General features: G+C 68.6%; 41 protein-coding genes. 14 read left to right on the forward strand and 27 right to left on the reverse strand.

Annotated features, from left to right (window positions below; genetic code table 11):
- Window positions 1–4384: FHA domain-containing protein (locus AC5Y5V_RS26135; protein ID WP_499940903.1), on the reverse strand; the 4384-nt coding region annotated here is incomplete at its 3' end.
- Window positions 4385–5148: 764 nt separating this feature from the next.
- Between AC5Y5V_RS26135 and AC5Y5V_RS26140 the strand changes: the two genes are divergently transcribed.
- A complete protein-coding gene (locus AC5Y5V_RS26140; protein WP_499940906.1) occupies window positions 5149–12729 on the forward strand; it encodes a SpvB/TcaC N-terminal domain-containing protein in 7581 nt (2526 codons plus the stop codon).
- A gap of 241 nt (window positions 12730–12970) precedes the next feature.
- Here the strand turns inward: AC5Y5V_RS26140 and AC5Y5V_RS26145 are convergent, their stop codons facing one another.
- The 22 genes from AC5Y5V_RS26145 to nicT all read right to left on the reverse strand — a co-directional run bounded on the left by AC5Y5V_RS26145 (window position 12971) and on the right by nicT (window position 33161).
- A complete protein-coding gene (locus AC5Y5V_RS26145) occupies window positions 12971–14179 on the reverse strand; it encodes a PPE family protein (protein ID WP_499940909.1) in 1209 nt (402 codons plus the stop codon).
- Between the two features lie 15 nt (window positions 14180–14194).
- Window positions 14195–14494 (reverse strand): PE family protein, encoded by a 300-nt coding sequence (locus tag AC5Y5V_RS26150; RefSeq protein ID WP_499940913.1) that lies wholly within the window; start codon window positions 14492–14494, stop codon window positions 14195–14197.
- Between the two features lie 402 nt (window positions 14495–14896).
- A complete protein-coding gene (locus tag AC5Y5V_RS26155) occupies window positions 14897–15799 on the reverse strand; it encodes a PPE family protein (protein ID WP_499940917.1) in 903 nt (300 codons plus the stop codon).
- A gap of 89 nt (window positions 15800–15888) precedes the next feature.
- A complete protein-coding gene (locus AC5Y5V_RS26160) occupies window positions 15889–17013 on the reverse strand; it encodes an alkaline phosphatase family protein (protein WP_499940919.1) in 1125 nt (374 codons plus the stop codon).
- A gap of 4 nt (window positions 17014–17017) precedes the next feature.
- Entirely contained in the window at window positions 17018–17758 is a 741-nt protein-coding gene (locus tag AC5Y5V_RS26165) for a DUF6390 family protein (protein WP_499940921.1), read from the reverse strand.
- Entirely contained in the window at window positions 17755–18882 is a 1128-nt protein-coding gene (hypD, locus tag AC5Y5V_RS26170) for a hydrogenase formation protein HypD (protein ID WP_499940923.1), read from the reverse strand. The genes AC5Y5V_RS26165 and hypD overlap by 4 nt, the downstream gene beginning before the upstream one ends.
- A gap of 9 nt (window positions 18883–18891) precedes the next feature.
- Window positions 18892–19164, reverse strand: coding sequence for a HypC/HybG/HupF family hydrogenase formation chaperone (locus AC5Y5V_RS26175; protein WP_499940925.1), 273 nt, complete (start codon window positions 19162–19164; stop codon window positions 18892–18894).
- A gap of 14 nt (window positions 19165–19178) precedes the next feature.
- Window positions 19179–20288, reverse strand: a complete 1110-nt coding sequence (gene hypE, locus AC5Y5V_RS26180; RefSeq protein WP_499940929.1) for a hydrogenase expression/formation protein HypE — start codon at window positions 20286–20288, stop codon at window positions 19179–19181.
- Window positions 20285–20923 carry a D-sedoheptulose-7-phosphate isomerase gene (locus AC5Y5V_RS26185; RefSeq protein ID WP_499940932.1) on the reverse strand — a complete coding sequence of 213 codons (639 nt, stop codon included), beginning with the start codon at window positions 20921–20923 and terminating at the stop codon, window positions 20285–20287. Before AC5Y5V_RS26185 ends, hypE begins: the two co-directional genes overlap by 4 nt.
- On the reverse strand, window positions 20920–21642 hold the full coding sequence (locus AC5Y5V_RS26190) for a HypC/HybG/HupF family hydrogenase formation chaperone (protein WP_499940934.1): 723 nt from the start codon (window positions 21640–21642) through the stop codon (window positions 20920–20922). Before AC5Y5V_RS26190 ends, AC5Y5V_RS26185 begins: the two co-directional genes overlap by 4 nt.
- Window positions 21639–23960 (reverse strand): carbamoyltransferase HypF, encoded by a 2322-nt coding sequence (gene hypF, locus AC5Y5V_RS26195; RefSeq protein WP_499940936.1) that lies wholly within the window; start codon window positions 23958–23960, stop codon window positions 21639–21641. The genes AC5Y5V_RS26190 and hypF overlap by 4 nt, the downstream gene beginning before the upstream one ends.
- 1 nt (window position 23961) lies before the next feature.
- Complete coding sequence (locus AC5Y5V_RS26200) at window positions 23962–24228, reverse strand: HypC/HybG/HupF family hydrogenase formation chaperone (RefSeq protein WP_499940938.1); 267 nt, start codon at window positions 24226–24228, stop codon at window positions 23962–23964.
- A 3-nt stretch (window positions 24229–24231) separates the two neighbouring features.
- Window positions 24232–24732, reverse strand: a complete 501-nt coding sequence (locus AC5Y5V_RS26205) for a hydrogenase maturation protease (RefSeq protein WP_499940940.1) — start codon at window positions 24730–24732, stop codon at window positions 24232–24234.
- A gap of 16 nt (window positions 24733–24748) precedes the next feature.
- The gene (locus AC5Y5V_RS26210; protein ID WP_499940942.1) at window positions 24749–24868 is read right to left on the reverse strand and encodes a DUF6893 family small protein; all 120 of its coding nucleotides are present in this window, start codon (window positions 24866–24868) and stop codon (window positions 24749–24751) included.
- Window positions 24856–26226, reverse strand: coding sequence for a hypothetical protein (locus AC5Y5V_RS26215; RefSeq protein ID WP_499940944.1), 1371 nt, complete (start codon window positions 26224–26226; stop codon window positions 24856–24858). Before AC5Y5V_RS26215 ends, AC5Y5V_RS26210 begins: the two co-directional genes overlap by 13 nt.
- Window positions 26223–26879 carry a DUF6084 family protein gene (locus AC5Y5V_RS26220; protein WP_499940946.1) on the reverse strand — a complete coding sequence of 219 codons (657 nt, stop codon included), beginning with the start codon at window positions 26877–26879 and terminating at the stop codon, window positions 26223–26225. The genes AC5Y5V_RS26215 and AC5Y5V_RS26220 overlap by 4 nt, the downstream gene beginning before the upstream one ends.
- Entirely contained in the window at window positions 26876–27526 is a 651-nt protein-coding gene (locus AC5Y5V_RS26225) for a DUF5947 family protein (protein WP_499940948.1), read from the reverse strand. Before AC5Y5V_RS26225 ends, AC5Y5V_RS26220 begins: the two co-directional genes overlap by 4 nt.
- Entirely contained in the window at window positions 27523–28422 is a 900-nt protein-coding gene (locus tag AC5Y5V_RS26230; protein WP_499940951.1) for a NifU family protein, read from the reverse strand. Before AC5Y5V_RS26230 ends, AC5Y5V_RS26225 begins: the two co-directional genes overlap by 4 nt.
- 5 nt (window positions 28423–28427) lie before the next feature.
- Window positions 28428–30227 (reverse strand): nickel-dependent hydrogenase large subunit, encoded by a 1800-nt coding sequence (locus AC5Y5V_RS26235; protein ID WP_499940953.1) that lies wholly within the window; start codon window positions 30225–30227, stop codon window positions 28428–28430.
- A 75-nt stretch (window positions 30228–30302) separates the two neighbouring features.
- Complete coding sequence (locus AC5Y5V_RS26240; RefSeq protein ID WP_499940956.1) at window positions 30303–31358, reverse strand: NADH-quinone oxidoreductase subunit B family protein; 1056 nt, start codon at window positions 31356–31358, stop codon at window positions 30303–30305.
- A 321-nt stretch (window positions 31359–31679) separates the two neighbouring features.
- Window positions 31680–32015 carry a hydrogenase maturation nickel metallochaperone HypA gene (locus tag AC5Y5V_RS26245; protein ID WP_499940958.1) on the reverse strand — a complete coding sequence of 112 codons (336 nt, stop codon included), beginning with the start codon at window positions 32013–32015 and terminating at the stop codon, window positions 31680–31682.
- Window positions 32016–32042: 27 nt separating this feature from the next.
- Window positions 32043–33161 carry a Nickel transporter NicT gene (gene nicT, locus AC5Y5V_RS26250; protein ID WP_499940960.1) on the reverse strand — a complete coding sequence of 373 codons (1119 nt, stop codon included), beginning with the start codon at window positions 33159–33161 and terminating at the stop codon, window positions 32043–32045.
- A 101-nt stretch (window positions 33162–33262) separates the two neighbouring features.
- On the opposite strand from nicT, the gene AC5Y5V_RS26255 reads away from it, so the two are divergent.
- Together AC5Y5V_RS26255 and AC5Y5V_RS26260 are read left to right on the forward strand one after the other, a co-directional pair.
- The gene (locus tag AC5Y5V_RS26255; RefSeq protein ID WP_499940962.1) at window positions 33263–33727 is read left to right on the forward strand and encodes a Fur family transcriptional regulator; all 465 of its coding nucleotides are present in this window, start codon (window positions 33263–33265) and stop codon (window positions 33725–33727) included.
- 64 nt (window positions 33728–33791) lie between these two features.
- The gene (locus tag AC5Y5V_RS26260) at window positions 33792–35357 is read left to right on the forward strand and encodes a PE family protein (protein WP_499940964.1); all 1566 of its coding nucleotides are present in this window, start codon (window positions 33792–33794) and stop codon (window positions 35355–35357) included.
- Here AC5Y5V_RS26260 and mtr read toward each other — a convergent pair whose 3' ends face one another.
- Together mtr and AC5Y5V_RS26270 are read right to left on the reverse strand one after the other, a co-directional pair.
- Window positions 35358–36737, reverse strand: coding sequence for a mycothione reductase (mtr, locus tag AC5Y5V_RS26265; RefSeq protein ID WP_499940966.1), 1380 nt, complete (start codon window positions 36735–36737; stop codon window positions 35358–35360).
- Window positions 36724–37722: an alpha/beta hydrolase gene (locus tag AC5Y5V_RS26270; RefSeq protein ID WP_499940997.1), complete on the reverse strand. Its 999-nt coding sequence runs from the start codon at window positions 37720–37722 to the stop codon at window positions 36724–36726. Before AC5Y5V_RS26270 ends, mtr begins: the two co-directional genes overlap by 14 nt.
- 61 nt (window positions 37723–37783) lie before the next feature.
- Between AC5Y5V_RS26270 and mqo the strand changes: the two genes are divergently transcribed.
- The 9 genes from mqo (at window position 37784) to AC5Y5V_RS26315 (ending at window position 50595) form a co-directional block, all read left to right on the forward strand.
- A complete protein-coding gene (mqo, locus tag AC5Y5V_RS26275; protein ID WP_499940968.1) occupies window positions 37784–39262 on the forward strand; it encodes a malate dehydrogenase (quinone) in 1479 nt (492 codons plus the stop codon).
- Window positions 39259–39723, forward strand: a complete 465-nt coding sequence (locus AC5Y5V_RS26280) for a GNAT family N-acetyltransferase (protein WP_499940970.1) — start codon at window positions 39259–39261, stop codon at window positions 39721–39723. Before mqo ends, AC5Y5V_RS26280 begins: the two co-directional genes overlap by 4 nt.
- A complete protein-coding gene (locus AC5Y5V_RS26285; RefSeq protein ID WP_499940973.1) occupies window positions 39720–41516 on the forward strand; it encodes a magnesium chelatase subunit D family protein in 1797 nt (598 codons plus the stop codon). The genes AC5Y5V_RS26280 and AC5Y5V_RS26285 overlap by 4 nt, the downstream gene beginning before the upstream one ends.
- A gap of 3 nt (window positions 41517–41519) precedes the next feature.
- Window positions 41520–42134: a cob(I)yrinic acid a,c-diamide adenosyltransferase gene (gene cobO / locus AC5Y5V_RS26290; RefSeq protein WP_499940975.1), complete on the forward strand. Its 615-nt coding sequence runs from the start codon at window positions 41520–41522 to the stop codon at window positions 42132–42134.
- Complete coding sequence (locus AC5Y5V_RS26295; RefSeq protein ID WP_499940977.1) at window positions 42131–43540, forward strand: cobyrinic acid a,c-diamide synthase CobB; 1410 nt, start codon at window positions 42131–42133, stop codon at window positions 43538–43540. The genes cobO and AC5Y5V_RS26295 overlap by 4 nt, the downstream gene beginning before the upstream one ends.
- Before the next feature lie 183 nt (window positions 43541–43723).
- Window positions 43724–44938, forward strand: a complete 1215-nt coding sequence (cobA, locus tag AC5Y5V_RS26300) for a uroporphyrinogen-III C-methyltransferase (protein WP_499940979.1) — start codon at window positions 43724–43726, stop codon at window positions 44936–44938.
- A gap of 33 nt (window positions 44939–44971) precedes the next feature.
- Window positions 44972–46564: an MFS transporter gene (locus AC5Y5V_RS26305; RefSeq protein ID WP_499940981.1), complete on the forward strand. Its 1593-nt coding sequence runs from the start codon at window positions 44972–44974 to the stop codon at window positions 46562–46564.
- A 118-nt stretch (window positions 46565–46682) separates the two neighbouring features.
- Complete coding sequence (locus AC5Y5V_RS26310; protein WP_499940983.1) at window positions 46683–48818, forward strand: PE family protein; 2136 nt, start codon at window positions 46683–46685, stop codon at window positions 48816–48818.
- Between the two features lie 31 nt (window positions 48819–48849).
- Complete coding sequence (locus AC5Y5V_RS26315) at window positions 48850–50595, forward strand: proline--tRNA ligase (RefSeq protein WP_499940985.1); 1746 nt, start codon at window positions 48850–48852, stop codon at window positions 50593–50595.
- On the opposite strand, the gene AC5Y5V_RS26320 is transcribed toward AC5Y5V_RS26315, so the two are convergent.
- Window positions 50596–51084, reverse strand: a complete 489-nt coding sequence (locus AC5Y5V_RS26320; protein ID WP_499940987.1) for a ferritin-like domain-containing protein — start codon at window positions 51082–51084, stop codon at window positions 50596–50598.
- Window positions 51081–51626, reverse strand: coding sequence for a hypothetical protein (locus AC5Y5V_RS26325; RefSeq protein ID WP_499940990.1), 546 nt, complete (start codon window positions 51624–51626; stop codon window positions 51081–51083). The genes AC5Y5V_RS26320 and AC5Y5V_RS26325 overlap by 4 nt, the downstream gene beginning before the upstream one ends.
- A 149-nt stretch (window positions 51627–51775) precedes the next feature.
- Here AC5Y5V_RS26325 and rimP point away from each other — a divergent pair, with 149 nt between their 5' ends.
- A complete protein-coding gene (rimP, locus tag AC5Y5V_RS26330) occupies window positions 51776–52300 on the forward strand; it encodes a ribosome maturation factor RimP (RefSeq protein ID WP_499940992.1) in 525 nt (174 codons plus the stop codon).
- Window positions 52297–53337 (forward strand): transcription termination factor NusA, encoded by a 1041-nt coding sequence (gene nusA / locus AC5Y5V_RS26335; protein WP_499940995.1) that lies wholly within the window; start codon window positions 52297–52299, stop codon window positions 53335–53337. The genes rimP and nusA overlap by 4 nt, the downstream gene beginning before the upstream one ends.
- Window positions 53338–53490: the final 153 nt, after the last annotated feature.

Below are 53490 nucleotides of genomic sequence, written 5' to 3' on the forward strand. Positions count from 1 at the left end.
TGTTGGCGTCGTTGCTTGCGGTCAGCAGGGCGCTGGGCACGCTCCCCGTCGGGGAGGAGTACGTCACCGAGGTGGTGACTGTGGCGCTGAGCAGTCCGAAGTAGAAGTCGCTGGCGGATGCCCCCAACACCTGGGTCATCAGTGCCTTGGCGGCGGTGACGCTTGGTGTCGCGGTGACGGCGAATTGGGCGTCGATGGCGGCGAAGGCGGCACGCAATGCGACGGCGAGGGCCAGAACGGTTTGCGACGAGGGAGCCGAGATGCCGCTGAGATCGTCGTTCCACAGCAGATACAACGCCTGCACCGGGGCCAGCCCGGCCGCGGTGAGGTTTTGGGTGAGCGTGATGAAGTCCAGCAGCGGCACCGAAAGCATCGTCGGCGGGTCGACGACGGGTAGGGGGTTGACGAAGGGGTCGATGCCGGTGTTGTCGCGCAGGGCCAGCAGTTCGCGCACGCTGAGGTCCAGGGTCCGCGGCAGCCAGGCATGCCGGTATAGGGCGCCGATGACACTCAGCGACAGCGTCGTTGACGTGGAGACGACTTTCGCCGCGTCGCTGGGGTCGTATTGCACGCCACCGGCGGTCAACAGGTCCAGTTCGTCACTGGTCACGTTAAGCGCCGCGCACAACGAGTCTTTCGCGCTTTGGACGGTGGTTGCCGGGTTGGCGAGGTCGATCACGCCGCTGTTCGTGCTGCCGAGCCGGAAGATGTTCGCCTGGGCGGTGGGTGCGGTCGGATTGAGGAACAGTCGTGCATACAGCGAGGCGGGACCATTGATGCCGATCGGCCCCCAGCAGGTCAGCAGGCTGTCTAGGTCGTTGTCGATGTCGAGGCCCGCCAGGTCGAGCGCTTCGAGCAGCAGACCGGCTCGGTGCAGGGTTCGCGCCATGGCATCGTCGAGCCGAGCCAGCGGTGAGGTGATAGCCGAATTCTCTTCGTACAGCGCGGTGATCAGGTCATCCGTGGTCGGGATGGATAGCCCCAGCTTCGACCACAGCCGAATGAACCTGCCCAGCCTGCAGGCGTCGATGTCCTGCAGGGGAGTGCCGTCGAAATGCTGCAGCACCATCCGGGTGGTGTCAGTGACATCTGCCGGGGCTACTGCGATCACCAGCAGGCTCAGCAGTGTGTCGTAATTGCTGTTGGCCCAACTGGCGATCGCCCCGTAGTCGCCCGCGGTGTTGCCGCCGTACGTGGTGGCATCGACGTTGGGGTTGGCCGTCTGCACGGCGTGAGTGAAGGTGGCTATTACGCTGGCGTCGTTAGGGTTTGCGTGCAGTTGCTGCAGGCTCGTGAGGGTGACGCCGAGTGCCTGAAACGGTGCGATCAACCGGTAGGCGGGGTTGATGAACGAGGTCGACAGGATGGCGACGATGTCGTCGTAGCCCACGCCGGTGTGGCGGGAGAAATCCTGCAGATCGGCGATCTGGCTTAGTTGGTTGCTCGGGTAGCCGAGCAATGTCTCGGGGGTGACCAGGTTGGAGTTGGTCAGCAGCGGCCATTCGTATTCCGTCACGCCGAGGCGTTCGATCAGGATCTCATGCCAGCCGTAGGAGCTGACTCCGACACCCACCGTGGCGGGCGCGTTCAACGTGTCGGCAGGCCGCAGCACCCGCATCACCGTGTGCTGGTCGGTGTTGAGCGCGCCAAGGTACGCGCGGCTCAGCGAGAGCTGACGGGACCATGGCAACGGCGGCGGGTAAAGGAGATTGGTCAGATCTTGCCACGCTTTGTCTGCGGCGGTGTTGTCGTCGTTCTGCGGGCTGGCGATCAACTGTTCGGAAGTGATCGTGCCGTCGTTGTTGTAGCCGGTATAGCCGTCGAGACCTCCTGGCAGCTGGTTGTTTTGCACGTAGTAGGCAAGTGTCTCGTTGACCAGGTCGAGGTAGGGCAGTGCGGTGTCGGTGTTCTCGCAAGTCAGTTGGAGCGCGAAGATGTCGGGCCGGCGCTGCCGCAACACGTTGAGGGGGTTGGTCAGGTCCCTATTGCCGTTGTCCAGGAAGTCCAGCAAGCTCACCAGATACGCTGCCGGACTGGTCACCGACAGGCAGTCCTCGCAGGTCGCGTAATCCAGGCTGCCGAACAGATCGGCCAGCGTGGCCTGCGCGGCCGCCGAAGGTTGGGTGCCGGTGTCGGGCCTTGAGCCGTTGTTGAGACCGAAGGTGGGATCGAACAGTGCGTGCTGTGCGTCTGGCAGCAATGGCGCTTTGCGGGCCTGCAAGTAGTCCAGTGTGACCTGCAGGGTGGTGCCGTGCACGGTGGCGGCGCGGGCGTAAATGGCTTCGGCCACATCGCCACCCAGGGCATCGCTGAAGCGCCCGGTGAATTGTGCGCGGCCCATCCGCAGCACGGCCAGCGCGGAGTCGATGCCGGCGGCGGCGAGTGTGCTCAACGCGGCATGGCTGGGCGTGATTTGGTAAATGCGTTGGATGCGCTGGATGTGGCTGGTGGCGGTGGGGGCCAGCGTGGCGTTGGTCCGGGACAGGAACTGATCGACGGGTTCCACGCCGAGGTCGAAGGCTGCCTGGTTGGTCGTGAGGAATTGGGCGACGGTGCGTTGCTGCGCGCTGTCGGTGATGCCCAGCCCGTCGACGGTGACCAGTTGGGCGACGGTGGCCGTCGGGTAAGTTAGCCGGACTTGTGCCGCCATCAGCGCGGCATAGTTCGACCGCTGTTCCGCCGGCGTCGAGCCGGCGATGCCCGGCGGCGCAGGCACATTGGCGTTGGTGAGCAGCCTCTCCCAGGCCGCGGCCTGGGAGTAGCCCCGGGCGACGAGGTCCAGCGTCGAGGTCAGCGGATTGGCCGAGTCGGCTTGGTGCAACGCGGTGATCAGCGGGGCGTTGTTGAGGGTGAGATAGGCCAGCTTGCCGGTGAGTTGCAGCTCGGCGGTTTTCTGCGGACCGAGCCCGGCCGTGTCGGTGGTTTGCTGCCACAGCGTGGTGGGGTCGTCGCTGTGCGCTGTCAACAGCGTAGCGAATTGCTGTTGTTGCTCGGAGTTACCGGCAAGCGTGGTGGTCTGCAGCAGTTCGCCCAGGGTCGAGCCGCCGGAAGCCGGGACGGTCGTTGGTGCCCGCGAGGCGGCGATGGCCGTGAAACTCGCGACGGCGTCGTTGAGACTGGCCGACATCGCCTGCGCGATGATGCCTTGGCTGATGGCCTGTCCCCAAATGTATTGGACCGTCGCGATTTGCATGCCGAATAACGCGTCGGCCTGGGCGCTCACCCCGGCACGCAGCAGCGCGTACAGGAAGGGCGCGGGCACCGACGCCGCGCGTGGCCCGGTTGCGGCAGCGCGCGGGCCGCCCGGTGGCGACGAAAAGACATCGCCGTTGGTGGTGGGCGTGATCGCGGCGAGTTGGGCGGCTTGGGCAGCCATCGCCACCGCGCGAGCGTCCCAACCGATCCTGTTTGCCAGGTACGTGATGTCGTGGCGGGTTTCGGTTTCCTCCAACGCGGCCAGATCGCCGGAATAGACGGCCGCGATGTTGGCGGTCATCAGATCGTATTCGCTGGGCAGGCCTTGGGCTTCGGCCGGCAGCGTGATGTCGAGCGTCGCGGTAGTCGAAGACTGGTAGCTGACAGCGGACGAGGCCAGAATCGGCCCGCCGTCTGCCCCCGTGACCTCCACCTGCAGATCCGGCGCGTTTTTGGCACGCTCGCGCAGATACTCGGTCGGTATCAGGTGGTAGAAGGTGTAGCGGCCGTCACTGTCGGTCCGCGTGCTCGCCAGGGTCGTCGGTTCAGAGCCGACGTTGTTGTCCATCAACAAGACTCGCAAACCCGCGACCGGCGGCAGAACCGGGCTGGACACCGTCCCGGTCACCGTGTACCGATCACCGTCGGTGATGCGCGCCCCATCGGCCCCGACGCCGCTGTCTGAGCCCGCGGCTTCGTTCAGGTTCTCGCCGATGACGGTGATGACGGTGACCGGCGCCTCGGGCTCCGGCGCCTCCGGTTCCGGCGCCTCGGGGTGCGGCGTCGGCTCAGCGACTGGCGCGGGCAGTGGTGCGCCGGGCTGTTCTGGCTCGCTGATCGTCTCGGTACTACGCGCGTCCCAATTTGCCAGTGCAGCCGAGTATTCGAACCGCGCCACGACGTCGGCGATCCGCACGATATCGCCGTCGCGCAGCAGTCTTGGCCCGGTTACGGGTTCGTCGTTGACGAAGGTGCCTGCCGTTGAGCCGAGGTCGGCGATCGTCACAACACCGAAGGAATCGGTTGTCACGCGGGCGTGTCGACGACTTACATAACTGTCCGGGAAGACGAAGTCAGTCTCCCCGTCGCGCCCGATCACCATGTCAGGCCGTGATAAGACCAAGGCCCGGCCGGCATATCGCGCCGGCTCGGTGACCATGAAACGCGCAGCCGCAATCGGTTCGGTCATTATTCGTTACACCCCGACCCATTCCACGAATGAATTTCAGTTGTTAAGCGTGCGTGCAATAACTAAATCGGCGCACAGAAAGGCGCGAAAACTGCGCATGACGACGTAGTGAGGCGGCTCCCGTCTCCGGGTTTGAGATCCGGAAAAACTTTCGACTGCGCAGCATTATTGTCCTCGGAACCGCAGGCGCAAAGAAATCAGACAAAATTTACGCATTCTTAGCGGCCGCTTGGCTTCCAACGCGCCAGGTCCAGAACCGTTGATCTACCGGCATGTTCGGCGACCCGAGCGCGACGCCACTGGCCGATTGGAGGAATTATTCGGTAAACTCGCTGCACTATCGGCGGGTTGGGCGGATACTTTCCGAAGAAGCTGAGGAGCAGTGCTATGAAACCAGCAAACGACAATAAAACCTACGGACGTTAATTGACTTTCACGCGACCGAAGGCTCCCCGGATATGGCCACCAGACGGTGTCGCAAAGACGGCAACAACAGATTTTCGTTGCTGCACGGAAATGCAATTCTCCACTTGGCAATGACTCCGAGACGGTGTCGTCGGCCGCTGCGTTCTGGGGTGTTGCGCGGGTGTTCACGAAATCAATTGCCTGTCAAAGATTGTCGGTATTGGCCTGGCCAACCTCGGATGGCGTCAGGGGCGACGGGCATCGGGGCCCGCTACCACCGGGTTGCCTCGGTGGCTGTTCGCGGATGTCCGCGGCCAGCACAGCCACCGGCGAGCTGAGCCGCAGGGGCGGAGGTAGGCGTGGTCGATTCACAGTCCCCCAACCGGTGGTACAGCCCGGCAACGCCCGCGGCTGGGGCGCAACCGGATTCGCACCAGCGGCCCAGCCGTGACGCCGCGTCGGCGTCGGCGGCAGGATCGGGCGATACGGACGGGCGATTGCCGTCGATCCAGCTGCCCAAGGGGGGCGGTGCGATCCGCGGTATCGATGAAAAGCTTTCGGTGAACCAATCGTCGGGCACCGCGTCGATGACCGTCGCGGTGTTCACCTCGCCAGCGCGGCAGGGCTTCGGGCCCAGCCTGGCGCTCAGCTACGACTCCGGTGCCGGTAGCTCAGCCTTCGGGCTGGGCTGGGGCATCGCCGTGCCGGCCATTACCCGCAAGACCTCCAAGGGATTACCGCGCTACGAGGACGCGATCGACAGCGATGTATTCATGCTCTCGGGTGCCGAGGATCTGGTGCCGCTGCTCGACCCGGTCGACGACGCGTCGGGCACTAGGAGCTGGACGCCGCGTATCAGCACGCCCCAAATAGGTGGCTTCGCTTTCGAGGTCAGGGCGTACCGGCCGCGGGTGGAGGCCGGGTTCGCGCGGATCGAACGCTGGATGGACAGCGCCTCAGGCGAAGCGCATTGGCGCACCATCTCCCACGACAACGTGACCAGTCTGTACGGGCTGCACGGCCAGGCGGCGGCGAGCATCTACGGGCTCGGCGAAAGCGACGCGAACAGTCGTGTCGCCGACCCTGCCGATTCGTCGCGGGTGTTTGCCTGGCTGCTCGATCTGAGTTTTGACAGTCGCGGCAACGCCATTCGCTATCTGTACACAGCGGAGAACACGGACAACGTGTCCACCGCGGCCAGCGAGGCGCACCGCGTCGTGACCGCCAACCGGTACCTCAAGCACGTCCTGTACGGCAACGACACCCCGTACTTGCCCAGGGTGGACGGATATGCGACGTTGCCCACGGACTGGTGTTTTCAGCTGGTGCTCGACTACGGCGAACACGACCTGCGGGCGCCGACCCCGACCGAGGACACGACGTGGCCGTGCCGGCCGGATCCGTTCTCCACCTACCGGTCCGGGTTCGAGATCCGCACCTACCGGCTGTGCCGGCGTCTGCTGATGTTCCACCACCTGGCGGAGCTCAGACCTGAGCCGGTGCTGGTGCGCTCCACCGACCTCGCCTACCAGCCCGCCCCGGCCGACCCGGCGCTGCCGGTGATCAGCCAGCTCGCCACGATCACCCAGACCGGGTGGATCGCCGGAGCCGACGGCAGCTACGCCACCGCGGGGATGCCGCCGCTGACCCTGGGTTACGCGCCGCTGGCGATCGACGACACCCTGCACACCGTGGCCGGGCCGGACGCGGCCAACATCAGCGGCGACTTCGGCGGCAGCAGAACCCGGTGGATCGATCTCGACGGGGAGGGCCTGCAGGGCATCCTCACGACAGACGACCGGGCTTGGTACTACCAACACAACGTCAGCGCCTGGAACCCGGGCGACGGCGGCGCGGCGACGGCCCGGTTCGAACCGATCGCAGTGGTCGCCACCACCCCCAGCGCCGGAGCGACCCTGGCCGACCTCAACGGGACCGGGCACCTGTGCGCGGTCGACTACGCGCTGCCCGCGCCGGGCTGGTTCGAATACGACGCCGATACCGGATGGTCGTCGTTGCAACTGCTTTCGAGCACGGCCAGCATCGATTTCGCCGACCCCAATCTGCGGTTCGTCGACCTCGACGGCGACGGACTGTCCGACGTGCTGATCACCGAGGACAACGTCATCACCTGGTATCAGTGGCAAGTCGAGCAGGGCTTCGCCGCCGCGGAGCGCGTGCCCAAACCGTTCGACGAAGAGCAGGGCCCCGCGGTGGTGTTGGCCGACGGCTCGCAATCCATCCACCTGGCCGACATGACCGGCGACGGCCTGACCGATCTAGTGCGGGTGCGCAACGGCGAAATCTGCTACTGGCCCAACCTCGGCTATGGTCGATTCGGTGCCAAGGTCTGCATGGACAGCCCACCGCTGTTCGACACCCCCGACCTGTTCAACCAGCGCTACGTCTGCTTTGCCGACATCGACGGCTCCGGCACCGCCGACATCGCCTACCTGGGGCGCCGGCCCACCATCTGGTTCAACCAGTCCGGCAATTCCTGGACCGTCGGGCACCAGCTGAGCGCGTTCCCGATCTGCACCAACGCCGCCCAGGGCAGCATGTTCGATCTGCTCGGCACCGGGACCGCCTGCGCCGTCCTGACCTCCCCACTCCCCGAGGACGCGCCGCTGCGCTACGTCGACCTCACCGGCGGCGTCAAGCCGTACCTGCTGACCACCACTGCCAATAACCTTGGCGCCCAACGCACCCTGACCTACGCCCCGTCGACGAAGTTCTATCTGCAGGACCGTGCTGCCGGCCACCCATGGGTCACGCGGCTCCCGTTCCCGGTCCACGTCGTCGAACAGAAACGGACCGACGACGCGATCAGCCGCACCAGCTACACCTGCTGCTACAGCTACCACCACGGCTACTACGACGGTGTGGAACGCGAGTTCCGCGGGTTTGCCCGCGTCGAAACCTACGACACCGACGCACTGCCCGCGGCGGCGGGCGCCGGCACCTTTACCGAGCCTCCGCAATCCGACCCCGGCACAGGCCAATTCGACCTGCCCACAGTGCAGACCAAGACCTGGTTTCACACCGGCGCCTACTTCGACTGGGCCGACATCGCCGCCCATCTGCACGACGAATACTGGCACGGCGACCCGCAGGCCCCCGAGCTGGCGGGCACGCAACTGCCCATGGTGGCCACGCCCGAGGAACTTCGCGAAGCCTGCCGTGCCCTGCGCGGGCACCCGCTGCGCCAAGAGGTCTATGCCATCGACGGTGACCTCGAGGACAACCCCTACAGCACAACCGAATACCGCTACCGCGTCGATCAACTACAGCCCCCGACCGGTACCGCGTACGGCTCCTACCACCCGTGGCAGCGCGAAACGCTGGGCTGCCACTACGAACGCGTCGCGGACGACCCTCGCATCAGCCACGAGCTCACTCTCTCGATCGACAATTACGGCAACACCACCGCCGCGGCCAATGTCGGCTATCCGCGGCGCGAGGTGGGGACGCAGGATGGTCCGGTCCTCGACGAGCAGAAAGCCACTTGGATCAGTTATCGACAGTGCGACTACACCAATGTCGATTACCCAACCGACTGGTATCGCATCGGCGTGCCGGTTGAAACCCGCAACTACCAACTCAGCCTGCCCACGCTGCCGAGCGGCCTGTTCGACCCTGACGTCCTCGCTGACGCCGCCGCCGGCGCCGCCGACATCGACTTGGAAGCGACCCCCGACGGCACCGTCGCGCAGAGGCGCCTGCTCACCGCCCATCGCATCCTCTATCAGGCTGACGACCTGACCGCGGGCCCGCTTCCCCGCGGCCAGGTGCAATCCCTGGCCCTGGGTTATGCCGGCTACACGCTGCGCTATACCCCGGGGTTGCTCGCCAACGTGTTCGGCGCGAAACTCGCTGCCGCGCAGGGGTCTCTGACTGCCCAAGGCCAGGGCGGCCTGGTTGACCTCGACGGAGATCAGAAGCTCTGGGTCCCCTCAGGTGGTCTGTTGTCCGCGCCGCTCCCCGTTCCGCAGCTGTTCTACTCACCGAACGCCGAAGTTCCCGACCCGGACTATGCCCGAGCCCACTTCTACCAGCCCTGCGGTGCGATCGACCCGTTCGGTAACAAAACGACCCTCGCCTACGACGTCCACAACCTGCTGCTAGTCCAGACCCAAGACGCGGTGCTCAACACCGTCACGGCAAACATCAACTACCGTGTCCTCCGTCCGTGGCTGATCACCGACCCGAACGACAACCGCTCCGGAGTACGCTACGACGCCCTGGGGCAGGTCACCGCCACCGCCGTCATGGGAAAGCTGAAGAACGGCGCCGACGAGGGGGACCACCTCGACACCAGCACCACCGAGGCATCATCGAGCGACGACCCCACCACGAAACTCGAGTACAACCTGTTCGCGTACCAGGACTGGGCCGAGGGTCAGAACCCCGATCCCGCTCACCCCGCGCCGGTGTGGGTGCACACGCTCGCGCGGGTCGCCCACCACGATCCCGACACCGAGTGGATCGAAACCTACACCTATACAGACGGATTGGGCCGCGTCGCGCTGAGCAAGGCCCAAGCGGAACTCGGCCCGCAGAGCAACGGCCAACGGTGGGTCGGCACCGGCAAGGTCGTCTACGACAATAAAGGCAATCCCGTCAAAGCCTACGAACCCTTCTTCGACACCACCTCCGCCTACACCGACGAAGCCGACCTCGTCGAAACCGGCGTCACCGCCATCACCCGCTATGATCCGCTGGGTCGCGTCGTCCGCGTCGACAACCCGAACGGCACCTATCGCAGCATCGAATTCAGCCCGTGGCAGACGATCACGTCCGACGAGAACGACAACGCCGTGCCCAGTTGTGTCTGGATCGCGGCCCGCATCGACAACCAACTCGGACCTGTCGAATTCGACGCCGCCACCAAGGCCGCCCGGCACGCCGGAACCCCGACCGTCACCAACGCCGACAGCCTGGGCCGGGTCTTCCAAACCATCGTCGACAACGGCCACGACGCCAACGGCGTTGCGTTGAAGTACGCTACGACACTGACGCTCGACATCCAGGGGCGCACCCTGAGCACCCAAGATGCGCTGTCGCGCAACATCCTCACCTGCGACTACGACCTGACTGGCGCCGAAATCCACCACCACAGCGTCGACGCCGGCGACCGCTGGCTGCTCACCGACGCGAGCGGACAACTGCTGTACGCTGTGGACAGCCGCGGCCATACCGTCACCGCCAGCTACGATCCCCTGCGTCGGCCCGCCGCTTTCGTCGTCGACGACGGCACCACCACGCGCACCTTCGAACGGCTGGTCTACGGCGAAACGCTGGATGCCGCATCGGGATCCACCGCCGCCGCTGACGCCAACCTACGCGGCGCGCTCTACCAGCATTACGACGACGCCGGACTGGCCACTACCGTGCTGCGCGACTTCAAGAACAACGTCCTCACCGCCAGCCGCCAGCTACTGACGGACTATAGCGGTAGCGAAGTCGACTGGCCGGCAAGCGCATCCGGCCTTGACGCCGAGTCGACCCAGACCCTCACCGTCAGCACTGCCTACGACGCGCTCAACCGCGTCACCAGCAGCACAGCACCCGACGGCAGCACCACCGCGCCCCGTTACAACGAGCGCGGCCTGCTTGCCGGCGTCACCCTCAGCATTCCCGTCACCAACACCACCGCGGACGTCGTCAGCGCGGCCACCTATAACGCCAAAGGGCAACGCGAAACCGCCTACTACGGAAACGGCGCCGTCACCACCAGCACCTACGACCCCGATACCTTCCGGCTCGTCGGCATCGACACCACCCGGCCGTGGGCGAGCGACTCGGTGAGCTCGCAAATCTTCAACAGCCTCAGCAGCGTTCAAGACATCACGTATACCTACGACGCGGTTGGCAACATCACCCACACCAGCGACGCCGCGTTGGCGACCATCTTCTACAACAACCAGCAGGTCACGCCCGACAACGACTACAACTACGATCCGCTATACCGGCTGATCGCCGCGACCGGCCGCGAACACATCAGCCAAAACCTACCGCAACCCACCTGGAACGACGCCGATCGCACCCCGCCGGCGTTGCAGCCCAACGACATCCAGGCGATGCAGGCTTATTCCGAGACGTATGCCTACGACCCGGTGGGTAATTTCGCCACCGTCGCGCACGCGACGGCAGCCCCCCCGCCGAACACCCCGAACGGCAGCTGGACGCGCATCTATAGCTACGACGAACCCCAGCCGAGTCCGTCGAACAACCAGCTCACTTCGACCACGGTTGGGGGCACCACCGAGCGGTACACCTACGACGCGGCGGGCAACATGACGATGCCACACCTGTCGGTCATGCAATTCGACTTCAAGGACCAACTACAGGCGACCGCAACCCAAGTCATCAACAACGGCGTGCCGCCAACCACGTACTACAGCTACGATTCCGGCGGTGCGCGCGTCGTGAAAGCCACTTACAGCGGCCGGAACACGCGCGTCGCGCAGCGGGTCTACCTGGGAAGCTATGAGCTGTATCGCGAATACGACGCGCAGGCGAATGTCACGCTCGAGCGACACAGCCTGCACGTCGGCGACGGCGGCGGCCGCGTCTGCCTATGCGAAACCGCTACCATCGATTCAAGCCAGGCATCCGCGGTACCAAACACCCTGGCCCGCTATCAGTTCAGCAACAACCTCGGCTCGACCGCGGTGGAGCTGGACGGCAACGCAGCCCTCGTCAGCTACGAGGAATACCACCCCTACGGCAGCACGTCGCTGCAAACAGGCCCGTCTCAAGCGGAGGTGTCGCTCAAGCGGTATCGGTACACGGGAAAGGAGCGCGACACCGAGACTGGCTTCACATATCACGGCGCACGGTCTTACGCTGCGTGGATCGGTCGTTGGGTGACCTGTGATCCACTGCTGGTTGCCGGCCGGTCTACCGGTGGCGGGCAAGATCGACGCAAGCTGGCGGCTGCCACTCTGCTGGATTCCGGTGGGAGTGCGGATTTGGCTTTCAGGCAAGATTCAGCGGCGATGGCGTTGGCGCGTGATAATCGCGGCGAATCGGTATCCGGCGCGAGGTATGCCGAAACCAAGTGTTTGTCAGAAAGCACGGCTTCTCCATATTGTTACGTCGCGGGCAATCCGCTGCAGCTTGTCGACCCAGACGGTTGGGCTCCACAAGATGCCGGTTCGTTGGTGAGGGATATAACAGCTAGCACGAAGAACCTCGCCGACTTCATGGCCAGCCCGAAAAATCACGGGCTGTTGCGAGGTACGTTCGAGGCAGTAATTGGTGAGGCTCAGGGGGCTGAGATAGTGAGTCCGGCTGGCGAGACCTATGAACATATCGGGAACTGGCAAGGAAACATAAACGGCGTCAGCAATCAGCTTGCATCGATCTCGAAGATGATGGGCGAGCTAAACGACCTGAACCCCAAAGCGGCTGCCGAGTTAGGGGAAGGCATCCGTCCGGTGTTAGAGCAGGGCCGGTCCCTCGTCCAAGTAGCGGGGGAAACCAAGCAACTGTTACAAGATATCCAGCAGCAAGGACTCGATGGCCGCCTAGACGGCAAACCGCTCGTGCAGCTCGGACGTACCCAGACCGGACTCGTGTCCTCGCAGCTAGCGAGGCAGGGACTAAGTTTGATTCCAGAGCAGCTCGAGCAAAAGTACCAAGCACTAATGGCTCGAATCAGTCAGCTCCCAACCTCGCTTGAGGAGATGGCAGAAGGGGCGAAGGAGAATTGGGCAAAAGCTACCGCTGGGCTGGCGGCAGTGCGGGCCACAGCTCGGTCGGCCGTATCTGCGGCATTGAATTCAGCATCCTCAGCGGTTCAGTCTGCTTTTAACGCGCTTGTGGGTATGTCGTCGTCCACCATTGTCGTGCCGGTCGTCATCACACCCAAGGGTTGGAGCATCTCGGATTGGTTCAATTACCTGATGTTTGGTGTTGACGTCCGCGGTGCTTGACGGCCAAGATCGTAATTACCTGACTTCGGCAATGTATCGCTGGGTTGTTTGCACCTCGAGCGTTTATCTGCGGTCGCCGTCGTTGAGGGTGGTTGCCCCATGTACGACAGAGACGTCGGTGTACGCGATCAACCTCTTGGCAGTGGCCCGGTGTCGCGAACCGCTGTCGCGTTTTGGTCAGCGACGACACCCCGTCATCACCGCCTCGACGTTACCCGTCACGCCGCTGTAGCCGTCGGCGTCACCCGGCCGCCGGCGGGTGCGTCACGAAGTTCGGACGGAACCCATAGCGGGGGACGTCGGTAAAGCCTCGCCCGGCGCCGGGGCCGGCCAGCGGCATGCCGCCGAGCATGCTGCCCGTTCCCGACGCGCCGCCCGCCGCGCCCGCGCCGGCGCTCGGCAACGGCGAAGCGGCCGCGCCGATCGGGCCCGCCGTCGTCCAACCGGGCGGCACCGACAACGCCCCGACCGCGGGCGCGCTACCCACGGCGGCCGACACCGGGCCGCCGAGACCCCCGAGGCCGCCTACCGAGGCGCCGGCCTCGCCCGCCGCGGCCGCGGCGGCTTCACCGGCCGCCGGGGCCGCCTCGCCGGCTGCCGCCCCGGCGTTACCCAGGCCGACGAAATCGCTCATCGTGCCCAGGAAGTTTCCCGGCATGTAGAAGCCGGAGGAGAACAGCGTGTTCAGGGCGTTGTCGTTGAGAAAGGTGCCGATCGCGTTCCCGTCGGCGCCGGACAAGAAGTTGAGAATGCCTGCCGGCGAGGAAAAGTTGACCCCGCCCAGGCCGAGCCAGTTCTCCGCTTCGGTGACCAGCGAGGTCCCACCGAGCCCCGGGGACGCCAGGCCCTGCAGCGTCGTCGGCAGCGCGGACATCAGCTGCGACACCGTGGCCTGGCCGGCCGCACCGCCGACGACGGCGCTGCCGCTGGTGGTGGGAGCCGGATCGGCGAACGGCGTCAATTGCGCGGCCGCCGCGGATGATCCGGCGTAGCCGTACATGGCCGCCGCGTCCTGTGCCCACATTTCGCTGTACAGCGCCTCGGTGGCTGCGATCGCCGGGGTGTTCTGGCCCAGCAGGTTGGTCGCCACCAGCGACGCCAGCAGCGCGCGATTGGCCGCGATCTCCGGCGGCGGCACCGTCATCGCGAAGGCGGCCTCGTAGGCCCCGGCCGCCGCCTTGGCCTGGCCCGCGGCCAGTCCGGCCGCCACGGCGGTGGTGCTCATCCACGCGGCGTACGGCTGGGCGGCCGCTGCCATCGCCGCCGACGCCGGGCCGCGCCACGGCCCGCTGCTGACGTCGGCGATGATCGAGCCGTAATCACCTGCGGCCGAGGCCAAACCGGCGGCCAGGCTGTCCCACGCCGAGGCGGCGACCAGCATCGGGCCGGCACCCGGTCCGGCATACATGCGGCCAGAGTTGACTTCTGGCGGAAATGCGGCGAAATCCATGGCGGCGCCCCGTCTTCAGCACTCGGCGAGGGTGTTGGCCGCTTCGGTGGCCGCGTACGCGGCGCCGCCGGTCGCCAGGGCAGTCACGAACGCCTGGTGAATGGCGGCGGCACGGCCGCAGACCGCCTGATACATCCGCGCGTGCGCGACGAATTGGGCTGCGGTGAGCGCCGATACCTCGTCGGCGGCGGCGGGAATCACCGCCGATGTCGGGGCGGCGGCGGCCGCATTGTGGGCGGTCACGGCCGCCCCGATGGCATGCAAATTATGGGCGGCTGCGGACAGCGCCTCGGGTACGATCTGGACAAAAGACATGACAAACTCCCTCGCAAAATGGCCCCGACCAGCCCGGTGACCCCCACCGAGATGTGAAAGATCTTGTAGTAAAAACGATTTCAGTCAGAAGGCGCTACGGCCCGGATGCGGGGACGGCGGCGGTCGCGGCTTGAGACAAACCCAAGCCGAGCCGTCGACATGCTTCAGCCGACGCGTACGGTCGGCACCGTGCACTTCTCTTCGATCTGTGCGCAACGCCAGATCGCTTGGGCCAGTAGCTGTTTGTCTCTCATCAGGGCCTCCCGCCCCTCAGCGTGCAAACGAACTTTCCGCACTATTGACCGTAACTACGCGGTGCACCTAGATGCAATCGATTTGCAGAAAATACTCAAATAATTCCCTGGGCCATTCAGAGGCTCGCCCTGAGCGGAGGCCGTGCCGCTACCGGGCCGAAACCCACGCGTAGCGGGGCAGCGGCGAGACCGCGACCGGCACCGTCGTCGTCGCCAGCCACGCCCGGGGCACCGACAGCATCCCCAGCGGTGCCCCGCGACCGAAGGCCGCAAAGACCGGCGCGCCGCTGTCGACGGGCGGCCTGGTGTGCGCGGCGGTAACGGCCTTCGCCGCCCGCGCGAACCCGATGCGCAGCGCGCGGAGCCTGCCCAGCGCCGGCAGGATCGCCGCCAGCGGTGAAGACATCAGAGGCGTGGACGCCAACCCCCGTATCGCGTGGGGCAGCGCCGGAATCAACTGGTTGCCCGTCGAGATGACCTCGCCCGCATCCGCCAGGGTGGGGTTGCCCTGTGCCAGCGCCGCCGGGTCGATACCGGCGGGCGGCGAGGGAAAGGGCGTGACCGTCGCGGCCTCGGCCGACGAGCCCGCATAGGCGTACATGGCATCCGCATCGCGGGCCCACATCCGCTCGTATTCGGCGTCGGCGTCCGCGATCGCCGCGCTGGCCTGGCCGAGGTGGTTCGTCGAGGCCATGGAGGCGCGCAGCGCGCGGTTGGTGTCGATCACGGCCGGAGGCACCATCGCCGCACGCGCCGTCTCGTGCGCGCTCGCGGCCCGCCGGGCCTGTGCGGCGGCTCGTTCGGCGTGCCCGGCGGTGTCGTTCAACCACCGTAGATAGGGCGCGACGGCCTGGGTCATCGCCGCTGCCGCCGGACCTCGCCATTCATCGGCCAGCCGTGACATCACCGACTGGTACTCGGACGCCCGGTCGTAGAGGCGGCCGGCCAGCCGGTCCCAGGCGGTGGCCGCGGCGAGCATCGATTCCGGGCCGGGGCCCGAGTACATTCGCCCGGACGTGATTTCCGGCGGCAAATCACCGGTGCTGTTCACAATGAAATTTAATCTACAGCGACCGGGGCTCAATGTTTCTTTGAAAACGATCTGAACCTGCGTGCGGCCGAAAACCGCAGTGGGCCAATCTAATCGGTAGCACCGAAGACCATCAGGGGAATCGCCATCTCGGCCGGGGTGGGGCCGCCGTGAAACCCGACGAGGCGGGCCGTTTCCGGCGGCTCGTGCGCCGTTGCCAACACTGCGGCGTCACCGGAGCACACGACGACGACGTCACCGAGCCGCGGCAGAAACTCCGGATTCACCGGCCCAAACGCCCCGGAGGCGACGGCCTCCTCGCGGCTGTAGACCTCGGCCCGGTCCTCGAGGATCTCGCTCCAGGCGGCCCGCACGTCGGCGGCGGCCCCCGGTTCGGTGTGCAGGTAGCGCACCCGCGGCTCGCCGGCCACCACGCGGACGCCGGCGCCCAGCCTCGGGTCGGTGTCCAGGTCGACGCGCGCCTGCGGCGGCACGTTGAGACCACCGTGGTCGGCGGTCACCAGCAGCGCCGCGTTGCCGGGCAGCGTGTCGAGAAGCCGGGCCAGCAGCGCGTCGACCTGGGCGGCCGCCTCGTGCCACTGCGGCGAACCGATGCCGAACACGTGGGCCGCGGTGTCCAGCGCGGCGGTGTAGCCGTAGACCAGGCCGGGCGCCGCGCGCAGCTCGTCGGCGACCCGCCGGGCGTAGTCGTCGTTGTTGCGCGTCGGGCGGAACTGCGCGCCGCGGTACGCCGCGTCGGTGAGCCCGCTGCCGATGAACCACTCCGGCAACACGGCGCGCGCGCCCACGCCGGCCTGCTGCAGCCGCTGGAACCAGGTGGGCAGCGGCTGCCACTGGCCGTGTGGTGGGTCGTCACGCCAGCGGATGTGGCTCAGCACCCGGTCGGTGCCCGGAATGTTGAGCGTGAAGCCCAGGATGCCGTGCTCGCCCGGCCGCGCGCCGGTGCCCAGCGACACCAGGCTGGTCGGCGTGGTGGACGGGAAGGTGCACTCGAGTGCGGTGAGCCGTCCGGCGTCACCGGCCAACACGGAGGCGAGCAGCGGAGCGTCTTCGGCCAGTTGCGGCAGCAGGTGCCAGCCCAACCCGTCGACCAGCACCACCCCGACGCGATCGACCGCACCGACGCACTCCGCCACCGCCAATCGGTCGGTCGCGCCCGGCACGCCGAGCAGAGCGGCTGCGGCGGGCAGCACGTCGCAGATCGAGCCGGGCATTCGATCAGTTTGGCACCCGCGCCAGCCGGTTGTTGGTCTTCTGCAGTTGCCGGTCCGTGCTGTCGGCCAGCGCCGCGATCTGTTCGGGCTCCAGCCGCCCGCACAGCCGGCCCCAGTGCACCGCGACCTCGTCGCCGACGGCCACGTCGGGCACCGCGCTGTACCCGTCGGCCCAGACCGCGAGCCGGCGTGCCGACGGCTCCGACAGCCGCAGCGCGGCCCCGTCGAACACCAGCTTGCGGCACCGCACCCCGATATCGTCCCCGTCACGGGAAAGCACTGTGCCCCAAGTGATCCGGCAGTTGTCCAGCACGCTCAGCGGGTGCTCATCCATGCCCCGGCCGAGGAACCTGGTCCACGGATACACCCCGAACACGTGGAAGCAGTGATTGCCGGCCGCCTCGCTCGTCAGGTCGGTCGTGAGGTGTGACCAGTAGTGGCCCGCCCGCGGGCCGATGATGGCCAGCAACTCGTCGAAGAATGCCTGCGGGTCGAGGTCCGCGCCGACGCCGCCGCCGAGCCAGTACGACTCGACGAGCCGGTGGTCCAGCGGGTCGACGATGCCGGTCAGGCTGGACAGCACCCGCAGATACGGCCACGCCCCCGAGAATGTCGTCGCGGCGCGTCGCACCTGGTCGACCGAGCCGTCGCCCAGCGTGGCCCCGAGCGGGGGACCGCAGTAGCCCAGCGCGTTGGGCGCGTGCGCATAGCGGGCGAACATGTCGACACCGCGGCTGTCAGTCAAGTGCGGGCCACGAGCTTGACGGCGTCACGGTGCAGGCGGCCGAAGTTGTAGTACGCCGCGCACGCGCCCTCCGGCGACACCATGCACGTTCCGATCGGCGTCTCCGGGGTACACGCCGTGCCGAAAACCTTGCACTCCCAAGGCTTGAGCACGCCCTTGAGTACCTCGCCGCACTGGCAGGCCTTGGGGTCGGCCACCCGCACGCCCGGCATCGCGAACTGCAGCTCGGCGTCGAACTCGGCGAAGTCGTCGTGCAGCCGCAGCGCGCTTTGCGAGATGAATCCCAGTCCGCGCCACTCGAAGTGCGGCCGCAGCGCGAAGACCTTGCCCATCAGCGCCAGCGCCGCCGGGTTGCCGTGTTCGGGCACCACCCGCCGGTACTGGTTCTCCACCTCACACCGGCCCTCGCGGATCTGGCGCAGCAGCATGGTGACAGCGGCCAGGATGTCCAGCGGTTCGAAACCGGCCACCACCAACGGCTTTCGGTACACATCCGGTACGAACCGGTACGGCCGGTTGCCGACGACGGTCGAGACGTGCCCGGGGCCGATGAACCCCGACAGCCGCAGGTCGGGCGATTCCAGGATGGCCTTGATGGGCGGCACGATCGTGACGTGGTTGCAGAACACGCTGAAGTTGCGCAGACCCAGGTCCCGGGCACGCACGAGCGTAACGGCGGTCGAGGGCGCCGTGGTCTCAAAGCCGATCGCGAAGAACACCACGTGCCTGTCCGGATTGTCGACCGCGATCTTGAGTGCATCCAGCGGCGAATAGACGAACCGCACGTCGGCGCCACGGGCCTTCGCGTCCAGCAGGCTGCCGGCCGAACCCGGGACCCGCATCATGTCGCCGAAGCAGGTGAAGATCACGTCGGGCTGGCCGGCCAGCCACATGGCGTCGTCGATGCGTCCCATCGGGATCACGCAGACCGGGCAGCCCGGCCCGTGCACCAGTTCGACGTTCTCCGGCAGCAGGTGTTCGATGCCGTGCCGGTAAATGGTGTGCGTGTGACCGCCGCACACCTCCATGAACTTGAACACCTCGCTCGGTCCAGCGAGTTTCTCGATCGCGGCCAGCAGCTTGCGGGCGGCGGCGGGGTCGCGGAATTCGTCGACGAATTTCATCAGGGCTCCTCACACGATCGACGACGAGTCGAAAGCTTCGAGTTCGGTGGTGTAGGCCTCGCCGAGCTTCTTGACGGCGGCCAGGGTGAGCAGCGCTTCGGTCTCGTCGATCTTGGCCATCGCGAAGCCCACGTGCACCAGCACCCAGTCGTCGGGCTGGGGCATGTCGTCTTCCAGCAGCCGCACGCTGATGCTGCGCTGCACGCCGCTGACGTCGACCTTCGCCAGATAGTTTGCCGGATCGGTGATTTCGACGATCCGGCCCGGAATGCCAAGGCACATAGGATCTCTCCTTTCTAACAGATCCGCGGCAGCGGGTCCCCGACGAGCATGTCGACGATCCGTGTTCCGCCGAATCCGGTACGTAGTACGACGCTTTCCGCGGGTTCCGTGACGATCTCCCCGACCTCGGCCGCGTCGGCGCCCAACGGATGCGACCGCAGCGCGGCCAGACCCGCCTCGCCCTCCTCCTGCGCGACGACGGCGACGAACTTGCCCTCGTTTGCGACGTAGAGGGGATCGATGCCCAGCAGCTCGCATGCGCCGTTGACCATGGGCCGCACCGGAAGTCGCTCCTCCTCGAGCAGCACCCCGAGCCCGCAGGCCTGGGCCAGCTCGTTGCACACGGTGCCCACGCCGCCGCGGGTCGCGTCCCGCAGCCACCGGGTGGACGGCGCGGCGGCCATCAGCAGCTCCACCAGCGGGCTGACGCAGGCGGTGTCCGAGGCGATGTCGGCCTCGATGGCCAGGTCGCCCCGGGCCAGCATGACCGCCATACCGTGATCGCCCATCGACCCGGACAACAGCACCCGGTCGCCGGCGCGCACCGCCTGGGCCGACAGCCGTCGCTGCGCGGGGATCACGCCGGCGCCCGTGGTGGTGACGAACAGGCCGTCGGCGGCGCCGCGGGGCACCACCTTGGTGTCACCGGTGACGATCTGCACGCCCGCCACGGCGGCCGCTGCCGCCATGTCCGCGACGATCTCCTTGAGCTCCGCGATCGCAAAGCCCTCTTCGAGGACGAACGCCGCCGAGATCCACGACGGCACGGCGCCGGCCATCGCCAGGTCGTTGCAGGTGCCGTACACGGCGAGCTCGCCGAGGGAGCCGCCGGGAAAGCGCCTGGGCGACACCACGAACGAGTCGGTGGACATCGCCAGCCGATCACCACCGGGCAGCGTGAGCACCGCCCCGTCGCCGAGCGATTCCAGCAGTGGGTTGCGGAAGGCCTCCACGAACACCGCGTCCACCAGTGCGGCCGACGCCTTGCCACCCGCTCCGTGCGCCAGCGTGATGTGGTCGTCGCGCAGCCGCGGGCGGCGCCGGCGGAACGACTCGATCCGTTCGATCACCTCGCCCTCGGCGAACCGGGGGCCCGACGACAGGTATTCGCCGCCGCGGCTCACGCCGCCACCGCCGACCACAACTGGTAGCCCAGCAGGGCCTGGGCTTCCTGGATGCGATGCACGCTCTGCGAGCGAACGACGAAGCAGGCATCCACATTCGGGTTGTCCACGAACGCGCCGCCGTCGTATCCGGCGAAGCCGACGGTGTACAGCCCGCGCCGTCGCGCCTCGGCCAGGGCGGTCAGCAGGTTGGGCGAGTTGCCGCTGGTCGACATCGCGATCGCGATGTCGCCGGCCCGCGCCCGCGCGATCAGCTGGCGGGCGAAGACCAATTCGAACCCGACGTCGTTGCCCAGCGCGGTCACGATGGCCTGGTCGGCGGTCAACGACCACGCGGGCAGCGGCCTGCCCAGCGGCGGCCGGGCGAACAGGCCCGCCAGCGTCGTGGAATCGGTGCAGCTGCCGCCATTTCCGAAGGTGAACATCCGCCCGCCCGCCGCGAAGCGCCGCGCCAATTCGGCGGCCGCGGACTGCAGGAGGGCGTCATTGGCCTGCAGCGTCGAGCGCCGCAGCGCCAGGCTCTCGGCCGCCTTGGCCTGTGCCGACGCGGCCAGGTCGGCCAGCAGCGACGTCGCGTCCTCCTCCTGCGCATCGATGAACGGGTACAGAAAGTTGGTCGGCTCGTCGCTGCTCATGCGTCCTCTTCCAGTCGGCTGATCGCCGTGCCGGCGTGCACCAGGATCAAGTCGCCGGCGCCGACGGGCTCGACCAGCGCGGTCACCACGTCTTCGAGGCCCCGGGCGGTACGCACGGTCGCCATCCCGTCGGCGCCCGCGGTGACGATCTCGCCCGGGCGCCCCTCGTCGCTGCAGGTGACGCAGACGTCGTCGGTTTCGGCGGCGCATTCCTTGAGCAGTCCCGGGTGCTCGAAACAGACATGGGTGAGCTCCCACAGCAGGTGGTAGAACAGCACGAAGCCGCCCGTCGCGGGCACCCGTGGATCGGGGTCGTCCAGCCACAGCACGTGGTCGGCCATCCCGACGTCGGGCCGGTCGCCGCTGCCGATCCAGACGGTGCTGGCGCCCCAGGCCGGGCCGCGCCGCATCACCGAGCGCACCTGCGGGTCGGCGGCGCCGGAGACGGCGATGACGATGTCGCCGGGCCGCACCGATACCCGGACCAGGTCGACCAGGTCGGGTCCGGTGAGCGCGACCGCGGGCAGGGCGCGCTTGCCCATGATCACCGGGTGGACGAACTCGACCGCGATGTGCAGGGCGTGCGGTTCCCAGGACGGCGCGATGGACCACATGGTGCCGCCCGCCGCGAAACGTTTGGCCAGGGTGAACGCCGCCCGGGCCAAATCCGAGGCCAGCTCTGCGCTCAGGCCGCGGTCGATCGCGCTGACGGCGTTCACGAGTCGGCCCCTTCCCGGCGCGCGGTCAGCATGGCGACGGCCGCCTGTCCCAGCGCCAGCCCACCGTCATTCGGCGGTACCGTGTGGTGGGTCAGCACCTCAAACCCATTGCGCTGTAACCTGTCCCGGCACGCACGCAGCAGCAGCACGTTCTGGAACACGCCGCCGGTGAGGCCCACCAGCCGCACCGGCCCGGCCACCTGGCCGACCACCTCGGCGACGGCGTCCGCGACCGCGCGGTGAAACCCCGCCGCCAGTGCCGCCGGTTCGGCACCGGCGATCAACGCCGACACCAGGTTCCGCACCAGGGGTGCCGGATCCAGCACGCCGTCCGGCCGCACCGGCAGACGCAAGGGTTCTGTGTCCGTTGCGGACTCGGCGAGCGCCTCGAGTTCGATCGCGGCCTGGCCCTCGTAGTCGATGCGATGGCGCACCCCGAGCAGGGAGGCGACGGCGTCGAACAGCCGGCCCATGCTCGAACACGGCACACATCCCGTCCCACTCTCCAATTGCGAACGGGTGAGGCGCAATTCGTTCGGCGTCGCGGCGGCCACCGGCGCCAGCTCCGGAGTCCAGTCGATGTCGGCGGTCCACAGCTGCGATAGCGCCATCCGCCACGGATTGCGTACCGCGGCGTCGCCACCGGGCAGCGGGACCGCCAGCAGGTGGCCGGCCCGCAGGAACCGGTGACTGTCGCGCCCGAGTCGCAGGATCTCGCCGCCCCAGATGGTCTGGTCGCAGCCGAAGCCGGTGCCGTCGAAGGAGACCCCGATGACGGATTCGCCGAGGCGGCCGTGCTCGGCCAGCAGCGACACCACGTGCGCGTGGTGGTGCTGGATCAGATGCACCGGACGGTCGCCCGCGTGCCGTTCCGCCCAGCTTCGGGTGTGATACCCCGGATGCAGGTCGGCGGCCAGCCGCGCGGGGGTGCCCCGTATTTCGCTGAGTTGCGCGACCGCGCGCTCGAACGCCCGCAGCGTCTCCCAGCTGCCCATGTCGCCGATGTGCCCCGACAGGTATGCGAGCCGGCCGTCGGTCAGGCAGAAGGTGTTTTTTAGCTCGCCGCCGACTGCCAGGACGGCGGGCCCGGTGCTGCCGAGTTCGACGGGCAGCGGCGCGTAGCCGCGGGACCGCCGGATCGGCAACTCCCGGCCGTCCACCACGCGGACCACCGAGTCGTCGCACGGCACGTGAATTGGCCGGTCATGGTCGAGCACTGCGTCGCACAACGCCGGAAGCCGTTCCGCGGCATCGTCATCGGTGAAACAGATGGGCTCGTCGGAGCGGTTGGCGCTGGTCAGCACGAGTGCGTCGGGCCCGTCAGCCAGCAGCAGGTGATGGATCGGGGAGTAGGGCAGCATCAGCCCCAGCAGCGGGCTGCCGGGTGCGACGCCGTCGGCCACCACCGCGCCGGGGCGGCGCCGCAGCAGGACGATCGGGCGGGCCGGTCCCGAGAGCACAGCAGCCTCGCCGTCGTCGACGAACGCAAAACGCCGTGCGACCTCCAGGTCACGCACGAGTATCGCGAACGGCTTGGCGCCGCGGGCTTTTCGCGACCGCAGGGCGCCGACGGCCGCCTCGTCGTCTACGGCACAGGCCAGGTGGTAGCCGCCGATGCCCTTGACGGCAACCACCGCACCCCGGGCCAGCGCTTGTTGGGCCGCCGCCAGCGCGGCATCCGACCCCCGGACCCCGGGGGCCCTCGGCGGTCCCGAAAACCAGAGCGACGGGCCGCAATCCGGGCATGCGATCGGCTGCGCGTGGAACCGGCGGTCGGCCGGATCGTGGTATTCGGCGGCGCACCGTGCGCACATCGCGAATGCGGACATGGTGGTGGCCGGGCGGTCGTACGGCAACGTGCGGATGATGGTGAACCTCGGCCCGCAGTTGGTGCAGGTGACGAAGGGGTGCCGGTACCGTCGATTGGTCGGGTCGAACAACTCGGCCACACAGGCGTCACAGGCGGCGACGTCGGGCGGAATCGGGGTGGCGGTGCCGGGCGCCGGGTGGCTCGTCACGATCCGGAACTCGCCGTCGCACAAGGCATCCAGCGCGACGTCGGCAACCGAGACGGCGCTGATCCGTGCCAGCGGCGGTGCCTGCGAGCGCAGCCGGCGCGCGAATTCGTCGACGCGGGCGCCTTCGCCCTGCACCTCGAGAAACACGGCGTTCGAATCGTTGCCGACGAACCCGGCCAGGCCCAGCTCGGTGGCGATGCGGTGGACGAACGGGCGGAAACCGACCCCCTGGACGACACCGGTCACGGTGAAGCGCTGCCGAACGGGAACCACGGCGAGCATCAGGGGGGAGTTGAGCATGTCAGCCGACCCCCGGAAACGCGGACGGGTCGCCGGGCCCACGGCCCATCAGCTCCAAGCCGGCCAGGGCCTGCTCGGCCCCCGCCCGGTCGGTCTTCTCGACGACAAAGCCCATGTGGATGATCACCCAGTCGCCCGGCGCGAAAGTCTCGTCGGACAGCATACCGACATTGACCCTGCGCTGTTCGCCGGTGACGTCGACCAGCGCGAGCTGGCCCTCGTAGCCGTCCAGCATCCGGATCACCTGACCGGGTATTCCCAGGCACATGGCTCAGCGTTCCCCCCGGGTCGACGCAACGGAATCCCCGTCGCGCAGCGCCGCGACGATCTCCTCGACCGCGCGGGCGGCGCGGGGCACGGCCCTGGCCACGGGTTCGGTCAGGCCCATCCCTTCGTCGACGTTGCCCGCCTCGCAGCCGACCACCACCGTGTAGGGCGGAGTGCCGCCCAGCGCCCGCAGGCTGGCGAACACCGTCTCCGGGTCCATGCCGTGGGCGTCCAGACCCGCAGCGCCGGAACCGGTTTCGTGGTCGGCCTGGAACACGTGCAGGGTGCCCGGCCTGCCGCGGCTGGGCACCGCGTCGACCAGAACCAGGCTGTCCCAGTCTTCGAGCAGGTCGTAGGCCAGGTGCATGCCGCGAATGCCGTAGTCGACGATGCGGACGGCCTCGTCGTCCGCGGGGATCTCGGCGTGCCGAACCACCTCGGAGCCAAAACCATCGTCCCCGAGGAAGATGTTGCCGATTCCGGCGACCAGAATGCGTGCTGCCACTGGGCTGCCCGCCCGGTTACATGCGCCGCAGTTTGAGGTAACGCTTCGCGTCCGGCAGGGACACCAGCCCCATCGCAAGTGCCGCCGCGACCACGATCGCGAGCAGGGCGACGAACACCCAACCTAAGACCTCCATGTCGAACTCCTTTCGGTGACTTCCTGTGGTTCCAGCGGCTCGATTTCGTCGGGGGAGAAGTACAAGTAGCGGCCGTACCAGTCGTGCAGCTCGGCGGCCGGGTCGTCCTCGACCACCACGCCGACGTGCTTGTTGCCCTCGACGTCCTCGTGCACGGACGTGACGCGGGCGATCTTGCCGGCGACGAAGATGTCTTGGGCGTCGGCGTTGCGTCTCGGCCGCAGGATGACGCGGCTGCCCCGCGCGACCGGGACGCCGTTCACCAGGACCGCGTCGATCTCTGGGCGAACCGCAGTGTCGGCCAGCGGATCCCACCAGTCGATGCCCTCGGGGACCTCGGGCACCAACCCGTCCCGGACGGCCCCGACGTCTGGGGCGTGCGGGTCGCGCAGCACGCCGTGCAGCCGCGCCATGGCCTCCGGTGACATGGCGTCGCACTGGTCGATGATCCGCGCCGCCCGCGGGTCGGTGGCCCGGGCCTGCTCCTTCTCCTCGTCGGTCATCGTCATCACCCGCAGGGTGAGGATTTCGTCGATCTCTGTGCAGTCGTACAGTGCGGTCTTGCTCTGTTCGGCAACCTCGGGGTGGTCGTAGAGGATGATCGGCGAGACCAGCAGGATGTCGTCGTTTCCGGGCGGGCCGGCCAGCACCGGGAAGCAGCGATGCTGGCCGCACCGCGACACCGCCTCGGCCGCGCCGGACGGCGGTTCGAGCAGCGAGATAAACCGGCCGCCAACAACTTCGGCGATGACGTGGGCGCCGATCAGGGAACGGGCGATCGAATCGGTCTTGTCGGTGGGCGCGGCGCCGACGTTGCTCAGCCGCAGCGAGACCCGCAGTAGGTCGCCGTCGGGTTCGGCGGACACCGTCAGCTCGCCGCGCACGTCCTGCCGTTCGCGGACCAGGCGGCCAACCTTGAGGGGTTCGACGTCGACCGCCGCGGCCGCGGCGACCGGCAGGGCCCAGCGCCGGTCGGGATCGTCGAACGCGAGCGGCCCGAAGGACACCTCGCATTCGACCGCCTCGTCCCAGGTAAGCCAGGCGCCGGACGGCGTGGTCAGTTGCTCGACCGGCTCGAAGCCGTAATCCACCTGAAGCTCCGCGCGGCGGTGCTGCAGCTGCAGGAACCGCACCACCAGCGTGATCGCCCGGGCGCCGTCCACCAGGAACTGCGCGGCCAGCGTGTCGTCTTCGCCCAGCCCGGCCGCGGCCGCCCCGGGCGGGCCCAAGACGCCGAACTGCCAACGGGATTGGTTCTTGCTTGAGGTCCCGCGGTAGGGGTATAGCAGGTAGCCCTCGTAGAGCACGGCGTCGGCGACGGTGCGCACCCGGGCGTAGGTGTCAGGAGAAGAAGTCACTGCACCGCCTCCGAATGCGACGCATCGGCGATGAGCGTGGTGACGGCGTGGTCGAGGTCGAGCATCCCGTGTGCCGACTTGTAGCGGGACAGCGCGGCGACGGTGTCGTGGTTCAGCCGCACCCAACCCGTATTCGGGAAGTGCTGGGTGATCAGTTCCCGCCAGGCCGTCACCGGCATGTCGTAGCGGTCCTCACAGTCCCAGGAGACCTGCTGCACCGAGAAGCCGCGCTCGGCCTTGACGAAAATGGTTCCGCTGAACAGGAATTGGAGGGGCAGGGCGCCGTCGCGCAGCGCATGCAGGTACTTGGCGGCGGCCACCTCGAAGTCGTAGGTGCAGTCCAGCGGAAGCGCGACCGTGGTGTTGCCGGAGAATCCGGGCACCATCGCGGTGCAGTGCTGCCACAGAAACGTGCGCTGGGTGGTGGCCCAGCGTTCGCGCGGCCCGAACAGGTCGTTCAGCCCCGCCGCCTCGTCGTCGGAGTAGGAACGTCGCAGCGGCTCGATGCGGACCTGACAGCGCAGCGCGATGGCGTGCACCGGGTCGTCGGTGGTCGCGGCGACCCCGATGCGGGCCGTCAGCACGGGGGTGACGGTGTAGGGCTCGGGCGTCACGTCGAGGACGGTGAAGTTCACGTCGAGCGATTCGGTCATGACGGTGCCTGCCGTGGCATCCGCCGGGAGCGTTCCGCGATGTGTTGGAAGAAGCCGTCGATGAACTGGCGGGCCTGCTGGCCGCCGTCGAAGCCGCGCCACAGCATGCGCAGCCGGCCGACGAACTCGTAGCACGCGTCGATCGGGACGAGGTAGCTCTGCGGCTCGGCGCCGCCATTGGGGTCCTCGGGCAGCCGGACCAGCAGTGCCTCCACGTCGTCGGTCAGCAGCTCGATCCGAGAGTCGGTGCCGTGCAGCGCGTTCCAGGTTTCCAGGTCCAGTTCGGATTCCGTCGCCCCGGCCGGACCGGGGTAGAAAGCGACGGTGCGCCCCAGTTCCGAATTGGTGAAGAAGAAGGCCACGCCGACGGGGATCTGCAGCGCCTCCCACGCCCGGCGGTCCAGGGCGAAGTCGTCGAATGCCAGATACCGGTCCGGCACCGCCCGGTAGCGCAACTCGGCGGTGCTGTCGGTGAACAGCAGATAGCAGGCCCGGCACACGCACATCAATTGCCGGGCGGCGACATTGACGACGTGCTGGTGTTCGTCGGCGATCTGCTCGTTGCACATCTCGCACCGCTCTTCGGCCGGTTCGGGCGCCCGGCGGTTGCTGGTGATGCGGGCCAGCACGTCGTACGGAGTGGTCATGCCGGCACCGGTGTCCCTTCGCTCAGCGCCACCGACGGCACGCCGTCGCGGGGCAGCAGCGGCAGCGGCTCGAGGTGGGCGCCATTCGGGTCATTGCGCGCGGCGCCGGCGTGCACCACGTCGAAGTCCGTCCGGCAGCGCGGACAGCGCAGCAGTTCCCGGTCGAGTCGCGCGCCCGCCAGCGTGTCTCGGCAGAGGGGGCAGTGGTCGCGGTAGGCCAGCGTCTGGTCACCGACGCGGCAGATCAGCACCGTGGTCCCCGCGACCAGAAAGCCGGCCACCTCGCCGGGCGCCAGCTCCGCCACCTCCGGCAGCCGGTGCCAGCCGTGGCCGTTCGAATGCAGGGGCGCCAGCAGCGATTCGGCGGGGATCACGCTGCCCTTGCTGGCGCGGTCGGGCGCCTCGACCTCGATGGCGGTGACCTCGGGCGCCGCCGCGCGCACCGCGTCCTCGACCGCGAGTTCCAGCGTCGCCGCCGACGACGGGCAGCTCTTGCAGCTGCCTTTGAAAGCGAGGCGCACCACACCGCCGTCGCTCACCCCGAGCAGGTCGACGTCGCCGCCGTGCGAACCCAGGTAGGGGCGCACCCCGTCCAGCGCGTCGGACACCCTGCGGTGCACGTCATGCGGATGCAGGCCGTGCACCAGGAGCAGGCTGGCCACCAGGTCGTCGGTGGCCAGCCGCTCGGTCAACACCGCGTCGGAGAGCGCGGCGACGTGATCCAAGATCCGTTCCAGCCCGGCCCCGTAGAGCCCGACCACCTCCCGGACCAGTTGCTGGGCGCGCTCATGCGCAGCCGCTCCGCCCGCCGCGAATGAATCCAGCAGCGTCTGGATCCGATCGCCCGCCGCACGCCACTGCGCTTGTACTGCTGGGGTTTCCGGGCGATCCGCCATGAGGTCTACTCCTCGACAGGCGACTGCGTCGGGGTGTGCAGTCTCTCGAGCGTCTTGCCCTTGCCCAAGTACATGTGCACACCGCAGGGCAGACACGGGTCGAAGCTGCGGACAGTGCGCATGACGTCGATGCCCTTGAAGTGCTCGCGGTCGTTCTCCTCGAAGATCGGCTGGCCCTGCACCGCGTCCTCGTACGGGCCCGGCGTGCCGTAGCTGTCGCGCGGGTTGGCGTTCCACGGGGTGGGCGGATAGGGGTGGTAGTTGGCGATCTTGCCGTCCCTGATCACCAGGTGGTGGCTGAGCACGCCGCGGACCGCCTCGGTGAACCCACATCCGATGCCCTCGTCGGGGACGTCGAACTTCTCCCACGTCTTGGTGCGCCCGGCCCGGATCTCGGCGAGTGCCTTCTCGGCGAAATGCAGCGCGCACGCTGCCGCATAGGCCTGGAAGTAGGTGCGCGCCCGGTCGCGTTCGATCGTGTTGCTGCCGTGCTTGGGGATCTTCCACTCCAATTCCACCGGACCTTTCAGCACGGTCTTGGGGAGGTTGATCTGCACGCTGCTACCGGTGGCCTTGACGTAGCCGATGTCCACCAGGCCGGCCAGTGCGGTCGACCATAGCCGGGCCAGCGGACCGCCGCCGGTGTCCAGCGCCAGGTGATCCTTGCCGTCGAACCAGCGCGGCGACATCACCCAGCTGTAGTTGCCGCCCTCCATGTCGCGCTTCTGCGGGTGCGGGTTGGTGTGCTGGTTCCAGGGGTGCCGCCGGTCCACCGCGTTGCCCAGCGGGTCGGTCTTGACGAACATCTCCTGATCGGTCCAGTCGTCGTAATACGAACTGCCCAAAAGGATGCGGATACCGAGGTTGATGTCGACCAGCGAGTGGGTGACCAGCTTGCCGTCGACCACCACGCCCGGGGTCACGAACATCGCGTTGCCCCAGCGCTCCATGTCCTTGTACTCGAAGTTGCACACCTCGGGATCCTGGAAGGAGCCCCAGCACCCGAGCAGGGTGCGGCGCAGACCGACCTTCTCGTAGCCGGGCAGCGCGTCGTAGAAGAAGTCGAATAGGTCGTCGTGCATCGGCACGACCTTCTTCATGAACTCCACGTACCGCATGAGCCTGGTCATGTAGTCGGTCATCAGCTGGATGGTCGCCACGGTGCCGACGCCGCCGGGGTACAGCGTGGACGGGTGCACGTGGCGACCCTCCATGAGGCAGAACATCTCTCGCGTCCAGCGGCTGACCGCCAGGGCCTCCCGGTAGAACTCGCCGCTGAACGGGTTAAGCGACCGCATGATGTCGGCGACCGTCTTGTACCCGTGCGCGTCGGCGTGCGGTGCCGCGGTCTTCTCGGCCTTGGCGAGCACACCCGGGTTGGTCTCGGCGACCATCTTCTCGCAGAAGTCAACGCCCACCAGGTTTTCCTGGAAGATGTTGTGGTCGAACATGTATTCCGCGGCCTCGCCGAGGTTGACGATCCATTCACCGATGTGCGGCGGCTTCACCCCGTACGCCATGTTCTGCGCGTAGCAGGAACAGGTGGCGTGGTTGTCGCCGCAGATGCCGCAGATGCGGCTGGTGATGAAGTGGGCGTCGCGGGGATCCTTGCCCTTCATGAAGATCGAGTAGCCGCGGAAGATCGACGACGTGCTGTGGCACTCGACGACTTCTCGGTTCTCGAAATCGATCTTGGTGTAGATGCCGAGGCTGCCGACGATCCGGGTGATCGGATCCCACGCCATCTCGACGAGCTGGCCGGGTTCCCGCTTGGACGTTGACGGCTCGGGAATGATTGTTGTCATAGCAAATACTGCTCTCCGCCTGGACGGCTCTGAAGGAACTGTCTGGAACTCGAAAAGACCTGAGCCTGACCGCACCTACCAGGTGCGGCGGGCTCCCGTGGTGAGCTGGTTCCCGTTGTGGCGCCAGCGTGGTTCCTTGTCGACGGTGCGGGCCGTGATGTGCCGCAGGTTGCGAATCACGGATCCGTACAGGCCCGACGCGGTGGTGGAAACCTTGCCGCCCGGCGGTTCGTCCATGAAGGGCATGAACTTGTCCGGGAAGCCGGGCATGGTGCACCCGATGCAGATGCCGCCGACGTTCGGGCAACCGCCGATGCCGTTGATCCAGCCTCGCTTGGGCACGTTGCACTTGACAACAGGGCCCCAACAGCCAAGTTTGACAATGCATTTCGGCGACCCGTATTCGGTGGCGAAGTCACCCTGCTCGTAGTAGCCGGCCCGGTCACAGCCTTCGTGCACGGTGTTGCCGAACAACCACTTGGGGCGCAGCGCGTCGTCGAGGGGGATCATCGGGGCTTGGCCGGTTGCCATGTAGAGCAGGTAGGTCAGCGTTTCCGACAGGTTGTCCGGGTGGATCGGGCAGCCGGGGACGCAAACGATCGGAATGCCGGCCTTGCTCTTCCAGCCCCAGCCAAGGTAGTCGGGCACGCCCATCGCCCCGGTCGGGTTACCGGCCATCGCGTGGATGCCGCCGTAGGTGGCGCAGGTGCCGACGGCGACGATCGCGGTGGCCTTGGGCGCCAGCCGGTCGAGCCATTCGCTGGTGGTCATCGGCTGGCCGGTGGCCGGGTCGTTGCCGAACCCGCACCAGTAGCCCTCTTCCTTGATCTTCTCGTTGGGGATGGATCCTTCTACGACGAGCACGAAAGGCTCCAGCTCGCCGCGATCGGCCTTGAAGAACCACTCGAGGAAATCGTCCGCCCCTCCCGTCGGACCGCACTCGAAATCGATAAGGGGCCAGTGAACGGCGACCTGCGGGAGACCGGGAAGCGCGCCTAGTGCGATCTCCTCCACGCTGGGCTGGGTGGCGGCAGTCAACGCCACCGAATCACCGTCACAACTTAGGCCCGCATTAATCCATAGAACGTGGATCAATGTTTCTTCTGCTTTGACTGCTGCTTCAGTTGGCATGCTGCAGCTTTCCGGGGCGGGCTGGAGCCCCTGCGCCGCCGGAGTCGACCGTCGGCCCACTTGCGCAGCGCTGTTTTTGGGTCTACTCCCGCCCTCGTACATTGTCAACGTTGACGCCTTTGCCTGCTAATGAACAGGTGTTTTACAGCCCCGTTGCTGGCCAGTTCATTCCTTGTGCCGCAGGGCATTTCGAATAGACGCTCACCATTTCCGCCCGCCTTGCAAATCGTTTGCAGGAGTCATCATGCAATTCGTTTGCATGATGACCGGGTGGTATCGCGGTGAAATGGCCATATCAAACCCGTTCGCAATGAACGCCTTTCACGAAACGTCGAGTGACGTCACCAGGAACTCGTTGCCGCAAACTACCTCCACGTCGGAGCTGTCGCACTGCGGACACCAGATCGACCACGCCGAGGTGATCTCCGACCGCTTGCCACACGACCCGCACTTGACCTCGGCGGCCACGCATTCGAGTTCGAGCTCGGCGTCGGGCATGTCCTCGGACTCCCGGATCAGGGTCCAGCAGAACGACAGCGAGTCCGGCACCACCTGGCGCAGGGCGCCGATACGCACGCGGACGACGTCGACGTGGCGTCCACCGGCGTGCGACCTGACCAGACCGGCGATCGCCTCGCAGAGCGATAGCTCATGCATCACCCTGTTCTACACCCGAACCGGGCGTTACCCTTCAGCGGCGCCGGCGCGCTGGTGGGCGGTGGCCCACCTCTCCTCGACGCGGCCGAACCGCCACACCAGCAGGGCGACGGCCCACGTGGCGACGAACATGCCGACGACGACGAAGCCGACCATGTTGAGATTCAGCCCACCGATCCAGTCCCAGAACCCGCCCCGCCAGCCCAGCTGGTCGGCGAACAGGCCCAGCAGTTCGACGGTCCCGATCAGCAGCGCGACGGCCACCGACAATCCGGTGATGGTGATGTTGTAGTAGATCTTGCGCACCGGACTCGAAAACGCCCAGCCGTAGGCGAAATTCATGAACGAGCCGTCGATGGTGTCCAGCAGGCACATGCCCGCGGCGAACAGGACGGGCAGACACAGGATGGCGTACCACGGCAGTCCGGCCGCCGCGCTGGTGCCGGCCAGGACCAGCAGCGCGATCTCGGTGGCGGTGTCAAAGCCCAGTCCGAACAGTAACCCGACCGGATACATGTGCCAGGACTTGGTGATCGACTTGGTGAACCGGCCGAGGGCGCGGTTGATCAGCCCGCGGTTGTCCAGGTGGTGTTCCAATTCCGCCGCGTCTGTCTCCGGGTCATAGCTGCCGCGGCGCATGCGGGCGAACACCCGCAAGATGCCGATCAGGACGACGACGTTGAGAATGGCGATCAGGTAAAGGAAAGCGCCCGAAATGCCGGTGCCGATGAGCCGGGTGTAGTGGTGCAACACGGAGGAATCGTCCTGAACCCCGCCGGCGACGGCCTTCAGCCCGGTCGCCAGCAGCGCGGCCAGTGTGAACACCACGGTGGAGTGGCCCAGCGAGAAGAAGAAGCCGACGGCCAGGGGGCGCTGCCCGTCGCTCATCAGCTTGCGGGTGGTGTTGTCGATGGCGGCGATGTGGTCGGCGTCGAAGGCGTGCCGCAGCCCCAGGATGTAGGCGGTCACGCCGACCCCAATGCCAAATGCCTTGCCGCCCAGGCTGAGCCGTGCGGGATCGACCACGAATACCAGGATGATCCAGCCCAGCAGGTGCAGGGCGACGATCACCGCCAACATGGCCCCCAGCCGCCACCACTCAACGGGCGACAGGGCGCCGCGCAGCCTCGACAACCAGCCGGCCATGTCGCGACTGTAGGTTCGCCGACGAATCGAATGCAAGTAGTTTGCAAGAGCGGAGCGGCGAAACACTGGCAATACCCGGTGTCGGGCGCGACACTGAACGCATGGGTCCTAAGCCTTCCGAGTTCGACCCGGCCGTCAGCGAACGGATCGGTGAATTCCTGCGCGCTCGAGGGCTGCGGCGGATGGCATCACGGATCCAGGTACTGGCCGTGCTCGAGCCGATCGATGGGCACCTGCCGGTGGCCGAGATCCACCAGCGGGTGCGTGAGAGCCTGCCCGCCGGCACCCAACCGCCCGACGTGGCGACGATCTACCGCACCGTGACCACCCTGGTCGATCAGGGCGTGCTGCACGCGCTGACCCTCGACACCGGTGTGACCACTTACGGCTTGGCCACCGCGCCGCACCATCACGCGGTCTGCACCCAATGCGGGTCGATCATCGAGGTGCCCGCGCGTCAGCTCAGCTCGGCGCTGGAACACGCGATGGAGGGCAGCTCGTTCGCGCTTTCGGAGCGCGCCGGCCTGACACTCCACGGTCTCTGCCCCCGGTGCCAACAGCGCTGACTTTTCGATGAAATGATCGGCGTCGTAGGTTCAGGGGTCGGTCGGGGCGCAGAGCGAGGGTGCAATGGCGTTTGTCAGCTTCCAGCAGGACACGCTGGCAGCGGCCGCAGCCGATCTGACGGAAATCCGGGCGGTCCTCGGCTCGGCGGGCGAAGCCTTCGCGGCCCGGACCACCAATCTGGCCGCGGCGGCCAAGGACGAGGCCTCGACGGTTATCGCGGCACTGTTCAGCTCCTACGGCCGGGATTTCGAGCAGCTGGTCGGCCGAGCGACGGCTTTCCACGAAGCATTCGCCCAAACGCTGGCCGGCAGCGGACTCGCCTACGCCCAGACCGAGGCCACTAACGCCGCCGCCGTGGATTTCGCCGCGCTGGTCATGGGCGGCAGCGGCATGCCGACACCCCCGCAGGCCTACATCGACGCGGTCCTGAAGTACGTCGTCTTCCCGCATACCAGCTCGCAGGGCGTCTACACGCCGGAGAGCCTGTATCCGCTGACCGGTTACAACACCCAGACCCTCAAGGCCTCCGTCGCGCAGGGGCTGGCCCTGTTGGATACCGCCATCAAGGAGCAGCTCACGGCGGGCAAGAACGTCACCGTGGCGGGCTACTCGCAGAGTTCCATCATCTCCTCGCTCGAGATGAATCTGCTCGCCTCGCAGGCAAACCCGTACCAGGGCCAGATCAGCTTCACCCTGCTGGGTAATCCGATGAACCCCAATGGGGGCCTGCTGTCGCGATTCGCCGGCCTGAGCCTGCCGAGCATCGGCATGGATTTCTACGGCGCGACGCCTGCCAGCACGCCCTACCACACCAATGTCGTCACGCTGCAGTACGACGGCTACGCCGACTTCCCGCGGTATCCGATCAACGTCCTGTCCGACCTCAATGCGATGGCGGGCATCATGTTCATCCACGGTGCCTACGGGGGCATCGACCCGTTCAACCTGCCGGCCGGGGCGCACCTGGTGAGTCTGCCGACGTCCCCGGCCGACGTGGCGACCAACTACTACATGATCACCTACGACGGTTTGCCGATGTTGCTGCCGCTGCGTGCCATCCCGCTCATCGGCAACCCGCTGGCGGATCTACTGCAACCGGACCTCACGTACCTGGTCAACCTGGGATACGGCGACCCCCACTACGGCTACTCCACCGGGTACGCCGACGTGCCGACCGGGTTCGGGCTGTTCCCGTCCGTCAACCCGCTGACAATCGCGCGCGACCTGGTCTCGGGGGCGGGGCAGGGCGTCGGCGCGTTCGTCAACGACATCACCGGCGGCCAGCCGGTGGTGACCACCGCGTCGTCGTCGTACCTGACCAGCATCGCGTCGCCGGTGCCGGTGCTGCCCGCGCTCACGATCCCGACGGCGGATTCGCTGGTCCAGGGTGTGCAGGCGGTCGCCGACAACCGCGTGCCGCTGCTGACTCCGATGGCGGATCTGGCGGCCGCGGCGTTCATCTCGGTCCCGCAGTATGACCTCACGCTGTTCGCCGACGGGATGCAGCAACTGCTCGCCGGCGATCCGATGGGGCTGGTCAACGCGATCGGCAACCCGATCGCCGCAACCACCGGCCTGTGGACCTGGCTCGGCTTCTGGGGGCTCTCGACATTCCTCTCGGAACTCTGATCAGCGCAACCCCAGCAGGGCGTTCTCCACCACCTCGGGCAACCCCGGATGGATCCAGTACTGGCCGCGCGCCATCTCAGGGGCGGTCAACCCGAAACTCATCGCCTGGATCAGCGGCTGAATGATCGACGAAGCCTGATAACCCATGATGTGCGCGCCCAGCAGGCACCCGCTCTTGCGGTCGGCGATCAGTTTGACGAACCCGGTGGTGTCTTCCATCGCCCAGCCGTACGCGACGTCGCCGTAGTCCTGGACCTTCACCGTGATATCGAATCCCCGCGCGATGGCCTGATTTTCGGTGAGGCCGACGGAGGCCAGCGGGGGATCGGTGAACACCGCAGACGGCACGAACCGGTGGTCGGTGACCCGCATCGACGCGGTGTCATCCCAGTCGCGGAGCAGGTTGTGCTGCACGACGCGGGCCTCGTGGTTGGCGACATGCTTGAGCTGATACGGCGACGAGACGTCCCCGAGTGCGAAAACTCCACGCGCGCAAGTTCGTTGGTACTTGTCGACGATCACCCGGCCGTCCCTGACCTCCACGCCGGCCTTTTCGGCATCCAACCGATCGGCGTTGGACAACCGGCCGGCCGCCACCAGCAGCATGTCGGCGTTCAGCGTGCTGCCGTCGTCGAGTTCCAGCGCCACGCCGGAGCCGCGGTTGGCCGCGCCGACGATCTGCCGGTGCGTGCGCAACTCCCATTTGGTTCCCGCGATGCGGGTGAACCGCTCGCTGAGGGTGTCGTCGTAATGTCGCAGCAGCGTGGCACCCCTGATCACCACCGTCACCCGTACCCCGAGCGCGGAGAAGACGTGAGCGAATTCCGTTGCCACGAAACCGCTTCCGACGATCACCAGGTGCTCGGGCAATTCGGCGATCCGCATGACGGTGTCGCTGGTGTGGTAGTCGGCGTCGGACGCCAGGATGGCCGGCGGGATCATCGGCCGCGAACCCGCCGCGATCACCACCTGGTCGGCGGTGAGTTCGTCGCCGGCGTCGGTGCGCAACAAGTAGCGCCCGTCGGCCTGGACCGGGCCGAAGCGGGTGTGTTGGGCGTAGACGTCGATATTCGGCGAGGACCGCCGATAGTCCTCGCCGCCCAGGGCGATCGGGTCGATCCGGCCGAAGACGCGGGACACGATGTCACCCCAGCGCACCCTGTCGATATGCGCGTCGACGCCGTACCGCGACGCGCTCCGGATCGTCTTGGCGACCTCGGCCGCGTAGACGAACATCTTCGTCGGGATGCACCCGACGTTCAGGCAGGTGCCGCCGAAAGCGCCCTGTTCGCAGATCGCCACCCGCTTGTCGGAGTAGCGCTCGTCGAGAATGCTGTTGCCCGAGCCTGTTCCGATGATCGCGAGGTCATAGGACGTCATGGGTCTCCATCGTGTTGTCTCGGGCGTTGAGGTAATGGTTCAGCCAGTGGTCGAGGTGGTGATAGGCCAACCGGCGCGGCTCGGGCAGCGACAGGAACACGTCGTGCTTGGCGTCGGTCACCGGAATGATAGTGCTGCGGTTCCCGATACACCCCGCCCACCGGGCGATCTGGGTGACATCGAGCACGGCATCGCCGCGCTGCAGGGCGTCCGGCCCGGCGTCCTCGCGCACGGTGTGGTCCGAACGCAGGATCAGGTTGGGCACGCCGACGTCAAGCCCGCGCTGGAGCCGCGCCTGCCCGCGTCGCATGGCGTGCAGCCAGCCCAGCCTGATCGGGAAGCCGCCCAACGGCTTCCAGTCCAGGTTGTACTCGAACTCGCCGTGGTAGTCGCGGTGCAGGCTGGACCCGTAGCCGCCGTTGCCCTGACCGCGGATGACCCCCTTGGTGCGTACCCGCGACAGGGCGGCGATCGTGGCCGACGTCATCCGCAACCGAAAGATTGCCGGACCCTGTAGATCCAGCCACGGGCTGTTGAGCACCAGGCCGCCGATGCCGGCGCGGGCCGTCGCGCCCCGCCGCCGCACCCGGTCCAGCCACAGCGCGAGAATCAGGCCGCCGGTGGAGTGGCCGTACGTCAGCACCCGGGCGGAGCCGGTTTCCGCGTCGATGATCCGCAGCGCGTGCTCGAGTTCGGTGTCGTAGCGGGCCATGTCGGTGATGAAGTGCGGGGTCTGACCGGCCTGCCGCGACCGGCCGCATTTCTGCAGGTCCATCGCGTAGACGGCGAAGCCGCGGTCGGCGAAGTGGGCGGCCAGTTCGGTGTGGAAGAAGTAGTCGGTGAAGCCGTGGATCACCAGCACCGCGTGCTCGGTACGGGTGGGCTCTCCGCGCCGGATCAGGGTGGCGACGATCTCGCCCTCACCGGCCGGATCGAGCCCGAGCGGGATCGTGCACTGCCAGTAGCCGGGCAGGACATCGGGCACCCAGTCAGTCGCCCAGACGGTCACGGGGCCAGCTTAGACACATCGGGATAACCTTGGGGACGTGTCGCAGGTAGCCAGAACGGATGTGGTCCTGGTGGGCGCGGGCATCATGGGCGCCACCCTGGGCGCGCTACTGCGGCGGCTGGAGCCGGACTGGTCGCTCACCCTGGTGGAGCGCCTGGACACCGTCGGCGCTGAAAGCAGCAGTCCCTGGAACAATGCCGGCACCGGGCACTCCGCGCTGTGCGAGCTGAACTACACCCCGCAGCGGCCCGACGGCTCGATCGACATCACCAAGGCCGTGCGCATCAACGAGGAGTTTCAGCTCACCCGCCAATTCTGGGCGTACGCCATGGAAAACGGCATCCTGACCGACCGCAGCTTCCTCAACGCCGTCCCCCACGCCAGTTTCGTGCGCGGGGCACCCGGCGTCGACTACCTGCGGCGCCGCCGGGCCGCCCTGGCGCACAACCCGCTGTTCGCCCGCACCGAAATGATCGACGACCCCGACGAGTTCGCCCGGCGGCTGCCGTTCATGGCCGCCGACCGTGACTTCGCCGAACCCGTCGCGCTGAACTGGGCACAGGACGGCACGGACGTCGACTTCGGTGCGCTGTCAAAACAACTCGTCGGCTACGCGGTACGCAACGGCACCACCGCGCTGTTCGGTCACGAGGTCCGCAACCTGTCACGGCAGCCCGACGGCAGCTGGGCCTTGGCGGTCCGCGACCGCCGCACCGGCGAAATGCGCAAACTGAACGCCAAATTCGTGTTCGCCGGGGCCGGCGGCGACACGCTGACCTTGTTGCAGAAGTCCGGCATCGCCGAGATCAAGGGTTTCGCCGGCTTCCCGATCGGCGGCAGGTTCCTGCGCACCGACAACCCGGCGCTGACCGCCGCGCACCGGGCCAAGGTCTACGGCGCCCCGTCGCCCGGGGCGCCGCCGCTCGGGGCGCTGCACCTGGACCTGCGCTTTGTCGACGGAAAGTCGTGGCTGGTGTTCGGCCCGTATGCCGGTTGGTCGCCGAAGTTCTTGAAACACGGGCACTTCAGCGACCTGCCGCGGTCGGTGCGGCCGAACAACGTGGGCTCCATGCTCGGCGTCGGCGTCACCGAACTGAAGCTGCTGGGTTACCTGATCGGCCAACTGCGGCTCACCGAGGCCGACCGGGTCCAGATCCTGCGCGAATTCGCGCCCGGCGCACGCGATTCGGACTGGGAGCTGACGGTGGCGGGCCAGCGGGTGCAGGTGATCCGCCGGGACCGGCGCCGGGGCGGCGTGCTGGAGTTCAACACCTCCGTGGTCGGCGCCGCCGACGGCAGCATCGCCGGGCTGCTCGGCGGCTCGCCCGGCGCCTCGACGGCGGTGCCGATCATGCTCGACGTCCTTCAGCGCTGCTTCGCCGACCGCTACCAGTCCTGGCTGCCCGCGCTCAAGGAGATGGTGCCGTCGCTGGGCGCCCGGCTGTCCGAGGAACCGGCGTTGTTCGACGAGGTGTGGTCGTGGAGCAACAAGGTGCTGGGGCTGGGTGTGTCGTGACTGAAGCGCTGCGCCGGATGTGGGCCAAAGACCTTGACGCCCAGACCCTTTACGAGCTGCTCAAGCTGCGGGTGGAGGTGTTCGTGGTCGAACAGGCCTGCCCCTACCCGGAGCTGGACGGACGCGACCTGCTGGCGGAGACCCGGCACTTCTGGCTGGAAACCGCCGAGGGCGAGGTGATCTGCACGCTGCGGCTGATGGAGGAGCACGCCGGGGGTGAGAAGGCGTTCCGGCTCGGCCGGTTGTGCACCAAGCGCAGCGCCCGCGGCCAGGGGCATACCACCCGGTTGCTGCGCGCCGCCCTCGCCGAGGTGGGCGACTTCCCGTGCCGGATCGACGCGCAGACGTACCTGGCGGACATGTGGGCCAAGCACGGGTTCGTCCGGGACGGAGACGATTTCATCGACGACGGCATCCCGCACCTGCCCATGGTGCGGCCCGGACCGGCGGGGCAGCGGTGAGGCCCTACCCCTTCAGCGCGATCGTCGGACACGATCAGATGCGCCTGGCGCTGCTGCTGTGCGCGGTGCGGCCGGACATTGGCGGGGCGCTGATCCGCGGCGAGAAGGGCACCGCGAAGTCGACGGCCGTGCGGGGCCTGGCCGCGCTGCTGGACGGCGACCTGGTCGAGATGCCGCTGGGGGCCACCGAGGACCGGGTGATCGGCTCGCTGGATCTGCAGCGGGTGCTGCGCGACGGCGAGCACGCGTTCTCGCCCGGCCTGCTGGCCCGCGCCCACGGCGGCGTGCTCTACGTCGACGAGGTCAACCTGCTGCACGACCACCTGGTCGACGTGCTGCTCGACGCGGCCGCGATGGGCCGGGTGCACGTCGAACGCGACGGCATCTCGCATTCGCACGAGGCCCGCTTCGTGCTGATCGGCACGATGAACCCGGAGGAGGGTGAACTGCGGCCCCAACTGCTGGACCGGTTCGGCCTCACCGTCGACGTGCACGCCTCGCGCGACGTCGACGTGCGGGTGCGCGTCATCGAGCAGCGGATGGCCTACGAGGCGGATCCGGACGCTTTCGCCGAACGCCACGCCGACGCCGAGGCGGGGCTGGCCCGTCGCATTGCCGCCGCCCGCGCCGCCGTCGCCGATGTGGTGTTGCCGGACAACGAGTTACGACGGATCGCGGGGCTATGCGCGGCGTTCGACGTCGACGGCATGCGGGCCGATCTGGTGGTGGCTCGCACCGCCGTGGCGCACGCGGCCTGGCGCGGCGCGGACGCCGTCGAGGAGCAGGACATCCGGGTGGCGGCCAAGTTGGCGCTGCCGCACCGCCGGCGCCGGGACCCATTCGACGCCCACGGCCTCGACCCCGACCAGCTGGACGAGGCCCTGCGACAGGCAGATCCCGATCCAGAGCCCGATCCGCCGGGCGGCGGTCGGTCCGCCGACGAGCCAGGCGCGCAACAAAACTCGCAGTCGCACGGCAAGCCGTCGCCGCCGCGCCCCAGCGCGCCGCCGTCGCAGGTCTTCCGCACCCGCGCGCTGACTGTTCCGGGCGTCGGGCAGGGCGCGCCCGGCCGGCGCTCGCGCGCCCGCAACCGGTTCGGCGCGGTGGTGCAGGCCACCGACAGCGCGCAGGCCACCGGCGGTCTGCACATGTTCGCCACCCTGCTGTCGGCCGCCGGGCGCGCCACCGCGGGGCCGCTGCGGCCCCGGCCCGACGACGTTCGCCGGGCGGTGCGCGAGGGCCGCGAGGGCAACCTGGTGATCTTCGTCGTCGACGCCTCGGGCTCGATGGCCGCCCGCGACCGCATGGCCGCCGTCAGCGGCGCCACCCTGTCGCTGCTGCGCGACGCCTACCAGCGGCGCGACAAGGTCGCGGTGATCACGTTCCGCGGTCAGGGGGCGCGGCTGCTGCTGCCGCCGACGTCGTCGGCGCACATCGCGAGCCGACGGTTGGCCCGGTTCGACACCGGCGGCCGGACACCGCTCGCCGAGGGCCTGCAGGCGGCGCGCGAGCTGGTGATGCGGGAAAGGATCCGCGACCGCGCCCGCCGGCCGCTGCTGGTGGTGCTGACCGACGGCCGGGCCACCGCGGGCGCAGACCCGTTGGGCCGCAGCCGGATCGCGGCGGCCCGGCTGGTCGCCGAGGGTGTGGCCGCGGTGGTGGTGGACTGCGAGACGTCGTACGTGCGGTTGGGACTGGCCGGGCAGCTGGCCCGCCAGCTCGGCGCGCCCGCCGTGCGGCTCGAGCAGCTGCACGCCGATCACCTGACCCAGACCGTGCGCAGCGTGGCCTGAACCATGCCCCAGGGCCGGCCCCGCGAAATCCCCGACGATGGCCTGACCACGCGGGCGCGGCGCAACACGCCCATCCTCGCGGTGCACACCGGTGCGGGCAAGGGGAAGTCGACGGCGGCGTTCGGCATGGCGTTGCGGGCGTGGAACGCGGGCCTGGACGTCGCCGTTTTCCAGTTCGTCAAGAGCGCGAAATGGAAGGTGGGCGAGGAGGCTTCGTTCCGCCGGCTCGGCGAGCTGCACGACCGCGACGGAATCGGCGGCGCGGTGGAGTGGCACAAGATGGGCGCCGGTTGGTCCTGGACCCGCAAGGCCGGCAGCGAACCCGATCACGCCGCGGCCGCCGCCGACGGCTGGGCGGAGATCGCCCGCCGGCTGGCCGCGCAGCGCCACGACTTCTATGTGCTCGATGAGTTCACCTACCCGTTGAAGTGGGGCTGGGTCGACGTCGACGACGTGCTGGCGGCGTTGCTGGCCCGCCCGGGCCACCAGCACGTGGTGATCACCGGGCGTGACGCCCCGCCGCGGCTGGTGCAGGCGGCCGACCTGGTCACCGAGATGACCAAGGTCAAGCACCCGATGGACGCCGGACGCAAGGGCCAGAAGGGCATCGAGTGGTGAGCGCCCCGCCGGCGGTCGTCGTGGCCGCGCCCACGTCGGGCAGCGGAAAGACCACGATCGCAACGGGTTTGATCGGCGCTCTGCGACGGGCCGGCCACTCCGTGGCGCCGTTCAAGGTGGGCCCGGACTTCATCGATCCCGGTTACCACACGCTGGCCGCGGGACGGCCGGGCCGCAACCTGGACCCGGTGCTGGTGGGGGAGCGGCTGATCGGCCCGCTGTACGCGCACGGCGCCGCGGGCGCCGACATCGCCGTGGTCGAAGGCGTGATGGGCCTGTTCGACGGGCGGATCACCGACACCTCCGTCGGGCCGGCGCCGGGCTGCACCGCTCAGGTGGCGGCGCTGCTGGGCGCGCCGGTGGTCCTGGTCGTCGACGCGCGTGGCCAAAGCCACAGCATCGCCGCGCTGCTGCACGGTTTTTCGACGTTCGACCCGGCGACCCGCATCGCCGGGGTGATCCTCAACCGGGTCGGATCGGCCCGGCATGAGGCGGTGCTGCGGCAGGCCTGCGAGCAGACCGGTGTGCCGGTCCTCGGCGCTATCGGGCGCGTCGCCGAATTGGAGCTGCCGACAAGGTATCTGGGGCTGGTCACCGCCGTCGAATACGGGCGGCACGCGCGCAGCGCGGTGGACGCGATGACCGACCTGGTGGCCAGCCATGTCGATCTCGCCGCGGTCGTCGCGGCCGCTGCCAGCGGGGTCACCGACCCGCCCTGGGACCCGGCCGCCGCGCTGGGCGAGGCCGCCGGCGCGCACCAAGCCACTGTCGCGATGGCCTCCGGCCGGGCGTTCAGCTTCGGCTACGCCGAACACGCCGAGCTGCTGCGCGCCGCCAGCGCGGACGTCGTCGAATTCGACCCGCTCGTCGACGCCCTGCCCGACGGCACGGACGCGGTGGCCCTGCCCGGCGGCTTTCCCGAGCAGTTCGCCGCGGAGCTGTCGGCCAACGACCTCGCCCGCGGGCAGATCCGGGAGCTGGCCGCGGCCGGCGCACCGGTCCACGCGGAGTGCGCCGGGCTGATCTACCTGGTCTCCGAGCTCGACGGGCACCCGATGTGCGACGTGCTGGCCGGCTCGGCGCGCTTCACCGAGCGCCTGAACCTCGGGTACCGCGACGCCGTCGCGCTCGCCGATTCCCCGCTGTACCGCGCCGGCGAGCGCGTCGTCGGCCACGAATTCCACCGCACCGAAGCCACTTTCACCGGCGGCCATTCCCCGGCCTGGGCGTACCGGAGCCCAGGCACGCTGCGCGTGGCCGAAGGGGCCGTGCACGCCGGCGTGCACGCGTCGTACCTGCACACCCATCCCGCGGCCGCGCCGCACGCCGTCGCCCGCTTCGTCGCGCATGCCGCTGCGCGTGGCTACCCCGGCAGCGCCAACACCTGCATTCCGCTGGCGACGTAGACGGTTCCCATGCCGCCTCGGCCCAACAGGTCCGGCAACCGGTAGCGGCCGAACGGCGTCCTTCTACGAGCGTTTCCACTAAGCATTGGACCGCGCAACGACCAGCACGTTTTCCCGTAGCCGGCCATGATGCCGCGTCGTCGGCTCGCGAGCGGTCGCGCATCCCGCCAGTAGGCTGGCCCGGTGACCGAGAGCCCCTACCTGGTGGGACTGCGTCTGGCGGGCAAGAAGGTCGTCGTGATCGGCGGCGGCACGGTCGCCCAGCGCCGGCTACCGTTGCTTATCTCCAGCGGCGCGGACGTGCACGTCGTCTCCCGCAGCGCGACTCCCGCCGTCGAGGCGATGGTGGGCATCACTCTGGAGCTGCGCGAGTATCGCGACGGCGACCTGGACGGCGCCTGGTATGCGATCGCGGCCACCGACGACCCGGCGGTGAACGCGGCGGTGGTCGAGGAGGCCGATCGGCGCCAAGTCTTCTGCGTCCGCGCCGACATCGCGGTGGCGGGCAGCGCCGTCACCCCCGCATCGTTCGGCTACGCCGGGCTGTCGGTGGGCGTGCTGGCCGGGGGCGAGCACCGGCGCTCGGCCGCGATACGGTCGGCCATCCGCGAAGCGCTGCAGACGGGCGTGATCACCCCGGAAGGCCCGGAGAGCCCGGAGAGCACGGACGTGATGCGCGGCGGGGTGGCGCTGGTCGGGGGAGGCCCCGGTGATCCCGAGCTGATCACCGTGCGGGGGCGCCGGCTGCTGGCCCAGGCCGACGTCGTCGTCACCGACAGGCTGGCGCCGCCGGAACTGCTGGCCGAGCTGCCGCCGCACGTCGAGGTCATCGACGCCGCCAAGATCCCCTACGGCCGCGCCATGGCCCAGGACGCCATCAATTCCGTGATGATCGAGCGCGCCCGGGCGGGCAGCTTCGTCGTGCGCCTCAAGGGCGGCGATCCGTTCGTGTTCGCGCGCGGATATGAAGAAGTGCTGGCGTGCGCCGACGCCGGCATTCCGGTCACCGTGGTGCCCGGTGTGACGAGCGCCATAGCTGTGCCTGCTCTGGCGGGCGTTCCGGTCACCCATCGGGCCACAAATCACGAGTTTGTGGTGGTCAGCGGCCATCTCGCGCCCGAGCACCCGGAATCGTTAGTGAATTGGAATGCTTTGGCCGCGATGTCGGGCACGATTGTTTTGCTGATGGCGGTCGAGCGGATCGAACTTTTCGCCGACGCGCTGATGAAAGGCGGCCGACCTGCGGATACGCCGGTCCTCGTCGTCCAACATGGGACGACGGCCGCGCAGCAGACGTTGCGGGCGACGCTTGCCGACACGCCGGAAAAGGTCCGCGCGGAGGGAATTCGACCTCCCGCGATCATCGTGATCGGGCCGGTCGCCGGATTCGGCGTTTAAACAATTCTTAAGATTACTGTAAGGTAACCAGTTATGACGGCTCTCAACGACACAGAGCGCGCGGTGCTCCAAGGTAGTTCCGCGCGCCCGGATCGTCCGGCCACGGAGCGCACGGAGCGCCCGGCCGAGACCGCCTCCGAACGTCTGAGCAGGTATTACCCCACGTGGTTACCTTCTCGGCGCTTCATAGCCGCGGTCATCGCGATCGGTGGAATGCAGCTTCTGGCGACCATGGACAGCACGGTCGCAATCGTCGCGCTTCCTAAGATTCAGAACGAGCTCAGCTTGTCCGATGCCGGCCGGAGCTGGGTGATCACCGCCTACGTGCTGACCTTCGGTGGGCTGATGCTGCTCGGAGGCCGCCTTGGCGACACCATCGGGCGCAAACGCACGTTCATCGTCGGCGTCGCGCTGTTCACCATCTCTTCGGTGTTGTGCGCGGTCGCCTGGGACGAGGTCACGCTGGTCATCGCCCGGTTGTCGCAGGGTGTCGGCTCTGCCATCGCCTCACCGACCGGCCTGGCTCTGGTGGCCACCACCTTCCCCAAGGGACCCGCGCGTAACGCCGCCACGGCCGTGTTCGCGGCGATGACCGCCGTCGGCTCGGTGATGGGCCTGGTCGTCGGCGGCTTCCTCACCGAATACTCCTGGCGGCTGGCGTTCATGGTGAACGTGCCGATCGGCCTGGTGATGATCTACCTGGCCCGCACCGCCCTGCGCGAGACCAACCGCGAGCGGATGAAGCTCGACGCCGCCGGCGCCATGCTGGCCACGCTGGCCTGCACCGCGGCGGTGTTCGCCTTCTCGATGGGGCCGGAAAGGGGCTGGATCTCGATCACGACCATCGGTTCGGGTGTGGTGGCCCTGGGCGCCGCGATCGCCTTCGTCATCGTGGAACGCACGGCCGAAAACCCCGTCGTCCCGTTCGAACTGTTCAAGGACCGCAACCGGCTGGTCACCTTCAGCGCGATCTTGGTCGCCGGCGGCGTGATGTTCAGCCTCACCGTCTGCATCGGCCTGTACGTGCAGGACATCCTGGGCTACAGCGCGCTGCGCGCGGGCGTCGGCTTCATCCCGTTCGTCATCGCGATGGGGATCGGCCTGGGCGTGTCCTCGCAGCTGGTGTCGCGGCTCTCGCCGCGGGTCCTGACGATCGGCGGCGGCTGGCTGCTGCTGGGCGCGATGATCTACGGCTCGATGTTTATGCACCGCGGCGTGTCCTACTTCCCCAACCTGGTGATGCCGATCGTGGTGGGCGGCATCGGGATCGGCATGGTCGTCGTCCCGCTGACCCTGGCCGCGATCGCCGGTGTCGGTTTCGACCAGATCGGCCCGGTGTCGGCGCTCACCCTGATGCTGCAGAGCCTGGGTGGTCCGCTGGTGCTGGCCGTGATCCAGGCCGTGATCACCTCGCGCACCCTGTACCTGGGCGGCACCACCGGCCCGGTGAAGTTCATGAACGACCTGCAACTGCAGGCGCTCGACCACGGCTACACCTACGGCCTGTTGTGGGTCGCCGGGGCCGCCGTGATCGTGGGCTGCATGGCGCTGTTCATCGGCTACACCCCGGAGCAGGTCGCGCACGCGCAGGAAGTCAAGGAAGCGATCGACGCCGGCGAGCTGTAGGCCGCCGGACGCTCTTTAGCAAAGTCCTTACCGAGAAACCCGAACACCACTTGGCCGAGCCACGGCCGCGTTACGATACGCGCGTGCCGTGCTGGCGCAGGTGAACCGGGAGGTCAGGATGTCATTTGTGATCGCGGCGCCAGAGTCGCTGGCAGCTGCCGTCACGGACTTCACCGGGATCGGTTCGGCGCTGGAAGTGGCCAATCTGACGGCCGCGGCTCCCACGTCGTCGGTGCTGGCCGCCGGGGCGGATGAAGTTTCCGCGGCCATCACGGCCGTGCTGAACGGCCAGGCGTCCGGTTATCAGGAGCTCAGCGCCCAGCTGGCAGCATTCCACGACAGGTTCGCGCAGACCCTGCGGTCCGGGGCGTCCGCCTATGCGGCCGCCGAGGCCGCGAACGCCTCGCCGCTGCAGCCGGTGCTGGATGCGATCAATGCGCCCACCCAGACGCTGCTCGGGCGCGGGATCTTCGGAAACGGCGCCAACGGCACGGCCGCGCACCCCGACGGCGGTGCCGGGGGCCTGCTGTTCGGTAACGGCGGCAACGGCTACAACGCCAGCAATCCCGGTGAGGTCGGCGGTAAAGGCGGCCAGGCCGGGCTGTTCGGCACCGGCGGTCACGGCGGCAACAGCGGCGCCGGTAAGGCCGGCGGCTCCGGCGGCAACGGCATGCTGTTCGGCAACGGCGGCGGTGGTGGCACGGGCGGGGCCGGCGCGGTCGGCGGCACCGGCGGCACCGGCGGGTTCTTCGGTAGCGGCGGCGTCGGCGGGACGGGCGGCATCAGCACCGCCGGCGTCGCCGGCACCGGCGGCATCGGGGGCAATGCCGGGTTCTTCGGCACGGGCGGCACCGGCGGGATCGGCGGGGCCGGCATACCCGGCGGCAGCGGCGGCACGGGTGGGGCCGGTGGCACCGGCGGACAGATCTACGGCGACGGGGGCGCCGGGGGTGCCGGCGGGTCCGGCGGGGCGGTACCGCCCGGCGTCTCCGCCACGCCCGGCGGCAACGGCGGGGCCGGCGGCAACGCCGTCTGGCTGGGCAACGGCGGCCACGGCGGGGCGGGCGGAGCCGGCGGGACCGGCAGCCCGGGCGACAACCTGCCGCTGGATCAGGCCTATAAGCTGCCGCCCGGCGCCGATGGCACGGGCAACGGCGGCTCCGGCATCAGCGGCGAGCCCAGCACACCGCCCATCAACCCCACCGCCCACGTGGGCGGCGGCGACGGCGGCAACGGCGCCCCAGGCGACCCGAAAGGCGGCGCCGGCGGCAACGGCGGCGCGGGCGGCAGCCAGGCGCTCGGGGGCGACGGCGGCAACGGCGGCGCGGCCAACGTGGCGGGCACGGGCACCGGCGGTGCGGGGGGCAGCGGCGGGGCCGGCGGCTCCGGTGCCTCGGGTGGCGCAGGTGGCGACGGCGGCAACGCCAGTGGCTCCGGGTTTGCCAAGGGCGGCGCCGCGGGCAACGGCGGCGACGCCGGTATCGGCGCCAACGGCGGCGCCGGCGGCAACGGCGGCAGCGTGACGACCTCGTCCGGCGACGGCGGCGCCGGCGGCAACGGCGGCGACGGCGGCAACGGCGCCGCACCGAATCCGGCCACCGCCACCGGCGGCACCGGCGGCAACGGTGGCGTCGGCGGCCGCGGCGGCATGATCTTCGGCAACGGCGGGCAGGGTGGAACCGGCGGCATAGGCGGCGTCGGCGGCGTCGGCGACACCGCGGGCATCGGCGGCGACGCGGGCAACGGCGGCAATGGCGGTGTTTCCGAGGGCAAGGGCGGCAGCGGCGGCGTCGGCGGCATCGGCGGCTCCGGCGCGATCGGCTACTCGGGCGGCCAGGGCGGTACGGGCGGGGCCGGCGGTGCCGCAGGACTGCTCGGAGCGGGCGGCGTGGGCGGGACCGGCGGTGCGGGCGGCGTCGGCGGGGCCGGCATCGACGGCGGTGTCGGTGGCCAGGGCGGCGACGCCGGCACGGGAGCGACGGCCGGTAGCGCCGGCAACGGCGGTGCGGGCGGTGCGGGTGGCAACGGCGGTGTCGGCGGTCACGGCGGCGACGGCGGCGTCGGCGGCGCCGGCGGGTTGCTCGGCGATGGCGCCGTCGGGGCCGGTGGGGCCGGTGGTGCGGGCGGCGCGCGTGGCATCGGCGGCCTGGGCGGTGACCCCGGCGACGCGCACGGCGGCACGCACGGCAACAAGGGCGCCCAAGGCGCCACGGGCGTCGACGGTCAGGCGGGCACCGCCGGGTCGTCCGGCTAGCGCCCGCGGCGGGCGGTTAGGCTTGCCCGCTGTGGTCACCCGGATGTCGAAACTCTTCCTGCGCACCCTGCGTGACGATCCCGCCGATGCCGAAGTCCCCAGCCACAAGCTGCTGATCCGCGCCGGCTACGTGCGACCGGTCGCGCCCGGCCTGTACAGCTGGCTGCCGCTCGGACTGCGGGTGCTGCGCAACATCGAACGCGTGGTGCGCGACGAGATGAATGCCATTGGCGGGCAGGAGATCCTGTTCCCGGCCCTGCTGCCACGCGCCCCCTATGAGACCACCAACCGGTGGACCGAATACGGCGACGGCGTGTTCCGGCTCAAGGACCGCCGCGGCAACGACTACCTGCTGGGCCCCACGCACGAGGAACTGTTCACCCTGACCGTCAAGGGCGAATACAGCTCCTACAAGGACTTTCCGCTGGTGCTCTACCAAATCCAGACTAAGTACCGCGACGAGGCCCGGCCGCGCGCCGGGATCCTGCGCGGCCGCGAGTTCGTCATGAAGGACTCCTATTCCTTCGACGTCGACAGCGCCGGACTCAAGTCCGCCTACCACGCGCACCGCGAGGCCTACCAGCGCATCTTCGAGCGGCTCGGCGTCCGCTACGTCATCGTGTCCGCGGTGTCCGGCGCCATGGGCGGCAGCGCGTCGGAGGAGTTCCTGGCGGAGAGCCCCATCGGCGAGGACACCTTCGTCCGGTGCCTCGATTCGGGCTACGCGGCCAACGTCGAAGCCGTCGTCACCGCCCGTCCGGAGGCCCTACCGACCGATGGCCTCCCCGAAGCCGTCGTACACGACACCGGCGACACCCCCACCATCGCGACCCTGGTCGATTGGGCCAACGAAGCCCTGGACCGCACCGTCACCGCCGCGGACACGCTGAAGAACGTCCTGGTCAAGGTCCGTGCACCGGGCGGTGAGTGGGAGCTGCTGGGCATCGGGGTGCCCGGCGACCGCGAGGTCGACGACAAGCGGCTGGCCGCGGCGCTGGACCCTGCCGAGTACGCCCTGCTCGGCGACGCCGACTTCGCCCGCCACCCGTTCCTGGTCAAGGGCTACATCGGCCCGAAGGCGTTGAAGGACAACGACGTTCGCTATCTCGTCGACCCTCGGGTGGTGGACGGGACGAGCTGGATCACCGGGGCCGACGAGCCGGGCCGCCACGTCGTCGGCCTGGTTGCCGGCCGCGACTTCACCGCCGACGGCACCATCGAGGCCGCCGAGGTGCGCGAAGGCGATCCCTCCCCGGACGGCAACGGTCCGCTGGTCATGGCGCGGGGGATCGAGATCGGCCACATCTTCCAGCTCGGCCAGAAGTACACCGACGCCTTCACCGCCGACGTGCTCGGCGAGGACGGCAAGCCGGTGCGGCTGACCATGGGCTCCTACGGCGTCGGCGTGTCGCGGCTGGTCGCCGTCGTCGCCGAGCAGCACCACGACGAGCTCGGCCTGCGCTGGCCGTCGTCGATCGCGCCGTTCGGGGTGCACCTGGTGATCGCCAACAAGGACGCCGAGGCGCGCGCCGGCGCGGCGGCGCTGGCCGACGAGCTGGATCTGCTCGGCATCGAGGTGCTGCTGGACGACCGCCAGGCGTCGCCGGGCGTCAAGTTCAAAGACGCCGAGCTGCTGGGCGTGCCGTGGATCGTCGTGGTGGGCCGCGGGTGGGCCGACGGCGTGGTCGAACTGCGCAACCGCTTCACCGGGGAAACCACGCAACTGGCCACCGGCGCCTCGCTGGCGGGCGAGATCGCCGCAGCCGTCGCCGGTTAGCTACTCGTTGCCGCCGGGGAAGCTGGTGGTGATGGGCCAGCCGCCCAGCGCCCGGTTCCACCGCGCGGCCATGACCGCACTCTGGGTGAGTGCGTTGGCGGCGAACGCCCGGTCATCCGCGGTGTCCGCGTGCTCGATGACCGCGCGCCAGGCGGTGGCGCCGTCGTTCTCCATCCGCACGGCCAGGCGTGCCGCGTCGGCGCCGCTGGCCACCAGCATCGGCAGCTGGTATCCCGGAGCCGCGACCGGGGGAGTGGCCTTGCGGGCCACCAGCATCGCGATGATGTCGTCGCGCCGCTGCCGGTGCTGCACCAGCGCGTCCACCACCATGTCGTTGACGCTCGGCGGCGACAGCGCCGACACGATGCCGTAGCCGTAGATGGTCGAGTGTTCGATGGTCAGCGCGTCCGTCAGCGCCGCGATATCGGCGTCCTTGCCGGTGGGGACCCGCGTCGGCTCGGCGGCCGGGGTGGGCTCGGACGTCGTCATACCGAGGGACCCCCCGGCACCAGCGCAACCTCGTAGGACGCGGTGCACGATGCGACGATCGAGGCCAGCAGCCCGGCCCGGTAGCCCGAGGCCGTCGCCACCAGGCGGGCCGCGCTGTCCGCCGAGGTCCGCAGCGCGTTGATCACCTCGGAGACCGGCGGTGGAGGCGGCGGGGGTGGCGGCGGCGCGGCTTGTGCCGTGGGGCTGGGGCTGCTCGGGCTCGTGGTTTCGCTCGACGACGCGGTCAGCTTGCCGGCGGCCCGCGCGATCTCGGTGGCCAGGGCGCGGGCATGCGCGGCCCGCTGGGTGGAGACGACGGTCAACGCGGCGGCGACCTGCGGCGCCAACCCGATGGCCTCCGCGGCGGCCGAGGCTACCGCGGTGTCGCGTCGGGCCTGGTCCAACGGGCCCAGTAGCTCCTCGACGGGAGGCGGCTTGGGCGGGGGTTGGCTGCACCCGGACGCGGCCACCCCGAGCACAGCGAGAGCGGCGCCACCGGCGAGCAAACCCCGCCTGTTGACGACGGGTCCTGCGCTTGGCACTCCAACATCCTGCCATTCGGGTCGCGGCGGGGTGGATTCCGCCGTCGCAATGGTCGACCCAAAGATCCCCTTGGCTCGGCTGGCTGTTGGCGTATCGTTGGCGTTTGGACCGCCAAGAATTCAACACAACTCAAGATGAGGAGCTCGCCGTGGCGACGAGTTTGCCGTCACAGAAGCAGGTGTTAGAGCTGCTCGATGGCGAGTTCGCGCGCGCGGGTTTCGAGATCGAGGACGTCGTCGTCCAGGCTGCCGCGCGTCCACCCCGCATTACCGTCGTCGCCGACGGCGACATTCCCCTGGATCTGGACACCATCGCGGAGCTGTCCCGTTCGGCGTCCGGCCTGCTCGATGCCGGTGCCGACGTCGAGGGGCACTACATCCTCGAAGTCAGTTCCCCGGGCGTGGATCGCCCCCTGACCACCGAACGGCACTTCCGCCGGGCCCGCGGGCGCAAGGCCGACGTGACGCTGAGCGACGGCTCCGTGGTCCCCGCGCGCCTCGGTGACGTCACCGACGGTCAGGTTCGGGTGGTGATTCGCGGCGATCGCGGCGCCAAACCCGTGGTGCGGCAGATTCCACTCGACGAGATCGCCAACGCGGTGGTCCAGGTGGAGTTCGGCCGGCCGGACCCGCGTGAGATGGAATTGCTCAGTGCTGAGGAGGCCGGCGGATGAACATCGACATGGCCGCACTTCACGCGATCGAGGTGGACCGTGGCATCTCGGTCAACGAGCTGCTCGACACCATCAAATCGGCCCTGCTGACCGCCTACCGGCACACCCAGGGCCACCAGACCGACGCGCGCATCGAGATCGACCGCAAGACGGGCGTCGTCCGCGTGATGGCCTGCGAGCTGGATGCCGACGGCAACCTGATCAGCGAATGGGACGACACTCCTGAGGGCTTCGGCCGCATCGCCGCCACCACCGCGCGTCAGGTGATGCTGCAGCGCTTCCGCGATGCCGAGAACGAGCGCACCTACGGCGAGTTCTCCACCCGTGAGGGCGAGATCGTCGCCGGGGTGATCCAGCGCGACAGCCGGGCCAATGCCCGCGGGCTCGTCGTCGTCCGGATGGGCAGCGAAACTAAGGCGTCCGAAGGCGTGATCCCGGCCGCCGAGCAGGTGCCCGGTGAGAGTTACGAGCACGGCAACCGCATCCGCTGCTACGTCGTCGGCGTCACTCGCGGCTCGCGGGAGCCGGTGATCACGCTGTCGCGCACCCACCCCAACCTGGTTCGCAAGCTGTTCTCGCTGGAGGTGCCCGAGATCGCCGACGGGTCGGTGGAGATCGTCGCAGTGGCGCGGGAGGCCGGTCACCGCTCCAAGATCGCCGTCGCGTCGCGGGTTCCGGGCCTGAACGCCAAGGGCGCCTGCATCGGCCCGATGGGGCAGCGGGTCCGCAACGTGATGAGCGAGCTGTCCGGGGAGAAGATCGACATCATCGACTACGACGAGGACCCGGCCCGCTTCGTGGCCAACGCGTTGTCGCCGGCCAAGGTGGTGTCGGTGTCGGTGATCGACCAGAGCGCCCGCGCCGCCCGCGTCGTGGTGCCCGACTTCCAGTTGTCGCTGGCGATCGGCAAGGAGGGCCAGAACGCGCGGTTGGCCGCCCGGCTCACCGGCTGGCGCATCGACATCCGCGGCGATTCACCTCATGCGGACAATCAGCCCGAGCACGGCGCCAGCCACGGAATGGCGCACGATCACTAGCCGGTTCGACTTGTCGCTCTGTCATCTCGACTTTGTCGGATTGTCGGTGTCGGATTGTCGGCGGGTTCGGTATGATCGAATGTATGTTCGAATCACAAGGTGTGGCTGAGCCCGAGCCCGAGCCCGAGTCCGAGCCCGAGCCTGGGCCTGAGT

The sequence above is a fragment of the Mycobacterium sp. NGS68 genome, from assembly GCF_059812195.1.

Bases quoted from the DNA above. Each gene is read 5' to 3' on its own strand.
- AC5Y5V_RS26145 (WP_499940909.1), bottom strand. From the start codon at position 14,179: ATGGATTTCGCCGCATTTCCGCCAGAAGTCAACTCTGGCCGCATGTAT.
- AC5Y5V_RS26150 (WP_499940913.1), bottom strand. From the start codon at position 14,494: ATGTCTTTTGTCCAGATCGTACCCGAGGCGCTGTCCGCAGCCGCCCAT.
- AC5Y5V_RS26160 (WP_499940919.1), bottom strand. From the start codon at position 17,013: ATGCCCGGCTCGATCTGCGACGTGCTGCCCGCCGCAGCCGCTCTGCTC.
- hypD (WP_499940923.1), bottom strand. From the start codon at position 18,882: ATGAAATTCGTCGACGAATTCCGCGACCCCGCCGCCGCCCGCAAGCTG.
- AC5Y5V_RS26175 (WP_499940925.1), bottom strand. From the start codon at position 19,164: ATGTGCCTTGGCATTCCGGGCCGGATCGTCGAAATCACCGATCCGGCA.
- AC5Y5V_RS26185 (WP_499940932.1), bottom strand. From the start codon at position 20,923: ATGAGCAGCGACGAGCCGACCAACTTTCTGTACCCGTTCATCGATGCG.
- hypF (WP_499940936.1), bottom strand. From the start codon at position 23,960: ATGCTCAACTCCCCCCTGATGCTCGCCGTGGTTCCCGTTCGGCAGCGC.
- AC5Y5V_RS26200 (WP_499940938.1), bottom strand. From the start codon at position 24,228: ATGTGCCTGGGAATACCCGGTCAGGTGATCCGGATGCTGGACGGCTAC.
- AC5Y5V_RS26210 (WP_499940942.1), bottom strand. From the start codon at position 24,868: ATGGAGGTCTTAGGTTGGGTGTTCGTCGCCCTGCTCGCGATCGTGGTC.
- AC5Y5V_RS26220 (WP_499940946.1), bottom strand. From the start codon at position 26,879: ATGACCGAATCGCTCGACGTGAACTTCACCGTCCTCGACGTGACGCCC.
- AC5Y5V_RS26225 (WP_499940948.1), bottom strand. From the start codon at position 27,526: ATGACCACTCCGTACGACGTGCTGGCCCGCATCACCAGCAACCGCCGG.
- AC5Y5V_RS26230 (WP_499940951.1), bottom strand. From the start codon at position 28,422: ATGGCGGATCGCCCGGAAACCCCAGCAGTACAAGCGCAGTGGCGTGCG.
- AC5Y5V_RS26235 (WP_499940953.1), bottom strand. From the start codon at position 30,227: ATGACAACAATCATTCCCGAGCCGTCAACGTCCAAGCGGGAACCCGGC.
- AC5Y5V_RS26240 (WP_499940956.1), bottom strand. From the start codon at position 31,358: ATGCCAACTGAAGCAGCAGTCAAAGCAGAAGAAACATTGATCCACGTT.
- AC5Y5V_RS26245 (WP_499940958.1), bottom strand. From the start codon at position 32,015: ATGCATGAGCTATCGCTCTGCGAGGCGATCGCCGGTCTGGTCAGGTCG.
- nicT (WP_499940960.1), bottom strand. From the start codon at position 33,161: ATGGCCGGCTGGTTGTCGAGGCTGCGCGGCGCCCTGTCGCCCGTTGAG.
- AC5Y5V_RS26255 (WP_499940962.1), top strand. From the start codon at position 33,263: ATGGGTCCTAAGCCTTCCGAGTTCGACCCGGCCGTCAGCGAACGGATC.
- AC5Y5V_RS26260 (WP_499940964.1), top strand. From the start codon at position 33,792: ATGGCGTTTGTCAGCTTCCAGCAGGACACGCTGGCAGCGGCCGCAGCC.
- mtr (WP_499940966.1), bottom strand. From the start codon at position 36,737: ATGACGTCCTATGACCTCGCGATCATCGGAACAGGCTCGGGCAACAGC.
- cobO (WP_499940975.1), top strand. From the start codon at position 41,520: ATGCCCCAGGGCCGGCCCCGCGAAATCCCCGACGATGGCCTGACCACG.
- AC5Y5V_RS26305 (WP_499940981.1), top strand. From the start codon at position 44,972: ATGACGGCTCTCAACGACACAGAGCGCGCGGTGCTCCAAGGTAGTTCC.
- AC5Y5V_RS26310 (WP_499940983.1), top strand. From the start codon at position 46,683: ATGTCATTTGTGATCGCGGCGCCAGAGTCGCTGGCAGCTGCCGTCACG.
- AC5Y5V_RS26320 (WP_499940987.1), bottom strand. From the start codon at position 51,084: ATGACGACGTCCGAGCCCACCCCGGCCGCCGAGCCGACGCGGGTCCCC.
- nusA (WP_499940995.1), top strand. From the start codon at position 52,297: ATGAACATCGACATGGCCGCACTTCACGCGATCGAGGTGGACCGTGGC.